We start from the raw sequence: 56,307 nt of genomic DNA on the forward strand, positions 1-56,307 counted from the left end.
TCCGCCAGTGCCGCCAAGCGGAGTTCGCCCGCAGTAAACCAGTTCTCCGCGTGGCCCGTAAGAGTGATGTCGCGCACTCGTGCGGTGACCCGGCCACCGCGCAACCAGTGGATGTGCCGGGGCTCGCAGACCGCGAGCCGGTGGCCGCGGCGCTGCGCCTCGCGCATCATCGCGAAGGTCGTGTCCTTGTAGATCTTGAATTGCTCGATGGGGTCGGCGACGATGAGGAGATTCATGGAATGCACGGGCTGTATTGCAGAGGGCGGCGCCCCTAGCGCGGCGCCTGGGGCGCGCGCGGGCGTCCATACTGTTGCACAAATAGCGTGATGCTGCCGGCGACCACCCCCCAAAACGCCGATCCGATCCCGGCTATGGTGACACCGCTCAACGTCACCAGAAAAGTGATCAACGCCGCCTCCCGGTGCGCTTCGGCCTGCAGCGCAGACGCCAGCCCTCCTCCAATGGCGCCCAGCAGCGCCAGCCCAGCGATGGCCACCACCAGCTCCTGTGGAAACGCCGTCAGCAGCCCCGTGACCACCGTACCAAAGATGCCCACTGCGATATACAGCAGTCCGCACGATGCGGCGGCGGTGTACCGCCGCGCGCGGTCGGGGTGCGCCTCGGGCCCCATGCAGATCGCTGCGGTGATGGCGCTGAAGTTGAGGGCGAAGGCGCCGAACGGTGCCAGCACCAGGGTGGCCAGTCCCGTCAGGGTGATCAGCCGCGACACCGGCAGTTGGTATCCGGTGGCCCGCATGACGGCCACACCCGGAAGGTTCTGCGACGCCATGGTCACGATGAACAGCGGCAGCGCCAGGCTCATGAGCGCCTGTAGGCTGAACTGCGGCGTGGTGAAGACCGGTGTGGCCAGCGCCCAGTGCACCGCGGACCAGCGCATCTGGCCATTGCCTGCGGCCCAGGCAACGCCTGCCACCAGCGTGAGCACAACCGCATAGCGGGGCAGCAGCCGCCGTGCAAACAAGTAGGACGCCAGCATGACCAGCACCAGCGGCAGCGCGGTCTGCACGGCTGCGAAGGCCTGCATGCCAAAGCGCGCCAGCACGCCGGCCAGCAGCGCCGACGCCAGTTCCATGGGAATACGGTTCATCACGCGCTCGAACCAACCCGTCACTCCGGCCAGGGTGATGAGCAAGGCACACACCATGAAGGCGCCGACCGCCTCGCCCATGCTGAAGCCGGCCAGGCCGGCGGTGGCGAGCACCGCTGCACCGGGCGTGGACCAGGCCACCATGACCGGCTGGCGCAGGATGAGCGAGGGAATCAGCGAGCACAGTCCCATGCCCAGGCCCAGCGCCCACATCCAGGAGGTGATCTGCTCGGGCGTCGCCCCGAACGCCTGCGCCGCCTGGAACACGATGGCGACCGAACTGGTGAACCCTACCAGCACAGCCACGAAACCGGCGGTGAAGGCGGACAGGCTCAGGTCTTTGAAAAACTGCATGGCGGCGGATTGTGGCATTGGTCTTGGCGCAACCTCTGTCCTGCTTCATCAAAATATATAGCTGCTCGCGCTTGCCAGCTAAGCGCTAGAGGCCAAAAACCTTACAAACCCACCAGCCCAATCAGATCTCGACCTTGGAGCCCAACTCCACGACGGCGTTGCTGGGCAGGTGCAGGAAAGCCGCCACCCCGCTGGCGTTGTGGTGCATCTGCGCAAACAGCTTTTCGCGCCACGGCGCCATGCCGCTGCCGATGGTAGGCACGACCACGTCGCGCGAGAGGAAATAGCTGGTGCTCATGGTTTCCAGTTCGCAGCCGCGGCCGTGCATCAGGCGCAGCGCGCTGGGCAGGTCCAGTTCATTCTTGAAACCGTAGTTCACGGTGACCTGCCAGCAGTCGCCTCCCAACGGCGCCACCTGCAGGCGCTGGTCCAGGCCGATCCAGGGGGTCTCGTGGTAACGCACGGTGACGAACAGGTTCTGGCGGTGCAGCACCTTGTTGTGCTTGAGGTTGTGCAGCAGTGCATTGGGCACCACGCCCGCCTCGGCGCTCAGGAACACCGCCGTGCCGTCCACGCGCATGGGCGGGTTGGCCTGCACCGAGGCCAGGAAGTCCTGCAGGCCTATGGAGTCCTCGCGCAGCTTGTCGTTGAGCAACTCGCGTCCGCGCTTCCAGGTCATCATGAGCGTGAACACCAGCCCCCCGATCATCAGCGGGAACCAGCCCCCTTGCAGCAGCTTGAGCAGGTTGGAGCTGAAGAATGCCAGGTCCACGACAAAGAAGAAGCCCGTGGTGGCCACGCACAGCGCCAGCGGATAGCCCCAGCCGTAGCGGATCACGAAGAAGGTGAGCACCGTGGTGATCAGCATGTCCAGCGTCACCGCAATGCCATAGGCGGCCGCCAGGTTGCTGCTGTTGCGGAACATGACCACCGCCAACACGATGGCGACGAACAGGCTCCAGTTCACGAACGGCAAGTAGATCTGGCCTGTCTCGCGCACGCTGGTGTGCTGGATGTTCAGCCGCGGCAGGTAGCCCAGCTGGATGACCTGCTTGGTCACGCTGAACGCGCCGGTGATCAGCGCCTGCGACGCAATCACCGTGGCCATGGTGGCCAGCACCACCAACGGCACCAGCGCCCAGTCGGGCGCCATCATGTAAAACGGGTTCTTGACGGCGGATGGCTCGGCCAGCAGCAGCGCGCCCTGGCCGAAGTAGTTGATCGTGAGGGCCGGCATGGCCACGCTGAACCACGCCAGGCGGATGGGGCGCTTGCCGAAATGTCCCAGGTCGGCGTACAGCGCCTCTGCGCCGGTGACGCACAGCACCACCGCGCCCAGGATGATGAAGCTGATGCCCGGGTTGCCCAGGATGAAGCCCAGTGCATGGTGCGGGCTCAGGGCGCCAAGGATCTCCGGATGGCCCACGATGTGCGGCACGCCCAGGGCTGCGATCGTAAAAAACCAGACCAGCGTCACCGGGCCGAAGTAGCGGCCCACCCCCGCCGTGCCGCGCTTTTGCACGGCGAACAGCCCGAACAGCACCACGAGCGTGAGCGGAATCACCGCCTTGCCGAAATGCGGCGACACCACCTCCAGGCCCTCGATGGCCGAAAGCACGGAGATCGCCGGCGTGATCACGCCGTCGCCATAGAACAGGGACGTGCCGAAGATGCCCAGGCCCAGCAGCCAGCCGCGCAGGCGCGGCCGGTCCTTCACCGCCTGCGACGCCAGCGCCAGCATGGCGATGAGGCCGCCTTCGCCATGGTTGTCCGCGCGCAGCACCAGCACCACGTACTTGAGCGAGACGATCACGGTGAGCGTCCAAAACAGCACGGACAGCACGCCGTACACGTTGGCATGCGTGAAAGGCACATGGCCGGAGCCGAAGACCTCTTTGACCGCATACAGCACGCTGGTGCCGATGTCGCCATAGACGACGCCGATCGCGCCCAGGGTGAGCGCTGCTAACGACGATTTGGAAGTGTGCACGGTGAACAGGTCCGGGCTGCTGCCTCAGCGGCCACGGGGATGCCAAAGGAGCGCCATTGTGCGCCGCCCCCGCTTCGGGCACATACGGGGTACCGCCTATGTTGCAATGCAGCAACTGCAGGGCGGCACATCCGGCGCATCAGTCGTACACCTCGGCCTCGGGGTCCGTGGCCTCCAGCTCGTAGCTGGCCGCGAGCATCGCCAAGCGGGCGATGACGCCGTACATGTAAAAGCGGTTGGGGGCACTGGCGCCCGGACGCGCACCGGGCTGCGGCAGATGGGTACTGTGCTCGAACGCCAGCGGCACGAAACTCGCGCCGGGGATGTTCAGGTTCTCATCCACGCCGCGTTCGGCATGCATGCGGTAGAACCCCCCGACCACGTAGCGGTCCATCATGTAGACCACCGGCTCGGCCACCGCTTCGTGCACGCGCTCCTGGGTGAGCACACCCTCCTGCACGATCACGTCATGCACGACCTGGCCGTCCTTGATCACGGCCATCTTGTTCTTGGTCTTGCGATTCAGCCCGTCCAGTTCCTTGGCATCGCGCACCGTCATGATGCCCATGCCGTAGGTGCCGTTGTCGGCCTTGACGACCACGAACGGCTTTTCGTTGATGCCGTATTCCTTGTACTTGCGGCGCACCTTGGTCAGGGTGGCATCGACGGCGCTGCGCAGCGCCTCCATGCCGGTGCCCTCGTTGAAGTCCACGCCCTCGCAGCGGGTGAACAGCGGATTGATGAGCCAGGGGTCTATGCCCAGCATCTTGCCAAAGCGCTTGGCCACTTCTTCATAGCTTTGAAAGTGGCGGCTCTTGCGGCGCACGCTCCAGCCTGCGTGCAGCGGCGGCAGAACGTATTGCTCGTACAACTCTTCCAGGATGCCCGGCGCGCCGGCCGACAGGTCGTTGTTGAGCAAGATGGTGCAGGGGTCGAAGTCCTTGAGCCCCAGACGGCGCTTGCTGCGGATCACCGGCTCCAGCGTCACGGTCTCGCCATGGGGCAGCGTGATGGTGGTGGTCTTCTTGATCTCGGGGCTGATGGAGCCCACGCGCACGTTCAGCCCGGCCATGTTGAAGATGCGCACCAGCTGCGCCACGTTCGCCAGGTAGAAGGTGTTGCGCGAATGGTTCTCGGGAATGATCAAGAGGTTGCGCGCTTCGGGGCAGATCTTTTCGATGGCCGCCATGGCCGCCTGCACCGCCAGCGGCAGCATTTCATTGGTGAGGTTGTTCCAGCCGCCCGGGAACAGGTTGGTGTCCACCGGCGCCAGCTTGAACCCCGCGTTGCGGATGTCCACCGACGAGTAGAACGGCGGCGTGTGTTCCATCCACTCCAGACGGAACCAGCGCTCGATGGCTGGCATGGAGTCGAGGATGCGCTGCTCCAACTCGTTGATTGGCCCGGTGAGCGCGGTGATGAGGTGGGGAACCATGAAGAGCCCTCAAATGGGAGACGGAAAGAGGTTGGCGACGATTGTAGGGAAGGCCACGTGCGCCCTAGCGCCGCCAGAATGCGGGGGTGAGCAGGGCCATGAAGCTCAGGATCTCCAGGCGTCCCAGCAGCATGGCCAGCGTACAGACCCAGAGCTGGAAGTCGGTGAGCACCGCGAAGTTGGAGGCCGGCCCCAGCATTCCCAGCCCCGGCCCCATGCAGTGCACGCTGGCCAGCACGGCCGAGAAGGCGGTCACCATGTCCAGGTCGGTCAGCAGCAGCACCATGCTCAGCGTGATCACTGTGGCGCCGTAGACCAGCATGAAGGCCAGCACCGAGAAGATCATGCGGTTGTCCACCACGCGGTCGCCCAGGCGCACGGGCTGCACCGCACGCGGGTGCACGATGCGCGTCATCTCGCGGCGCGCCTGCTTCAGCAGGATCAGCATGCGCACCATCTTGATGCCGCCGCCCGTGGACCCGGCGCTGGTGGCCACGCCCGACAGCAGCAGCATGAACACGGGCGCGAACACCGGCCAGCCCAGGTAGTCGGTGGTGGCAAAGCCCGTGGTCGTGGCCACCGACACCACGTTGAACATGCCGTGGCGCAGCGCCTGCAGCGGGTCGTACACGCCCTTGGCCCACAGCAGCAGCGCCACCAACAGCCCGCCGCCCAGCAGCGCGGTGATCGTGGCGCGCATCTCGGGGTCGCGCCAGAAGCCCCGCCAGTTGCCCTTGCGCAGCGCGATGAAGTACAGCGCGAAGTTGCAGCTGGCGCACAGCATGAAAACCAGGGCGATGGTTTCCAGCAGCGGCGACTCGAAGTAGGCAAAGCTCGCATCGTGGGGCGACAACCCGCCCAGGCTGACGGTGGCGAACATGTGCATGATCGCGTCCGGCGGCGTCATGCCGCCCAGCCAGAACGCGAGCGCGCACACCAGCGAGAACACCACGTACACGCCCCACAGCCCCTTGGCCGTCTCGGTCATGCGCGGGGTGAGCTTGGTGTCTTTCACCGGGCCGGCAGCCTCGGCCTTGAAGAGCTGGCTGCCGCCCACCCCCAGCAGCGGCAGCACCGCCACCGCAAGAATCAGGATGCCCATGCCGCCGATCCACTGCATGAACGTGCGCCACATGTTCACCGACAGGGGGAGCCGATCCAGCTCGGCCAGCACCGTGGCGCCGGTGGTGGTGAGGCCCGATACCGATTCGAAGTAGGCATGCGTGAACGACAGCGGCCGGCCGATGGCGTGCATCACCAGCAGCAGCGGCAGCGCCGCGAACAGCGGCAGGATCCCCCACACCACCGACACCAGCATCACGCCGTGGCGCGGCAGCAGCTCGCGCTTGTGCGCGCGCAGGCCGCCCCACAGCAGCGCGCTGGCCATGGATGTGACGGCGATGGCCGTGGCGTAGTGCTGCCACAGGCCCTCCCGCGCCCAGAGCGACGCCGCCAGCGGCACCCCCATGGACACGGCAAACAGTGCCAGCAGGGCGCCGAGTACGCGCATGACGGGCAGGACGTCGGACATCGCGGCTCCTGCCGATCAGAAGAAGGTGGCGCTCACGCGGAACTGCTTTTCCACCTCGCGCACCAGCCGCTTGTGGGGCAGGAAGAACACCACGTGGTCGTTGCTCTCGATCACGGTGTGGCTGCGCGGAATGATGACCTGGGGCGGTGCGTCGGCCGGCGGCTCGCCACCGTCCTCGGGCAGACCGCGCACGATCAGGCCCATGTGCACCTCGGCGGGCAAGTGGATCTCGCTGACCTTGCGGCCCACCACGCGCGAATTCTTGCGGTCGCCGCGGGCCACGATCTCCAGCGCCTCGGCCACGCCGCGGCGCAGGCTGTGCACTGCCTGCACGTCGCCGCGCCGCACATAGGCCAGCAGCTCGCCCAGCATGGCCTGCGCGGGCGACAGCGCAATATCGATCTGCGTGCCGTGCATCAGGTCGGCATAGGTGCGGCGGTTGATAAGCGCCAGCACGCGGCTCGCGCCCATGCGCTTGGCCAGCAGGCTGGCCATGATGTTGTCCTCGTCGTCGTCGGTGAGCGCGAGGAAGAGGTCCACCTCCTCGATGCTCTCGTCGCCCAGCAGGTCCTCGTCGGTGGCGTCGCCCTGCAGCACGAGGATGTCGGAGGGCAACTCGGCCGCCAGCGCCACGCAGCGCTCGGCACTTTCCTCCACCACCTTGATGTGAAAGCCCCCCCGCTGGGCCAACTGGCGCGCCAGCCGCAGGCCCACGCGCCCGCCGCCTGCAATCATGATGCGGCGCACGGGCCGCGCCGGGTGCCCATGGTGGCGGTGCAGCGCGGCCAGCACCTGCGGGATCTGCTCGCGCGCGGACAGCACGAACACCTCGTCACCCGGCTCCACGCGCGTGGCGCCGTCGCAGGGCAGGAAGCGGTCGGGCTCGTCGGGAAAGCGCCGGTAGATGGCCACGATGCGCATGGCAACGTCGGGCGCGGTTTCGCGCATGGTGGCGATACGCATGCCCACCATGGGCGCGCCGGGGCGCGCGCGCACCGACACCAGGCAGGCGCGCCCGCCCGCGAATTCGCGCACCTGCAGCGCCTCGGGGTATTCCACCAGCTTGCCGATGTAGCGCGTGAGCGATTCCTCGGGACAGATGACGCGGTCCACGCCAAAGCCCTCCTTGCCCAGCAGCGCCTGGTTGCGCTCCAGTTCCAGGCCCGACGAGCGCACGCGCGCGATGCGCGTGGGGATGTTGAACATCAGCTGCGCGACCTTGCAGCACACCAGGTTGGTCTCGTCCTGCGCGGCGCAGGCGATCAGCAGGTCGGTGTCGCGCGCGCCGGCCTCGGCCAGCACCTGGGGGTCAATGCCGTTGCCCACCACCCCGCGCAGGTCAAACCGCGCCTCCAGGTCGCGCAGCCGCTCGGCGTCGGTGTCGATGACGGTGATGTCGTTCTCCTCCGACACCAGGCTGTCGGCCACGCTGTAGCCCACGCGCCCCGCTCCCAGGATGATGATCTTCATGCGAAATTGGCCTCAATCCCAATGTTGACGGGCGCTAGCAGCTATCAAATTAGCAGCAACCCCATCAAGTCCGCACCTCTCCCTCACCCAACACCACCCACTTGAGCGACGTCAGGCCCTCGATGCCCACCGGGCCGCGCGCGTGGAACTTGTCGGTGCTGATGCCGATCTCGGCTCCCAGCCCGTACTCGAAGCCGTCGGCAAAGCGCGTGCTGGCATTGACCATCACGCTGGCGGAATCCACGTCGCGCAGGAACTGCTGGGCGTGCATGTGGTCGCGCGTGAGGATCGCGTCGGTGTGGTGGCTGCCGTAGCGGTTGATGTGCGCGATGGCCTCATCCACGCCTGCCACCACCTTCACGCTGATGATGGGGGCCAGGTATTCCTCGCTCCAGTCGGCCTCGGTGGCCTCGGCCAGCTGCACGCCCGGAACGGCGCGCAATATGGCCAGCGCCTCGGGGCAGCCGCGCATCTCCACGCCCTTGGCGGCGTAGACGGCGCCGATCTGCGGCAGGAATTGCGCTGCCACGCCGCGCGCCACCAGCAGGCCCTCGCTGGCGTTGCATGGGCTGTACTTCTGCGTCTTGGCGTTGTCGGCCACCTGCACGGCCATGGCGATGTCGCAGGGGTCGTCCACATAGGTGTGGCAGTTGCCGTCCAGGTGCTTGATCACGGGCACCTTGGCCTCGGCGCTGATGCGCTCGATCAGCCCCTTGCCGCCGCGCGGGATGATCACGTCCACGTATTGCGGCATGGCGATGAGCTGGCCCACGGCGGCGCGGTCGGTGGTCTGCACCAGTTGCACGCCGTGCTCGGGCAGGCCGGCCTCGGCCAGCGCCTGGGCCACGAGGCGCCCCAGCGCCTTGTTGGAGTCGATGGCCTCGGAGCCGCCGCGCAGGATGCAGGCGTTGCCGCTCTTGATGGACAGGCTCGCGGCTTCGATGGTCACGTTGGGCCGGCTCTCGTAGATCATGCCGAACACGCCGATCGGCACGCGCATCTGCCCCACGCGGATGCCGCTGGGCTGCTGCTTCATGCCCTGGATCTCGCCAATGATGTCCGGCATGGCCGCCAGCTGCTCGCAGCCTTGGGCGCAGGTCTCCAGCACCTTGGGGGTCAGCTTGAGGCGGTCCACCATGGGTTCGGCCAGGCCGGCGGCGCGCGCGCGCTCCAGGTCGCGGGCATTGTCCCCCTGCAGGGCGTCCACGTTCTGGCGCAGCAGCCGCGCCAGGGCCAGCAATGCCTTGTTTTTGATAGCTGCCGGCGCGCGCGCCATTTGGGCGGAGGCCGTTTTTGCCTGCAAACCAAGCGTGTGCGTGTATTCAGCGATGTTCAGCGCGTTCATGGGCGTGATTCTGACGCAGTTCGCCGCCGCCACGCTGGCCGGGGGACTCCGGCTACGCTTGAGGCCTTTGCCACCCTCCGTGCCCTCGCCATGACCGCCGAACTCGCCACCCACCAGCTCGACAACCTGCAGGCCGACCTGCACGCCCTGCGCGAGCAGCGCATCAGCAACCACGCCTTCAGCGCCGCCGCGCGCGGCCACGCCGTGCTGCTGGCCGCCCTGCCCCCGCGCTATGGCGAGGTGCTGCTGGGCCTGTTGGACCGGCTGGAGGCCGGCGCGCTGTTCACCGAGGAGAGCTGCTCCTTCAGCCACCAGGCCTTGGTGGACCAGCTGCAGCAGTGGGCGGACAAGGCGCGTGCGGCACTGGTCGCCCAACACTCCTGAATCAATAGCTGCTAGCGCTTATCCCATAAGCGCTAGATTCACATTTCCTTGCGATCTCAGCGCGCCAGCTTGCACATCTGCAGCGCCAGCCGCGAGAGGGCCTGCCAGCCGTCCTGCGGCCAGTCGGGCGCCTTCAGGCCCTTGACGATGCCGTCCACCGTGTGGGCGGACTGCAGCAGCCGCGCCAGGGCGGCGTCGCTGGCCTGGGGCAGCAGGCGCTCGAACAACCGCTCCTTCGCGCCCCAGACGCGGTTCTCGCGCAGGGCCATGGGCAGGGGCTTGCCGGCGTTCATGGCGTCTTTCACGCGCTTGAGGGCGCGGATGTCCTCGGCCAGCGCCCAGTGCACCAGCACCTCGGCCTCGCCCTCGGCCTGCAGGCCGTCCAGCATGCGCTGCACGCGCGCCACCTGGCCGGAGAGCACCGCCTCGGACAGCTTGAACACGTCGTAGCGCGCCACGTTGAGCACGGCGGCTTCGACCTGCGCCCAGGTGAGTTCCCCCTCGGGGTGCAGCAGCGCGAGCTTCTGGATCTCCTGGTGCGCGGCCAGCAGGTTGCCCTCCACCCGGTCGGCGAAGAACTGCAGCGTGCGCTGCCCCTCTTCGCCCGCGACCACGCGCTGGCCTTGCGCGGCCAGGCGCTGGGCGATCCAGCCGGGCAGCTGCGCGCGCTCCACGGGGTCGATCTGCACCGTGGCGCCGTGCGCTTCGAGTGCCGCGAACCACGCGCCCGTGCGCGTGGCCTTGTCCAGGCGCGGCAGCACCACCACGGTGAGCGTGCTGTCGTTGCCCGGCGCGGCGGCAGCCATCTGCTGCAGCGCGGCGGCGCCGTCCTTGCCGGGCTTGCCCGAGGGGATGCGGATCTCCACGATCTGCTTGTCGGCGAACAGGCTCAACGACCCGCCCGCGGCCAGCACGCCACTCCAGTCGAAATGCGCGCCGGCCACGGTGAAGCTGCTGCGCTCGGTATAGCCCTGCGCACGTGCCGCGGCGCGGATGGCGTCCAGCGCCTCCTGCTGCAACAGCGCCTCGTCGCCGTGCAGCGTGTAGAGCGGGCGCAGGCCTTTGTGCAGCTGCGCACCGAGCTGGTTCAAAGCGATTTGCATGCGGCCTGTTCTAGTAACAAATATGCCGCTAGCGCCCGTGCAGCAAGCGCAAACAGCTATCAAATAAGGAGCGTTACAGCGATTTCACTGCCGCCAGGCGGCGCATCAGCTGCTGCACGAGGTCGGTGCGCATGTTGCGAAACAGCATGGCCTCCTCGCCTTCCTTGGAAAGGGCGACGGTTTCGTTGTAGCTGATGTCGCGCTGTTGCAGCAGCTCGGTGTCGGCGATCCATTCCTGGCCTTGCTGGCCGCGCAGGCGGATGCGCACGCGCTGGCGCAGCTGCAGCTCGCGCACCTGGCCCGAGGCGTTCAGGCCCACCACCACGCGCTCCTGCTGCTCGGACAGCACGTCCAGGATCGCCTCGGCCTGGGGCAGCTGCGCGGGCGCCGTCAGCACCACGAGGTCCCCGCCCGCCCCCTGCAGCGTGCGGATCAGCTCGCGTGCCAGCGGCGAGCCGGGCTGCGCCTGCACGTACAGGGACCGGAAGGCGAACTGCGGCGCGCCGCGCAGGCGAAAGCCGCAGGCGGTGAGGGCGGCCAGCGGCGCCAGGGCCGCGGCGGTGAGCAGGGTGCGCTTGTGCATGGCGGGAGGGCTCTCAGACGACGACGTTGACCAGGCGGCCGGGCACGATGATGACCTTCTTGGGCGCCTTGCCCTCGGCGAACTTCTGGAAGTCCTCGCTCGCCAGGGCCGCCTGCTCGATGGCGGCCTTGTCGGCCGAGGCGGCCACGCGGATCGCGCCGCGCAGCTTGCCGTTGACCTGCAGCATCAGCTCCAGCTCGTCCTGCACCAGGGCATCGGGGTCCACCTGGGGCCAGGCGGCGTCCAGCAGGTCGCCCAGGGTGCCGGCGTAGCCCAGCTCGTCCCACAGCACATGGGCGATGTGCGGCGTGGCCGGGTACAGCACGCGCAGCAGGATGCCGAAGCCCTCGATCAGCGCCACCTGGGCGCCGGCGCTGTCCGTGGCCTTGAAGTCCTCCAGCGCGTTGATCATCTTCATGGCGCCGGAGACCACGGTGTTGTACTGCATGCGCTGGTAGTCGTAGTCCACCTGCTTGAGCACGGTGTGGATCTCCAGGCGCAGCGCCTTGGCTTCCTTGCCGAACTGCACGTCCTTCAGGCTGGCGGCGCCCGCCACGCTGGCCAGGGCCGCGTCCTTGTCGATGGCGGACAGCTTCACGCCGAAGTTCCACACGCGGCGCAGGAAGCGGTAGCTGCCTTCCACGGCGGCGTCGTTCCATTCCAGCGTCAGCTCGGGTGGCGCGGTGAACATGGTGTACAGGCGCGCGGTGTCGGCGCCGTACTTCTCGATGAGCTGCTGCGGGTCCACGCCGTTGTTCTTGGACTTGGACATCGTGCCCACGCCCTCGTAGTCGATGGGCGTGCCCACGGGCAGCAGGCCGTCGCCGCTCTCGGCGGGGTTCTTGAGCTTGGCGCCAACGATCTTGCCGGCCTCGTCGTAGACGTGCTCGACGTCGTGCGGCCAGAAGTAGTCCTTGGCGCCCTTGGCCGTGCGGCGGCTGTAGATGTGGTTCAGCACCATGCCTTGCGTGAGCAGCTTGGTGAAGGGCTCGTCCACCTTCACCAGCCCCAGGTCACGCATCACCTTGGTCCAGAAGCGCGCATACAGCAGGTGCAGGATGGCGTGTTCGATGCCGCCGATGTACTGGTCCATGCCGCTGCCGCCGGTGGCGGCCTTCTGGTCGCGCATCCAGTAGTCGGTGCCGCCCGCCACCATGGCGTCGCGGTTCTTCGGGTCGCAGTAGCGCATGAAGTACCAGGACGAGTCCACGAAGGTGTCCATGGTGTCGGTCTCGCGGCGCGCGGGCTTGCCGCAGCAGGGGCAGTCCACCTTCAGGAAGGCCTCGCACTTGGCCAGCGGGTTGCCGCTGCCGTCGGGCACCAGGTCCTGCGGCAGCACCACGGGCAGGTCCTTCTCGGGCACGGGCACGGCGCCGCAGCTCTCGCAGTGGATGATGGGGATCGGCGTGCCCCAGTAGCGCTGGCGGCTGATGCCCCAGTCGCGCAGGCGCCAGGTGGTCTTGAGCTCGCCCAGGCCCTTCTCGGCCAGCGCATGGGCCACGGCGGCCACGGCGTCCTGGTACGACAGGCCGCTGAAGTTGTCGGAATTGATGGTGACGCCGCGCTCCTTGTCACCGTACCAGTCCTGCCACTGGTGGAAGTCGAAGGTCTCGCCGTCCACCAGCACCACTTGCTTGATGGGCAACTGGTACTTGAGCGCGAAGGCAAAGTCGCGCTCGTCGTGCGCGGGCACGCCCATCACGGCGCCGTCGCCGTAGCTCATGAGCACGTAGTTGCCCACCCACACCTCGACCTGCTCGCCGGTGAGCGGATGGGTGACGAACAGGCCCGTGGGCATGCCCTCTTTTTCCTTCAGGGCCAGCTCGGCCTCGGTCGTGCCGCCCTTCTTGCATTCCTCGATGAAGGCCGCCAGCGGGGCGTTGGACGCCGCGGCGTGCTGGGCCAGCGGGTGCTCGGGCGCCACGGCGCAGAAGGTCACGCCCATGATGGTGTCGGCACGGGTCGTGAAGACGTACATCTTCCCATCCTGGATCAGGTTGCCCTGCGCATCCCTGATGTCGTGCGGGAACGCAAAGCGCACGCCCGCCGACTTGCCGATCCAGTTCTCCTGCATCAGCCGCACCTTGTCGGGCCAGCCGGTCAGCGTGGCCTTCTCGTTGCCGATCTGCACATGGTCCAGCAGCTCCTGCGCGTAGTCGGTGATCTTCAGGTAGTAGCCGGGGATCTCGCGCTTTTCCACCAGCGCGCCGGTGCGCCAGCCGCGCCCGTCGATCACCTGCTCGTTGGCCAGCACGGTCTGGTCCACCGGGTCCCAATTCACGACCTGGGTCTTGCGGTAGGCGATGCCCTTGTCCAGCATCTTCAAAAACAGCCACTGGTTCCACTTGTAGTAGTCGGGGTCGCAGGTGGCGATCTCGCGGCTCCAGTCGATGGCCAGCCCCATCGCCTGCATCTGCTTCTTCATGTAGGCGATGTTGTCGTAGGTCCACTGCGCGGGCGGCACGCCGTTCTTGAGGGCGGCGTTCTCGGCCGGCAGGCCGAAGGCATCCCAGCCCATGGGCATGAGGACGTTGTGGCCCTTCATGCGCAGGCTGCGCGTGAGCATGTCATTGATGGTGTAGTTGCGCACATGGCCCATGTGCAGCTTGCCGCTGGGGTAGGGCAGCATGGAGCAGGCGTAGAACTTGGGCTTGGCCTGGTCCTCGGTCACGCGGTAGGCGTCGTTGGCATTCCAGTGGGCATGCGCGGCGCGCTCCACCTCGGTGTGGTTGTATTTGTCTTGCATGGAAGCTGGGAAAAGGAGAACCGCGCACCTGCGCAGTGGTCACAATGGGCTGTACTGCGCCCAATTCTAGGCGTTCATCCCCCCATCCCCTGCATGGCCGCCCCGCCTGGGCCGGCTGCTTCCTGCATTTCTGGAAAGTTGTCTTGCCTGTGTCCGTGCCCCCGCTGATTGCCGAGCTGGATCCTTGGCTGCAGGCCGCCCTGGGCCTGTGCGGCCTGGTGCTGCTGGCCTTCGCCCTCCAGTCCGTCGCCCAATACGTGCTGCTGAACACCGTGCCGCGCCTGCGCGAACGCGTGGGCGCGCGCTGGGCGCGGGTGTTCTGGCACGACCAGGTGTTGCGGCGTCTGGCGCATGTGGCACCGTCGCTCGTCATCCAGGCAGGCATCGGCGCCGTGCCCCATGTGCACCCCGTGGCGGCCGCAGTGATCGGCAACGTGGCCGTGGCGCTCACCGTGCTGCAGCTGGTGCGGACGCTGATCGCGCTGCTGGACGCCGTGCTGCACGAGCATGAGCAGGCCCCGGACGGCGTGCCCACGGCCACGCGCTCGATCAAGAGCTATGTGCAGCTGGGCAAGCTGCTGCTGGCGCTGGTGGGCACCATCGTCATCGTGGCGGCGCTGGTGGACCGCTCGCCACTGATCCTGCTGTCCGGCCTGGGCGCCATGTCGGCGGTGCTGATGCTGGTGTTCAAGGACACCATCCTCTCGTTCACCGCGGGCGTGCAGCTGTCGTCCAACGACATGCTGCGCGTGGGCGACTGGATCGAGATGCCCCAGGTGGGCGCGGACGGCTTCGTGGTGGACATCGCACTGCACACCGTGAAGGTGCAGAACTGGGACAAGACCATCACCACCATCCCCACCTGGCGGCTGATGAGCGAGAGCTTCAAGAACTGGCGCGGCATGTTCAGCTCGGGCGGGCGGCGCATCCGCCGCGCGTTGCGGCTGGACACGAACTCGATCCGCTTTCTCACCGAGGCGGAGATCGAGCGCCTGTCGCGCATCGCGCTGCTGCGCCCCTACCTGGAAGGCAAGCTGCGCGACGTGCAGCAGACCAACGCCGCCCTGCAGGCGCAGCTGGGTGCACAGGCGCTGGAGCCCGCCAACCAGCGCCGCCTGACCAACATCGGTACCTTCCGCGCCTACTGCGAGGCCTATGTGCGCGCGCACCCGCGCATCCACCAGCAGATGCTGCTCATCGTGCGCACGCTGGAGCCCACGGCCGAGGGGGTGCCGCTGGAGCTGTACTGCTTCACAGCCACCACCGCCTGGGTGGAGTACGAAGCCATCCAGGGCGACATCTTCGACCACCTGATCGCCGTGCTGCCGGAGTTCGGCCTGCACCTGTTCCAGAGCCCCACGGGCAACGACATCCGCGCGGGACTGCGCCCCGGCGCCCCAACAGCCATGGCCGCATTGCCATAAAAACAAGAGCTGCCAGCGCTTGCCAGCTGGCGTTCTCAGCTCCTTTTCTACCGCAAACACCCGCACATCAAGCGCGAGCAGCTCCTAATTTTGAGTGCCTTGCTCGGCCCCATCGGTGGGCTGCGTGACGAAACCAATGCGCTGCAGGCCCGCCGCATGGGCAGCCCCCATCACCTCCACCACGCGGCCGTAGGGCACGGCGGTATCGGCGCGCAGTTGCACCTCGGTGTCCGGCGCCTCGGCGGCGATCTGGCGCAGGCGCTGCGCCAGCGCATCGGCGCCCAGGGGCTCATCGTCCAGGTAGGCCTGGCCGGCGGTGTCCACCACCAGCATCACGGCATGCGCGGGCGTGCCCGGTTGCGCGCCTTCGGCGCGCGGCAGCTCCAGCCGGATGCTGCTGGCCAGCAGCGGCGCGGTCAGGATGAAGATCACCACCAGCACCAGCATCACGTCCACCAGCGGTGTGACGTTGATCTCGCTCATGGGCTGCGGGCCCGGGGTGCGCTCCAGTCGGCCGAATGCCATGGCGTTTACCGGCCCGAGTCGGCGGCGTTGGTGTCGATGACCAGCTCGCGCAGGTCGCGGGCAAAGCCTTCGAGGTCGGCCTCGATGCGGCCGATGACACGCCCGAACCAGTTGTAGGCCAGCACGGCGGGGATCGCCACCGTGAGGCCCGCGGCCGTCATGATGAGCGCTTCGCCCACCGGGCCGGCGACGCGCTCGATGCTGATCTGCCCCGCGCCGGCCATGGCCGTGAGCGCATGGTAGATGCCCCACACCGTGCCCAGCAGCCCCACGAACGGCGCCGTGGAGCCCACGGTGGCCAGCAGCACCTGGCCGAACTGCAGCTTGCCCAGCACGCCATGCAGCGCATCGCGCAACACGCGCGTGAGCCGCTGCGACAGGCCGCCCTGCCCGGCCAGCGTGCCCGCGCCGGCCTGCTCCACCTGCTGCGCGGCACGCACCAGCGGCAGCACCAGCCCTTCACGGTCAAAGGCGGGCAGACGCTCGGCCGCCACGGCCAGCGACGGCGCCTGCCAGAACGCGGCCGTGCTGCGCGGCACGTCCACATGGGCGCGCCGCATCAGGCGCAGCTTCCAGAAAATCACCACCCAGCTGGCAACCGACATGGCCAGCAGCAGCAGTGCCGACGCCTGCGTGACCGCATCACCCTGACGCAACCAGTGCAGGCTGTCCATGGGCAGGTTACTTGAGGTTCAGCACGTCGAACATGTCGAACAGGCCCGCGCGCTGCGTGGCCAGGAAGCCCACCGCGCGCAGGCTGCCCTGGGCGTAGCCGGCGCGGCTGCTGGACTTGTGCGAGATCTCCACCCGCTCACCCGTCCCGGCGAACAGCACCGTGTGGTCGCCCACGATGTCGCCGCCGCGCACGGTGGCAAAGCCAATGGTGTCTGCCTTGCGCTCGCCCGTGTGGCCGTAGCGCTCGTACACGGCACGGTCGGCGAGCCGCGTGCCCTGCGCCTCGGCAATCACTTCGCCCATCTTCAGCGCCGTGCCCGAGGGGGCGTCCACCTTGTGCTTGTGGTGCGCCTCGATGATCTCGATGTCATAGCCCGTGCGCAGCGCCTGCGCGGCCATCTGCAGCAGCTTGAGCGTGACGTTCACGCCCACGCTCATGTTGGGCGCGAACACGACGCCCACCTTCTGCGCGGCGGCTTCGATCTGCACCTTCTGCGCATCGGAAAAGCCCGTGGTGCCGATGACCATCTGCACGCCGAGTTCCGCGCACACGGCCAGGTGGGCCAGCGTGCCCTCGGGGCGCGTGAAGTCGATCAGCACGTCGGCGTCCTTGAGCCCCTCGCGCAGGTCAGCGGTGATGACCACACCGCTCGCGCGCCCCAAAAACGCGGCGGCGTCCGTGCCCACGGCGGGGTTGCCGGGCTGGTCCAGCGCACCGGCCAGCACGCAGCCGTCGCTCGCCTGAATCGCCTCGATGAGCATGCGGCCCATGCGGCCAGAAGCGCCGGCCACGGCCACGCGGCGGGGTGCGGAGGAGGAAGAGGTCATGTCAGTTCGCAATCCAAACAGGGGGCGGTTCTGCTGCGTCCAGCGCGACACGCTGCAGCGGGCGCACCGGCCGCTTTCAACGGCGCGGAGATTCCAGCGGCGGATAGCTCGTGGCGGGTGGCAGAGCGGGCGCGGCGGCCGGCTCGGCGGCCGGCTCCGCCTTGGGAAAGCGCGCGAGCTGCGCCTCGGTGGCCTCAAGCTGCGGCACCTTGGGCTTGGACACCTTGGTGGAGAGCGAGGCCACGAACTCGGCCTCGGTGGGCATCTCGTCGCCTTCGACACGCTCCATCACGTTGTCCTTGAAGAACACGGTGAGCTTGCGCGTCTGCACCTCGACATCGGGGCGCTTGAGGGTGAAGACGTATTCCCAGCGGTCGGAGTGGAACACGCTCACCATGAGGGGTGTGCCCAGGATCTCACGCACCTGCTGGCGGCCCATGCCAGGCTGCAACATCTGCACCTGCTCGCGCGAGATGAAGTTGCCCTGCACCACGTCCACCTTGTAGGGCGTGACCATGCCGGCCAGGCGACTGCCGGTGCCCGCGCAGCCGGCCATCCCGGCACCAATCAACACAATGGCGCCCCAGCGGGCGCCCCAACGGGCGGGTGCAAACATGGGTTTATGCATAGGGGATATGATCCGGCCCATTGTAGCGGCTGGATCTTCTGGGCCTTGCGCGCAAGCCGCCGGTATCCATGGTTTCGCCCTGGCACACGAAAGACCTTGTCATGACGAACATCGACGAACTCAAAAGCACCGGCCTCAAGGCCACGCTGCCCCGGCTGAAGATCCTGGAGATCTTCCAGAAGGGCGCCCAGCGCCACATGACGGCCGAAGACGTATTCCGCGTGCTGCTGGACGAGCGCTCCGACATCGGGCTGGCCACCGTGTACCGCGTGCTCACGCAGTTCGAGCAGGCCGGCATTTTGATCCGCAGCAATTTCGAGAGCGGCAAGGCCGTTTACGAACTGAACGAGGGCCAGCACCACGACCACTTCGTCTGCACCGCCTGCGGCAAGGTCGAGGAGTTCTACGACCCCGAGATCGAAAAGCGCCAGAACCTGATCGCCCAGGCCAAGGGCTGGGTGGTGCACGACCACGCCATGGCGCTCTACGGCCAGTGCGCTAATTGCGCAAAAAAATAAGCGCCCGGCGCCCTCAGGAGGCGCCGCCCCGCTCCATGGCGCGCCGGTGGCGCTCCACGAACTCCTGATAGGTATCGATGCCGCGCAGTTGCAGGATGGTGTTGCGCACAGCCGCTTCCACCAGCACCGCGATGTTGCGGCCCGCCACCACCTGAATCACCACCTTGAGCACCGGCACGCCCAGTACGTCCTGCGTGAGCGGCTCGTAGGGCAGGCGCTCGTAGTCGCGTTCCAGCGTCTCCTTGCGCACCAGGTGCACGATGAGCTTCAGCCGCATGCGCCGGCGCACGGCCGTTTCGCCGAAGATGGCGCGAATGTCCAGCAGACCGATGCCGCGCACCTCCAGCAGGTTCTGCAGCAACTCGGGGCACTTGCCCTCGATGGTGGTCTGGTTGATGCGGTACAGGTCCACCGCGTCGTCGGCCACCAGGCCATTGCCGCGCGTGATCAGTTCCAGCCCCAGCTCGCTCTTGCCCAGGCCCGACTCGCCCGTGATGAGCACGCCCAGACCCAGGATGTCCATGAACACGCCGTGCATGGTGGTGCGATCGGCAAAGTGCTTGGACAGGTAGGCGCGCAGCACATCGATCACGAAGGCCGCGGACTCCTGGGTGGAAAACATGGGGATCTGCGCGCGTTCGCACATGGACACCACCTCGTCCGGCGCGGCCTGGCCGTCGGCCAGCACAAGCACGGGGGGCTCCAGCGTGACGATGCGCGCGATGCGGCGCTTGCAGTCCTCCGGCGTGGCGTTGGTCAGATAGGCAATCTCGCGCTCGCCCAGGACCTGCGCACGGTAGGGATGGATGTAGTTCAGGTAACCCACCAGGTCCGCACCCGAGCGGGCGGCACGCACCGCCACCTCGGCAAAGCGCCGCTCGGACGCGCCCAGGCCCGCCACCCACTCCCATTTCAGGAGGTTGCGGAACTCCTCGAAGAGCACATCCGCGCTGACGACGTTGGGTTTCACGGCGGCGCGATGGCGGTGGCGTCAGGCGCCCTGGGCGGACTGCCAGCCCGCGATCAGCGCATGCAGGCTGGCCGCGTCGGTATGGGTCTTGAGGCGTTCGCGCAAGGCGCCGTCGCTCAGCAGTTCGGCGATTTCCGAGAGGATTTCCAAGTGCTTTTGCGTGGCCGCCTCGGGCACCAGCAGAAAAATCAGCAGCGATACGGGTTGCTCGTCAGGCGCGTCGAAGCCGATCGGCTGCGCCAGTTGGAACACCGCCGCCATGGGCGACTTCAGCCCCTTGATGCGGCCATGGGGAATGGCCACGCCATGGCCCAACCCGGTCGAACCCAGGCGTTCGCGCGCAAACAGGCTGTCGGTGATCAAGGCCCGCGACAAACCGTGCTGGCTTTCGAACAACAGGCCCGCCTCCTCAAAGGCACGTTTTTTGCTGGTGACATCGACACTCACGAGCACTTGTGCGGGAGGCAGTATGGAAGCAAGTCGATTCATGGTCTGAGCGACGATTATGCACGCCTAGCGGAAACCCTGGGAGTGTATCCACTGGCAACAAAAAACCGCCCTGGCTGGGCGGTTGCGGCACCGCCGGCGCGTTCCGGCGGTACACAGGCCGTCAAGCGACGGTTCAAGCCGTGGCGGCAGCTGCTGCCTGAATGGTGGCGCGGCGTAGGCCGGCTTGGTGGTCCTGCAGACGGTCCTTGTGGCGCACGACCATGCGGTCGAGCTTGTCCATCAATTCGTCCACGGCGGCATACAGGTCGAAATGGGTGCTTTCCACGAACAGGTCATTTCCTTTCACATGCACGGTGCATTCAGCGCGCTGGCGCTTTTCCTTTTCCTTCTGCTTCTCCACGGTCAGTAGCACCTTGACATCCACCACCTGATCGAAGTGGCGGGTAATGCGGTCCAACTTGGACGTCACATAGCTGCGCAAGGCGGGGGTCACTTCAAGGTGATGGCCGCTGATCGTCAAGTTCATAGACAAGTCTCCTGTGACTCACAGTTGAAAAACACCGCCCCTTGCCGGTGCGGGGCGGTCTGCGAACGTGAATGCATTCAGGCCTGGGTTCACTATGCGCCCGCCGCCAGCGCAAATCAATCGTTCCCGCGCATGGCACAAGGGATATGACAGGAAGGTGTCAAACCGACCGAAACGCATCACAATGGCTGGGTTGCCTCCAGCGCCGACCTGGGGCTCCAGCCTCTCCAACCCACGTACCTTGTGGCGGGTGCAAGGCGCCCGCACGGGGGCCGCGTCGCTAAAATCCCGTCCTTCGACCTCGCCACCGGCGGGGCGTCTTGCCCCAACGTCCACCGCGCGCCTGCATTGCGCGAGCGCCTTCCGTACGACCGCCATGACCCAGCCCAGCACCTCTGCACTGCACACCTCCGCCCTGACCTCGCTGCCGCTCCTGGCACGCGGCAAGGTGCGCGACAACTACGCCGTGGGGGACGACCGCATCCTGATGGTGGCCAGCGACCGCCTCTCGGCCTTTGACGTGATCATGGGCGAGCCCATCCCCGGCAAGGGCGAGTTGCTCACCCAGATGGCGCTGTTCTGGTTCGGCAAACTGGGACACATCGTGCCCAACCACCTCACGGGCGAGGCGCCCGAGAGCGTGGTCACGCCCGCGGAGGCCCCCCAGGTGCGGGGCCGCTCCATGCTGGTGCAGCGCCTCAAGCCCATCCCCATCGAAGCCGTGGTGCGCGGCTACCTGGCCGGCAGTGGCTGGAAGGAGTACCAGGAATCGCGCTCCGTCTGCGGCGTGCCGCTGCCAGACGGCCTGACCAATGCCGCCAAGCTGCCGCAGACCATCTACACGCCCGCCGCCAAGGCCGCCATGGGCGAGCACGATGAGAACATCAGCTTTGAGCGCACCGTGGAGATCGTGGGCCTGGATCTGGCCACCAGGATCCGGGACATCTCCATCCAGCTGTACGAGGCCGCCGCTGCCATCGCGCTGGAAAAGGGCATGATCATTGCCGACACCAAGTTCGAGTTCGGCCTGGCGCCCGACGGCACGCTGGTGCTGATGGACGAGGTGCTCACGCCCGACAGCTCGCGCTACTGGCCCGTGGAGGGCTATGCCGAGGCCCTGGCCAAGGGTGAGAACCCTCCCAGCTACGACAAGCAGTTCGTGCGCGACTGGCTGGAGCAGGCCCAGGTGGGCGGCAAGCCCTGGAACAAGACCGCCCCCGCGCCGCGCCTGCCGCGCGAGGTGGTGGAAAAGACCGCTGCCAAATACCGCGAAGCGCTGGAGCGCCTGACCGCCTGATTGCTTGCGCGACGCCCCTGGCCGGGGATCGGCCGGGGATCGCCAACGCTTGCTCAGAACTGGTGGTTCAGCGAGAGCTGGTAGCTGCGCGGCGCGCCGTAGTAGCCCGCGTAGCGCAGGGTGTTGATGTACTTCTCGTCGGTGATGTTGTTCACATTGAAGCGCAGCGTCGTCTTGGGCTGCAGCTGCCATGCGACGAAGGCATTGAGCACGGCATAGCTGCCCTGGCGCACGGTGAAGCCGCTGGCCTCCATGTTGGAGATTTTGCTTTGCCACCGTGCGCTGGTGCCAAAGGACAGCGCGGGAAGGCTCGGTAGACGCGCCTTGAGCGCGAGATTGGCCGTATGGCGCGGTACCCAGGCGTAGGTGTCGCCGCCATCCGGGCCGGTCAGCTTCAGGGTGGTATAGCCGGCTGTCAGGTCGATATGGTTGTTGAGCCGGCCCACGGCTTCCAGCTCCACGCCGGTGGACTTCACGTCTTCGGGCGCGTAGACCGCCTGGCCATTCTGGTTATAGGTGCCCGTGGGCGTGGCCAGGCCCGACTGTTTGGCCTGGAACACCGCGACCGAGGTCAGCAGGCGCTTGTCCAGCCAGTCGGCTTTCAGGCCCGCCTCGTAGTTGGTGCCCTTGCTAGGGTCGAGATAGCGGTCGTTCGCATCGGCCTGGCTCTGCGGGAAATACAGGTCAGAGTAGCTCACGTAGCCCAGCACGCTGGGCGTGAACTCGAACGTCAGCCCGGCATAGGGGCTGGTCTTGCTGCGTGAAAGGTCGGAGGCCACGCCATAGCTCGTTCCGTCGCGGCTGTATTGCGCGTGGTTGACTCCCACCACCGCCTTGAGCCGATCCGTCAGCGTGAACCGCATGGTGCCAAATGCGCGCTGCAGTTTCTGGTTCAGCGTGCTTTCGAGGACCAATGGGCCCCACTGCAGCTCGGGAACAAGGTTGCCGGGGTAAGGAAAGCCCGGCAGCGCGATGGCGCTGCAGGCACTGGCGCCGCAGTCCGACCCGGCGTATCCATTACCCGTGTATTCGCTCTTGGCCCAGCTCACACCGAACAGCGCCTCGTGCTGCCGTCCCAGCATCTCGAAGCGGCCGTTGACGGTGGCGGTGGCCAGGTGCGCGTCCATCGTGTCTTTGCCGCCCCACGCATAGCCGACCAGACTGGAGCCCGAGGGAAACGCGTAAAAGAGCTTGCTGTCGTTGTCGATGGCGCGGTAGTTGTAGGCCAGCTTGAGCTGCCAGTCCATACCGATCTGGTGGGCGTATTCCACGAAGGCCGTCTTGGTCGTGGTGTCCCAGCGGGTCCAGTCCTGCGTCGTGGATGCGTTGCGGCCCCATGCGTTCTGGGTGCCATCGGCATTCATGAAGGTCAGGGCGCCCCACATGTTGCCCGTGGAGTCGGACTGCTGATGGGACAGGCCCAACGTCAACAGGCCGTTGTCGCCCACCTGCCCATCCACAACGCCGTAGAGGAACGTGCGCTCGCGGTCGAAACTGCGCAGGTGCGAGCCGCCCTCCTCGCGTGCCGCCACGACCCGGCCCGCCCAGCGGCGATCGGCGGTGAGCGGCCGCGAGTAGTCCGCCTCGACGCGCGTGGTCCCCCAGGACCCATAGCTCAGACCCAATGAGCCCTGCTCCTTGTTGGTGGGACGCTTGCGCACGAAGTTGATCGTGCCCGCCGCATTGCCCACGCCGGTCAGCAGCCCGTTGGCGCCGCGGATGACTTCGATCTTTTCGTAGCCGAAGGAATCCATGGCGCCGGTGACGATGCCCCAGTCATTGGGCAGGCCGACGCCGTCGATCTGCGTGTTGGCGATGTCAAAGCCGCGCGCGGTGAACGTGGTGCGGTTGGTCTCCCACTCGTCGACGATGATGCCGGTGCTCAATCGCAGCGCTTCGTTGAGATTGCTGGTGCCGAAATCGCGCATTTGCTCGGTGGTCACGATGCTGATGGATTGCGGCGTTTCCTTGATGTCCAGATCCAGCCCGGTCGCCCCGCTGCTCACCCGGTCCTCGCGCTGCTGGACAATCGTCACCTCCTTCAGCGTAGGCTCGACGGGCGCACTCGCCTGGGCCCATGCGGCGCCCATCAGGGGCGGCTGCACGATCAACGTCATGAGTGCGATGGAGCGCACGACGGGGCGGAGGGGATGGGGGTTCATGGACGACAATTCCCTGGGTTTCAACAAATGGGAATCATTATCATCTCGATTTGTAAAAAGCACTGTCGCGCAAATGCCGCGCCTGCCGCGATGCACGCATCAGAACTTCTTTTTTTGTAGCGGCTGGCGCTCACCCACCAAGCGCTAGAGGCCCATTTCCTTCACGCATCCGCATCAACCACGGCGAACGCCGCGGCATGGGTCGCAGCGCACTCACTGGGGTTGCATGGGTGGCTCGTCGTCCTCGGGCCGCGGCGCGCCCCATTCCTCGGCCACGAAGCGCAGCAGGGGCGTGCCGTCCTCGCCGCGCAGCTCCAGCGTCCGGCCTTGCTGCCGGTAATACGCCACCGCGCCCAGGCGCTGGAAGAAGGCCGGTTCCGATCCGCCGCCCGCAAGGCACAGGCGCAGGGATGCGCTCATGCGGGACAGCCGCAGTTGCCCGCCCTCTTGCACATACTGCCCCACGAAACGGTTGCACCCTCCCGAACCGCTCACACGCCCCGCATCGCGCTGCAGCACCAGATGGGCCGCGGCCTGCCCCTCGGCTGGCGCGTCCACCGGCGCATCGTCCACCACCTCCACGAGTTTCCAGTAGGTCTGGCGCAGCGGCACGGATGCGGCCGCCGTGGCTTGCAGCGCTGGCACGCGCGCCAGGATGACGTCCACATGGCGGAAGGCCGGGTCGATCAGCACCGGGTGCACGCGGGGCGTGTCCAGCAGCAGGCGCCCCTGCTGCGTGACCGCTGCGCGCACCTCGTAGCGGCCTTGGGCGTGGACGTCTGCCTGGCGGTAGGGAATGCGCAGCATGTAGGGCAGCGGGCCGGCCGGGTCGATGCGCTGGCGGCCCAGCACCCGCGGCGGATGGCCCTCGCGCGTCACGTCCACGAGCGCTGCCTCGAACAGCGCGTCGGGCGGCACGTAAAGCCGCTCGCGCGAGATCACGGTGCCGGAGATCTGCGCATCGGGCCCCGGGGCCGTGGCGCAGCCGGCCAGCCACGCGGCGGCCAGCAGCAGCGCCGCCCGCCCGGCCGCGTGCAACCGCTGCAGTCCCGCCACCGCGCGCCCGCCCCCGGCGTGGGTCAGCTCAGCACCACGCTGGACAAGCGCCGCCGGTAGCTGGCCACCACCGGGTCCTCGGGCGGGATCTGCCCGTCGGCCACCTTGACCTTCGGGGGCTCGATGATCTCCAGCACGGCCACGTAGGCCTTGCGCGCGGCATCGTCGTTCCAGGCCTTGTCGCGCATGAGAATTTCCAGCAGCTCGTCCATGGCCTCCTGCCAGCGCTGCTGGGCCATGAGCCAGCGTGCGCGTGCAAAGCGCGTCTCGAAGTCGCGCTTGTTGGCCGCAATCTTTGCATCAAATTCGGCTCCAGCGCCCGCCCCATAAGCGCTAGAAGCTACGAAATCAAGAGCATCCATCCACGCCTTGAGCGCCCCCAGGCGGCGCGAGACCTCGGCCTTGGCGATGACCGGCGCGAAGGCCACCTTGGCGTCGTCTTCGCGGCCCAGCTGCAGCAGCAGCTTGACGTAGTCAAAGCGCGCGTCGTCGTTGGCCGGGTCGGTGGCGACGGCGTGCTGCAGCTTTTCCAGCGCACCCTCGGTATCGCCCTCGGCGAGCGCATCCAGGGCTTCCTCTTCCTGCTCCTCGGCCTGCAGCTCCTCGGCGCTGGGCACATGCTTGTCCAGGAAGGCGCGCAGTTGGCTCTCGGTTTGGGCGCCCATGAAGCCATCCACGGGCTGGCCATTCATCATCAGCACGCAGGTGGGAATGCTGCGGATGCCGAACATGGCGGCCAGCTGCTGCTCCTGGTCAGAGTCGATCTTGGCCAGGGTGAAGCGGCCGGCGTATTCCACCTCCAGCTTCTCCAGCACCGGGCCCAGCGTCTTGCAGGGGCCGCACCAGGGTGCCCAGAAGTCCACCAGCACGGGCACTTGCATCGAGGCGGCAACCACCTCGGTTTCAAAATTCTCTAGGGTGACGTCGATCATGTGTAGCGGTCCCGGTAGTGCGGCGCACGGCGCCGGTCAATGGTGACGGGGATTCTGCGGCAAATTTCGCGCGCCACAGGTACAAGCCCGCAGGGCCCCTTGTAGTAGCGGGTTAATACCTGCCGCGCCTGCAGGCTGCCCACAATGGTCTGTACCCCAGCCACCCACAGCAAAGGAGACCCCCATGGCAGGCAAGAAGATTCTGATGATCTGCGGCGACTACTGCGAGGACTACGAGACCATGGTGCCGTTCCAGGCGCTGCAGGCCGTGGGCCACACGGTGCATGCGGTCTGCCCGGGCAAGAAAGCGGGCGACCACATCAAGACGGCCATCCACGACTTCGAAGGCGCACAGACCTACAGCGAGAAACCCGGCCACAACTTCACCCTGAACGCCACGTTCGCGGACGTCCAGGCGCAAAGCTACGACGCGCTGGTGATCCCCGGCGGGCGCGGCCCCGAGTACCTGCGCAACGACGCCGCCGTGTGTACCGCCGTGCGCCATTTCTTCGAGGCGGGCAAGCCTGTGGCCGCCGTGTGCCACGGCGCCCAGCTCCTCGCGGGTGCCGGCGTGCTCAAGGGCCGCACCTGCTCGGCCTACCCCGCCTGCCGCGCCGAAGTGGAACTGGCCGGCGGCCGTTACGCCGACATCCCCGTGGACCAGGCGCACACCGAGGGCAACCTGGTCAGCGCGCCCGCGTGGCCCGCGCATCCCGCGTGGATCGCACAGTTCCTGGCGCTGCTGGGCACGCGCATCACGCTCTGAAGGCAAAAGGGCTGCAGCGCTCACCCATCAAGCGCGAGCAGCTATCACTTTGAAAGCACCTACCTCCTGACTTGACGGCGCCGGCGGAGGGCCGCACCATGGCCCGCCGTCCCCACGCCCGAAGGAGTTCCGCCGTGTGCCAGGTCTTCATCAGCGCCGACCCACAGCTCTACGCCTACCGCGCCCGCTCCGTGCGGCTGCACGGGGTGGCCACGAGCATCCGGCTGGAGAACCTGTTCTGGCAGGTGCTGCAGGAGATCGCCGCGCGCGACGGCTACAGCCTGGCCCAGCTGTGCACCAAGCTCTACGACGAGCTGGTGGCCGAGCACGGCGCGGTGGACAACTTCACCTCGTTCCTGCGCGTGTGCTGCACGCGCTACCTGGCGCTGCAGCTGTCCGGCGAGATTCCGCGCGACGCGCGCGTGCCCGTCCGCTCGATCACGCTGGGCGCCAGCGCCGCCCTGCTGGCGCATTGACCCCCGGGCGCACGCACAAAAAGTAAAATCGCGGGCTTCACCCCCGGCGAGCGCACCGCGCGCACCCCCACATGAACCCCATCCAGATCGGCGTGGTCATGGGCTCCAGCAGCGACTGGGAGACCATGCAGCACGCAGTTGCCATCCTCCAGCAATTCGGCATCGCGCACGAGGCGCAGGTGGTCTCCGCCCACCGCATGCCCGACGACATGTTCCGCTACGCCGAGGCCGCGGCCGGCCGGGGCCTGAAGGCCATCATCGCGGGCGCCGGCGGCGCCGCGCACCTGCCCGGCATGATCGCCGCCAAGACCACCGTGCCGGTGCTGGGCGTGCCGGTCGCCAGCCGCCACCTGCAGGGTGTGGACTCGCTGCACTCCATCGTGCAGATGCCCAAGGGCGTGCCCGTGGCCACGTTCGCCATCGGCGCGGCCGGCGCGGCCAACGCGGCGCTGTTCGCCGTGGCGCTGCTGGCCAACGAGAACCCGGCGCTGCGCGAGCAGCTGGACGCCTTCCGCGCCGAGCAGACCGCCGCCGCGCGCGCCATGACGCTGCCGCCGGTGTCCGCATGAACGAGCGCCAGACCGTGATCCTGCCCGGCGCCACGCTGGGCGTGCTGGGCGGCGGGCAGCTGGGGCGCATGTTCGTGCACGCCGCCCAGGCCATGGGCTACTTCACCGCGGTGCTGGACGAGGACGCGGCCAGCCCCGCCGGCCTGGTGAGCCACCACCACATCCGCACCGGCTACGAAGACCCGCAGGGCCTGGCCACGCTGGCCCGCGCCTGCGACGCCGTGACCACCGAGTTTGAAAACGTGCCCGCCGCCGCGCTGGACACCCTGGCGCGCAGCCTGCCGGTGTCGCCCGCCGGCAGCGCCGTGGCCATCGCCCAGGACCGCGCGCGTGAAAAGGCGCATTTCGTGCAGTGCGGCGTGCCCGTGGCGCCGCATGCCGTGATCGAAACCGCCGCGCAGCTCGCCGCCGTTCCCGCTGATCTGCTGCCGGGCATTCTGAAAACCGCCCGCATGGGCTACGACGGTAAGGGCCAGGTGCGCGTGGCCACGCCCGCCGAGTTGGCCGGCGCCTGGGAGCAACTGGGCCGCGTCCCCTGCGTGCTGGAAAAGATGCTGCCGCTGGCGCACGAGTGCTCCGTCATCGTCGCGCGCGGGCGTGACGGCACCGTGGTGCACCTGCCGGTGCAGCGCAACCTGCACCGGGACGGCATCCTGGCCGTGACCGAGGTCTACGAAGGAAATCTGCCTCCAGCGCAGACCAGTCAAGCGCTGACAGCTGCAAAATCAGTAGCAGACGGTCTGAACTACGTGGGCGTGCTGTGCGTGGAGTTCTTCGTGCTGCAGGACGGCACGTTGGTGGTCAACGAGATCGCCCCGCGCCCGCACAACAGCGGCCACTACAGCCAGAACGCGTGCGACGTCTCGCAGTTCGAGCTGCAGGTGCGCTGCATGACCGGCCTGCCGCTGGTCCAGCCGCGCCTGCACAGCCCCGCCATCATGCTCAATCTGTTGGGCGACCTGTGGTTCACGGGGGACCAGCCCGTGGCGCCGACTGCCCCCGCGTGGGATGCGGTGCTGGCCCTGCCGGGCTGCCACCTGCACCTGTACGGCAAGGTGGAGGCCAAGCGCGGCCGCAAGATGGGCCACCTGAACATCACCGGCACCACGCCCGAGGCGGTGCGCGCCACGGCGCTGCAGGCGGCGGCCCTCCTCGGCATCGCGCCGTTCTGAACGAGGCCCGCATGATTCTGGATGGACGCCTGGACGCCTCGGTGCAGGCCGCCGCGCAGGCCCTGGCGCGCGGCGAACTGCTGGGCCTGCCCACCGAGACGGTGTACGGCCTGGCGGCCGACGCCGACAACGACGCGGCCGTGGCGCAGATCTTTGCCGCCAAGGGGCGCCCCGCCAGCCACCCGCTGATCGTGCACGTGGCCGACGCCGCGGCCATCACCCGCTACGCCAAGGAAGTGCCGCTGTTCGCGCAGCAACTCATCGACGCCTTCTGGCCCGGCCCGCTCACGCTTATCCTGCCGCGCCTGCCCCACGCCGCCGTGGCCTCCACGGGCGGGCAGGACAGCGTGGGCCTGCGCTGCCCCGCGCACCCGGTGGCCCATGCGGTGCTGCAAGCCTGCCAGCGGCTGGAGCCCCCCGTGTGGGGCGTGGCCGCGCCCAGCGCCAACCATTTCGGCCGCGTGAGCCCGACCACCGCGCAGCATGTGGCCGAGGAATTCGGCGACGACCTGCTGGTGCTGGACGGCGGCGCCTGCACCGTCGGTATCGAGTCCACCATCATCGACTGCACGCGCGGCGTGCCCGTGCTGCTGCGCCCCGGCGCCATCTCGCGCGAGGACGTGCAGCGCGCCTGCGGCCAACGACCGCTATCGAAAGAAGAGCTTCCAGCACTGACCCCGCGGGCTTCAGGCACACTTTTAGCCCATTACGCCCCAACGGCGCGCGTGCGCCTGATGGACGCCAAGCAGCTGCAGGCCGGACTGGATGTGCTGGGGGCGGACGCGGCCCACATCGCCGTGTATGCACGCGCGCCGCTGCGCGCGGCGTCGTCGAAGATCCTTGTGCGGCGCATGCCCGATGACGCCGCCGCCACCGCGCAGCAGCTGTTCGCCGCGCTGCGCGGCTTCGACGAGGCCGGGGTGAAGCTGATCTGGATCGAAACGCCGCCCGATGCGCCCGCATGGGAAGGCGTGCGCGACCGCCTGCAGCGCGCCGCGGCCGCGGGCTGACGCGCCTACATCAAGCTACAAGCCTTGTCCGCACCCTCGTTACACTCTCGCCCACTTCAATCGGAGAAATACATGGCAGCAAATTGGATGCGCCGCACTTTCGTGGCCGCCGCCTGTGCATCGGCCGCGCTGCTCGCGGCCTGCGGTTCCAGCAGCACTGAATCGGCAATCTCGCCCCAGCGCTTCATCGCCTTCGGCGACGGCCTGGCCGACGTGGGCCAGAAGGGCTCCAGCTACACGATCAACGACGGCAGCATCAACAACTGGATGCTGCGCATCTCCTCCAACTACGGCGGCACCTTGAAGCCCGTGTCGGCAGGCGGCTTGAGCTACGCGCAGGGCAATGCCCGCGTGACGGCCACCCCCGACGCCGCAGGCAACGCCGCCACCCCCACGGTCACGCAGCAGATCGACCAGTTCCTGGCTGCCAACAAGTTTGCCGACACTGATCTGGTGATGCTGAGCGCCGGCGCGAGCGACATCATCGCCGGCATGGCCGCGGTGCAGGCCGGAACGCTCACCGAAGAGCAGTACGTGGCTGCCGCTGGCAAGGCAGGCCAGGAGCTGGCCGCGCAAGTGCGCCGCCTGTCGGACGCGGGCGCCATGCACATCCTGATGACCGGCACCTACGACCTGAGCCGCACACCCTGGGCCAAGGCCATCAAGAAGGAAAGCCTCATCAGCAGCGCCAGCCGCCGCTTCAATGACGACCTGCTGGTCAACATCGTGGACATGGGCAAGACCGTGCTCTACGTGGACGTGGCCTACTACGTGAACCTGTTCGAGGGATCGCCCGGCGGGTACGGCTTCACCGATAGCAGCACACCCGTGTGCACGTCGGTGGACGCGGGCCCGGGCATCGGCATCGGCGCGGGCGAGGTGAACTCCGCGCTGTGCACCACCGCCACGCTGCTGCCCAACGCCAACCCGGACCGCTTCCTGTTCGCCGACAAGGTGTACATCACTCCGGCCGCGCACCGCGAATTCGGCAACTACGCCTACGACCGCCTGCGCAACCGCTGGTAAGCAAGCACGCCCGCCCGCGGGGCACCCGCCGGCGGCCACACCGGTGCTGCGCCGGCCCAGCCACGGGGGCGCATCCGCCCCCGTTCGCTCCCCTGATCGTCAGAGCCCCCAAAAAAAGAGGCCAGCTCCGCAAGGAGCCGGCCTTTCTCAAGCCTCGGAGACGAAAACCTGGGGCACTTCGCGCACCCCGCGGCGCGCCCCCTCCCTCGGCGCCTGGGGCGCTCTCAGAACCGGTAGCCCACCCCCACCGCCACCACGCTGGGGTTCAGCCGCATGCCGATGCTCTGGCCGCTGGACAAGTGGGCCGTGGTCTTGAGGAAGCTCTTGTAGGATGGACACGGGCGAGGTGGGCGCCTTGAAGTTGTTGATGCGCCCGCCGCCTACCGCGTAGTTGGTGCAGTCGGCCTTGGCGCTGAAGCTCCCCCCCGCGGACACATAGTGCGGGCACAGCGTGCGGCCATAACTGGCGGCCACGCGCTCGGGCCAGATGGCCGTGGAGCCCGCGCCCGTAGGGGCCGTGCCCTGGACCGTGAACTTCAGCCCGAAGGTGCCGCTGTCCGCCAGGCTGTCGCCCATCACCTTGACTGCGGTGACCGCCGTGGCGGGCGTGGTGTCGGCGCCGCCGCCCCCGCAGGCCGCCAGAACGGCGGCGGAAACGGCAACGGCTACCCACTGCATGCGTGGTTTCATCAGGAATTCCTGTTATGAATAGAACGAACGTTCGTTTTTTTTCAAGGATATTACCGATGAAGCGCGACCGGCCGTCTGCGGGTAAATACCAACATCGGAGGCAACCCGTCGCGCCGCGCGGGCGGCACGACACGTCTGCCGGTGGGCCGGCCCAGGCGGTCGATGGCGGACGGCGGCTGCGCCGCCTCAGCGGTCGCTCGCGGCCCAGTCCACCAGCGCGTCCAGGGCCGGGCGTGCCGCGGAGGCATTTGGGTGGTTGACGAAGCCCACCAGCACATAGCGCCGGCCGCCCGCGGCATGCACATAGCCGGCCAGCGCCACCACGTCGCGCAGCGCACCCGTCTTGAGGTGCGCGAAGCCCGCAGCCTGGCCCTGGCGGCGGCGCAGCGTCCCGTCCACCCCGGCAATGGGCAGCGATGCCATGAATTCCGGCATCACTGGCGACGCCCAGGCATGCTGCAGCATGCGCGCAAGCGCCCGCGCGCTCACGCGCGCCTCGCGGCTCAAGCCGGCGCCGTTGTCCACCACCGGCATCTCGGCGGCGCCCAGGCGCTGGCGCCACCACTGTGCGAGCACGCTGCGCGCCTGGTCGAAGCTGCCCGCGCCGGCTTTTTGCAGCCCCAGCGTCAAAAACACCTGCTGCGTCATGACGTTGTTGCTGTACTTGTTGATGTCGCGCACCACCTCCGACAACGGCGGCGAGGTACTGCCGAATGCCGGCGCCAGCCCCGCGGGCACCTTGCCGTCGCGCACGCGGCCGGTGAGCTTGCCGCCCAGTTCGCGCCACATGCCTTCCACCGCGCGCGCCGCGTAGCCGCCCGGGTCGGCCGGTGCGATGGACCACTCGCGTTCGCCGCAGGCCGCCGGGTACACGCCTTGGAAGGCGATGCGCGCAGGGTCCGCGAAATCCGCCCGCAGCCCTGCACGCCAATCGCCGCAGGACGCGCCCTGCGCCGCCAGCGGCACGGTGGCGGGCAGTTCCACCTGGGCCAGCGGCGGCTCATAGCGCAGCCGCGCCACGCCGGCCGCCAGATCCGGCACGAAACCGATGGACACCGCCTTGTAGTTGAGCAGCAGCGCGTCGGGCGCGGCGTTGTAGGGGCGCCAGGGCTCGCCGTCGAACAGCGCCGGATCGTGCGCCGGCAGCGCGAAGGCGCTGCGGTCCAGCACGATGTCGCCCAGGATCACCTCGACCCCCGTCGCACGCAGGCGGCGCATGAGCAACCACAGGCGCTCCACCACCAGCTTGGGGTCGCCCTGCCCCTTGATGTACACGTTGCCACGCAGGCTGCCGCCCTGGGGCGCGGCGTCCAGGTACACGGGCGTTTCCCAGGTGAATGCCGGCCCCAGCAGGTCCAGCGCCGCATACGTCGTGACCAGCTTCATGACCGAGGCCGGGTTGGCGGGCGCATCGGCGCGGTGGGCCAGGCGCGGCTGGCGCCCCTCGACCTCCACCACCAAGGCGGAGAGTGCTTCGCGCGGCACCTTGGCGCGCTGCAGCGCGGCCTCGACGGAAGGGGGCAAGGCCGATGCATCGGCGGGTACAGGCTGGGCGCCCGCCCAGGGCGTCAGGAAGGCCAGGGCCAGCGCCCACCCGGCCGCACAGCGCAGGCGGCGGGCCTGCCCAAGGAAAGAAAACGACATGGCGGCGAGTTTAGGGGGCGCCATGGCCGCCCGCCCCGCCATGGCTTGGCGCGCAGCCGATAATCACGCCCTCCATGAACCTGCTTGCCTTCGACACCGGTACCGACGCGCTGTCCATCGCCGTGCAACACGGCGCGCGCGTGTGGCAGCACAGCGGCGCCGGCGGCGCCCAGGCCTCGGCCACGCTGATCCCGGCCATCCGCGACTTGCTCGCGCAGGCCGGACTGTCGTTCGACCAACTGGATGCCGTGGTGTTCGGGCGCGGCCCGGGCTCGTTCACGGGGCTGCGCACCGCGTGCGCGGTGGCCCAGGGCCTGGCCTTTGGCGCGCGCGGCGGGCAGGGCGTGCCCGTGCTGCCGGTGGACACGCTGCTCGCCGTGGCCGAAGAGGCCCGCGCGCAGCACGGCTGCACGCGGGTGGTGGCGACGCTGGACGCCCGCATGAACGAGGTCTACGCGGCACCCTTTGAGTGGCAGGCCGACGGCCGCTGGCAGGTGCCGCAGGACTTCCAGCTGCTGGCGCCCGAGGCCCTGGCCGTGCCGGATGGTTGGACGGTCGCCGGCAATGCCCGCGCCGCCTACGGCGAGCGCCTCGCGCCGCAGGCCCCGCACATGCACGCCCTGCCTACGGCGGCGGCCCTGCTGCGGCTGGCACCGGCGCTGATGGCGGCGGGCGCGGGCGTGGCGGCCGACGCAGCGCTGCCGCGCTACATCCGCGATAAAGTGGCGCAAACCACCGCCGAGCGAGAAGCCGCCCGCCAGGCCGCGCCGGCCCCCCAGACATGAGCGCCATCGTCCAGCCCCCCCACGCCTTCGAGGCCGCCTTCGAGCCGCTGACGCCCGCGCGGCTGGATGCGCTCCTGGCCATCGAGAACAGCGCCTATAGCCATCCCTGGACACGCGGCAACTTCATCGACGCCATGGCCGCCGGCTACCAGGCCCAGTTGCTCGTGGCCGATGGACAGATCCTGGGCTACTTCGTCGCCATGCGCGGCGTGGACGAGGTGCACCTGCTCAACATCACCGTGGCGCCCGCCTTCCAGCGCCAGGGCTGGGCCCATGTGATGCTGGACGCGCTGGCCGTGTGGGCGCGCGGCCAGGGCGCGCAATGGCTGTGGCTGGAGGTGCGCGCGAGCAACGAGCGCGCGCGGCGCATCTATGAAGTCCACGGCTACCGCCGTGTGGGCGAGCGCAAGCGCTACTACCCCGCCGCGGACGGCGAGCGCGAGGACGCCGTGGTGATGAGCCTGCTGCTATGAGCCTGTCCCTGGACACGCGCCAACGCGCCATGCTGCAAGAGATGGGCGTCACCGTCTGGGCGCCGCCGCCGGCACGCCCGCTGCCGCCCCCAGTGGCCGCGCCTGCGCAAGCGGAAGCGGAAGCGGAAGCGGCCATCGCATCCGCCGCCGCGCCCACGCCAGTGCTGCACGCGCAACCCATGCCAGCCGCGCCATCCGCCCTGCGCCAGCCTGCGCATGCCGCTGCCCCTGCCGCACCCGCGTCCGAGCCGCGCACGGCCGGCGCCGCGCCCACCGGCCTGCTGCTGCGCGCGCCCGTGGCGCTGTACCCGCAGGCCGACCCCCAGGCCGTTCCGCCCGAGCTGGGCGCCGGCTGGCTGGTGGTGCTGGAAAGCCCCACGCCAGCCGAGCCGCTGGCGGGCGACAGCGGCCGCCTGCTGGACAACATGCTGCGCGCCATGCGCCTGCACCGGCACCCGCGCACCTTCGTCGCCACGCTGAACCGGCACGCGCCGGGCCTGACCGCCGAGGGGTTGGAGCCCGCCGCCGGCCTGCAACAGGCGCTGCAGACGCTGCGCCCCTCCCTGGTGCTGGTGCTGGGCCTGGGCGCGGCGCGCGTGGTGCTGGGCAGCCGCGAGCCCCTGGGGCGCCTGCGCGCCACCGCGCACCACCTGCCAGACGGCACGCCCGCCGTGGTGAGCTACGACCCGGCCTACCTGCTGCGCGCACCCGATGCCAAGGCCGCCGCCTGGGCCGACCTGTGCCGGGCGCTGGCCCTGGTGCGGCGCAGCACCGCACCCTGACCCGCCGCGACCGAACGGCCCGCCCGGCACGCGCCTGGCGGGGTACGGCGCGCACCCCATACCCGACGCGGGTTTCCCCTCTGCAAGTCCCCTCCCCTGGGCTGCCTACAATACCTATGCAAATCTTTTCATAGGCAAGGCGTCCCCTGCCCTGGGCGCCGGTACCCAAGGAGACATTCATGCAAAAGGTGTTGCACATCAACGCCGACAAGTGCACCGGCTGCCTGCAGTGCGAGATGGCCTGCTCTTTCGAGAACTACGGCGTCTACGCCACCGCCAAATCGCGCATCAAGGTGTTCGACTTCCACACCACGGGCAAGAAGGTGCCCTACACCTGCACCCAGTGCGACGAGGCCTGGTGCCTGCACGCCTGCCCGGTGGAGGCGATCACGGTGGACAAGCTGAGCGGCGCCAAGATCGTGTCCGAGTCCACCTGCGTGGGCTGCAAGGTCTGCACCATCGCCTGCCCCTTCGGCACCATCAACTACGTGGCCGACACGGGCAAGGTGCAAAAGTGCGACCTGTGCCACGACCGCGCCGAGGGCCCGGCCTGCGTGGAGGCCTGCCCGACCACGGCCATCACCTACATCGACGCCAACTGGACCGGCCTGGAGCGCATGAAGCAGTGGGCCGACAAGCTGGGCAATCAAGCCAATCAGCCCGCTGGCGCTTGACCACCAAGCGCTAGCAGCTATCAATCAAGGAGCACACATCATGTCCTGGGCTGGCAAGATTCTGCGCGTCAACCTGAGCGCGGGCACCGTTACCCCCGAGCCGCTGAACATGGACTGGGCACGCCAGTACCTGGGTTCGCGCGGCCTGGGCACCAAGTACCTGGTCAGCGAGATCGACCCCCAGGTCGACCCGCTGTCGCCGGACAACAAGATCATCTGGGCCACGGGTCCGCTCACGGGCACCATGGCCTCCACGGGCGGGCGCTACACCGTCATCACCAAGGGGCCGCTCACCGGCGCCATCGCCTGCTCCAACTCGGGCGGCTACTGGGGTGCCGAGCTGAAGATGGCCGGCTGGGACATGGTCATCTTCGAGGGCAAGTCCCCCAAGCCCGTGTACCTGTACATCAACGACGACGTGGCCGAGCTGCGCGACGCCGCCGACATCTGGGGCAAGAGCGTGTGGGAGACCGAGGAGCACCTCAAGACCACGCTGCAGGACCCGCTCACGCGCATCTCCGGCATCGGCCGCGCGGGCGAGAACCAGGTACTGTTCGCCGCAGTGGTCAATGACCTGCACCGCGCCGCGGGCCGCTCGGGCGTGGGCGCGGTCATGGGCAGCAAGAACCTCAAGGCCATCGCCGTGCGCGGCACCAAGGGCGTGGGCAACATCCGCGACCCCAAGGCCTTCATGGCCGAGACCTTCGCGCGCAAGAAGATCCTGCACGACAACGCCGTCACCGGCCAGGGCCTGCCCACCTACGGCACGCAGGTGCTGATGAACGTGATCAACGAGGTGGGCGCCCTGCCCACGCGCAACCACCGCGACGTGCAGTTCGAGGGCGCCAAGGACATCTCCGCCGAGGCCATGGCCACGCCGCGCGCCAGCGACGGCAAGAAGCACCTGGTGACCAACCAGGCGTGCTTTGGCTGCACCATCGCCTGCGGGCGCATCAGCAAGATCGACGAGACGCACTTCACGGTGGTCAACAAGCCGCAGTACTGGGGCGCCAGCGGCGGCCTGGAATACGAGGCCGCCTGGGCCCTGGGTGCGGCCAACGGCGTGAACGACCTGGAATGCCTGCAGTACGTGAACCTGCTGTGCAACGAGCAGGGGATCGACCCCATCAGCTTCGGCGCCACCGTGGGCGCGGTGATGGAGCTGTACGAAATGGGCGTGCTCACCCGCGAGCAGATCGGCATCGAGGCGCCCTTCGGCTCGGCCAAGGCGCTGGCCTTTCTGGCCGAAGAAACCATCCACGGCCGCGGCTTTGGCAAGGAGGTGGGGCAGGGCTCCAAGCGCCTGTGCACCAAGTACGGCCATCCTGATTTGTCCATGTCCTCCAAGGGCCAGGAGTTCCCCGCCTACGACGGCCGCGCCATCCAGGGCATCGGCCTGGCCTACGCCACCAGCAACCGCGGCGGCTGCCACCTGCGCGGCTACACCATCGCGTCCGAGATCCTGGGCATCCCCGTCAAGACCGAGCCCACGGCCACCGAGGGCAAGCCCGAGCTGGTCAAGGCCTTCCAGGATGCGACGGCGGCGTTTGACTCGGCGGGCGTATGCGTCTTCACCACCTTCGCCTGGAGCCTGCCCGACCTCGCCCCCCAACTGCAGGCGGCATGCGACGAAGGCTTCACGGTGCCGGAGCTGGAGAAGATCGGCGAGCGCATCTGGAACATGGAGCGCGAGTTCAACAACGCCGCGGGCTTCACCAAGGCCGACGACAGCCTGCCCCGGCGCCTGCTGACCGAGGCGGCCAAGACCGGCGGCTCCAAGGGCACGGTGAGCCACCTGCCGGAGATGCTGCCCAAGTACTACGCCGTGCGCGGCTGGGACCCCGAAGGCCGGCCCACACCCGAGACGCGCGCGCGCCTGGGACTGTGAGGCCACCTGCCGCGGGCCACGGCAGGGGCCTGCCCGCGGCGCAAGGATAAAAGGCAAATCGGCATGCAGCGCTTACCTATCCTGCGTTAGAAGCTATCAATATTGTAGCAACCGAGCATCCCTATGCACCACCTGATCCTCGGGGCCGGCCCGGCCGGCGTCATCGCCGCGGAAACCCTGCGCAAGCATGCGCCGGGCGACCGCATCACCCTCGTGGGCGACGAGGCCGAGCCGCCCTACTCGCGCATGGCCATCCCCTACCTGTTGGTGGGCGACATCGACGAGCGCGGCACCTACCTGCGCAAGCGCGCCGACCACTTCGCACAGCAGCGCATCGACCGCCTGAGCGCGCGCGCCGCGGGCGTGGATGTGCAGGCCCGCACCGTCGCGCTGGAGGGTGGCGTCACGCTGGGTTTCGACCGGCTGCTCATCGCCACCGGCTCCCACCCCGTGCGCCCGCCCATCCCCGGGCTGGACCTGCCGGGCGTGCAGACCTGCTGGACGCTGGCCGATGCGCGCGCCATCGCCGCGCGCGCCCGGCCCGGCGCGCGCGTGCTGCAAATGGGCGCGGGCTTCATCGGCTGCATCATCATGGAGGCGCTGCAAAAGCGCGGCGTGCAGCTCAGCGTGGTCGAGATGGGCGACCGCATGGTCCCGCGCATGATGGGCGCGGTGGCCGGCGGCATGATCCGCGACTGGTGCGAGCGCCAGGGCGTGCAGGTGTTCACGGGCCACAAGGTCGAGCGCATCGACCGCGCACAAGGTGAAGGCAGCGGCGACGCGCTGCGCGTGCACCTGTCGGGCGGCAGGGTGCTGGATGCCGACCTCGTCATCAGCGCCACGGGCGTGCGCCCGGCCATCGGCTTTCTGGCAGGCAGTGGCGTCACCTGCCTGCAGGGCGTGTTGACCGACGAGCGCATGCAGACCAACGTGCCCGGCATCTATGCCGCGGGCGACTGCGCCGAGGCGTTCGACCCCTTCACGCGCAAGACCGTGGTCAGCGCCATCCAGCCCAACGCGGCCGAGCAGGCACGCGTGGCGGCGCTCAACATGCTGGGGCTTCCCGCGGCGCTGGCGGTGGTCACGCAGATCAACGTGCTGGACACGCTGGGGCTCATCTCCACCAGCTTCGGCAACTGGCAGGGCGTGCCCGGCGGCGAACAGGTGGCGCTGACCGACGCGGCGGCCGGCAAACACCTGAGCCTGCAGTTCGAGGGCGACCGGCTCATCGGCTGCAACTCCGTGGGCATGACGCAGCACGTAGGCGCCATGCGCGGCCTGGTGGAAGGCCAGGTGCGCCTGGGCCCCTGGAAGGAACACCTGCGCCGCGACCCCACGCGGCTGATGGAGGCCTACCTGGCCTGCGCCCAGGCGCAGGGGCACTGGAGCGGCGCGCAGGACGCGCGCCGGCGCTGAGGCCAGGGAATTTGCTATGCTAAAAGTAGCTGCCAGCGCTTACCCCACAAGTGCAAACGGCTGATTTGGCATGAAAACCGGATAGGCACATGCGCATCACTTTCAAGCTCTTTGCCTCGCTCACCGACTACCTGCCGCCCGAGGTGCGCCCAGGCAACCAGATGGCGCTGGAAGTCACCCCTACGCAGAGCATCAGCCAGATCATCGCGCCTTTCCGCCTGCCGCCGGACATGGTGCACCTGGTGCTGGTCAACGGCCGCTACATCGCCCCCGCGGCGCGCGCCACCACCACGCTGCGCGAGGGCGACGCGCTCGCCATCTGGCCGCCGATCGCCGGCGGCTGAATCGCAGCCTCCTACCCTCCCCGCACCTTTTGAGCGATTGGCCTGACCACTTCACGCGCGACATGAGCTGCGCGCCCGCCGAATGGCAGCGGCTGCTGCAGCGGGCGCTGGCGGGGCACGACTGGGCCGCACAGGGCGACGCCCAGGTACGCATCGCGCTCGCGGGGGGCGCGCTCACGCTGCAGTGGGCGCCGGGGCCTGCGCGCCAGATCGCGCTGCTGCGCCTGCCCACGCTGCACCTGCACTTCGCGTTCGTCGGCGTCCCGCCCGCCGAGCGCCAGGCTTTCATGCGGCACCTGGACCTGCACACGCACCGCGGCGGGGGGTGATGCGGTGCGGCGCTTTTCCCCCGAAAAGGCGCCAAGAACGTGTCATGCGGCGGTGCTTCCATTGGGGAGCGGATGCGATAATTCCCGCCTTGCACAACGTATGGAGACAGCTCCGTGGAAACCTACCCTAGTTGGTAGCTTTCAGCCTCCCGGCCCATTGACATGCCGAAGGGACTGAAAGCGCCCCCCGCCCCTTTTGCAGACGCCACAAGACAACCGGGAGAGTGAGCCATGCTCAACATCTTTACGCTCGCCAACGGCCGGCTCGTCCAGGAAGAAATCGAGTCCCTGGAAGAGCTGGCGCGCTTTCAGCCGATCTGGGTGGACCTGGAGTCCCCCACGCTGGAAGAAAAGCGCTGGATCAAGCAGCACTACGGCCTGTCCATCCCCGAAGATGCGATGGACGAGGACATCGAAGAGTCCGCGCGCTTTTACGAGGAAGACAACGGCGAGCTGCACATCCGCAGCGACTTTCTGGTGGATGTGGACGACGAGCCCGCCTCGGCCCGCGTGGCCTTCATCCTGAACCTGGTCAACGACACCCTCAAGAGCAAGGGCGTGCTGTTTTCCATCCACGACGAGGACATCCCCGTCTTTCGCCTGCTGCGCATGCGCGCGCGCCGCGCCCCCGGCCTGATCGACGATGCCAAGGACGTGCTGCTGAGCCTCTTCGACACCGATGCCGAGTATTCCGCCGACACGCTGGAGGGCATCTACGACGACCTGGAAGAGGTGAGCACCCAGGTGCTGGCCGGCAACGTGACCGACGCACGCGCCAGCGAGGTGCTGGCGGCCATTGCGCGTCAGGAGGACTTGAACGGCCGCATCCGCCGCAACGTGATGGACACGCGCCGCGCGGTGAGCTTCATGATGCGCAGCCGCATGCTCAGCTCCGAGCAGTTCGAGGACGCGCGCCAGATTCTGCGCGACATCGAATCGCTGGACAGCCACACGGCCTTCCTGTTCGACAAGATCAACTTCCTGATGGACGCCACGGTCGGTTTCATCAACATCAACCAGAACAAGATCATCAAGATCTTCTCCGTGGCCAGCGTGGCCCTGCTGCCACCGACGCTGATCGCCAGCGTCTACGGCATGAACTTCAAGTTCATGCCCGAGCTGGACTGGCAGTACGGCTACCCCTACGTGCTGGCACTGATGGTGGCCAGCGCGCTGGGGCCGATGCTGTACTTCCGCAAGCGGGGCTGGTTGAAATAAGTACATCCCCCTGAGCGGCTGCGCCGCTTCCCCCTTCTCTCGCATCGCTGCGCGCTGCGGGAAGGGGAACGACGCCGGTGGCCTGGCAAAGCCAGTTCCACGGCGTCTGCTGGGGTGGCCTGCTCCGCGGCCATCGGATGGATAAGGGCGCGCCAATTTCAAACAAAATCGGCCTCTGGCGCCTACGCATCAAGCGCTAGCAGCTCTTATTTTGGGAGCATTTGCACGAAGCGTTGCACGATGTGGTCGGCATAGCGGCTCGCCACGTTCTGCACGAAGTGGGCGAAGTCGACATGCGCACTGTCGTCCGCGCGGTCGGAGATGGTGCGCACCGCCGCAAACGGCAGGCCGTAGTCGCGGCAGACCTGGGCCACGGCGGCGCCTTCCATCTCCACGGCCAGCACGTCGTGGTCCGACGCCAGCAGCGCCGCGCGCAGCGCGCTGGATTCCTGCGCCGTGGAGACGAAGCGGTCGCCGCTGGCCATCAGGCCGTGGTGCACCTGCGGGGCGCGTGCAGCATTGGGAAGATCAGCAAAAAAATGGGCTCCAGCGTCCGCCAGGTAAGCGCGAGCAGCTTCCAGAAGCAGAGCATTCAGCGCCGCATCGCAGTCCATGCGCGCACGGCCGTAGCCCGGCACTTCCCAGCGCGGGAAGATGGGCGAGGCATCAAAGTCATGCTGCAGGTAGTCCTGCGCGACCACCACATCGCCCACTTGCACGCCCTTGCCCACGCCGCCGGCCACGCCGGTGAACACCATGCGCGCCACGCCGAAGCGCTCGGCCAGCGCTGCAGCCGTGGTGGCCGCCGCCACCTTGCCAATGCCCGACAGCGCCAGCACCACGGGCTGCCCATGCAGGTGGCCGCGCCAGAAGACGCGGCCCGCATGCTGCAGTTGCTCAGGTTGCTGCAGGGCGTGCATGAGGCCGCCCTGCTCTTCGGGCAGGGCGCTGAGGATGGCAGTGGTCATGAGGGTGAGGGCCGGACGTAAAAAAGCCGGGATTATCCCGGCTGTAGCGGCGAGAGCCCGCGCGGGGCCCTCGGGTTCTCGGCTTATTTCTTGTCGCGCAGCTCGCGGCGCAGGATCTTGCCGACGGGGGTCTTGGGCAGTTCGGTACGGAACTCGATCACCTTGGGCTGCTTGTAGCCCGTGAGGTTGGCGCGGCAGAAGTCCTTGACCTGCGCCTCGGTGAGCGCCGGGTCCTTCTTGACGATGACCAGCTTCACGGCCTCGCCCGTCTTCTCGTCGGGCACGCCCACCACCGCGCATTCCAGCACGCCGGGCATCAGCGCCACCACGTCCTCCACCTCGTTGGGGTAGACGTTGAAGCCGCTGACCAGCACCATGTCCTTCTTGCGGTCCACCACCTTGAAGTAGCCGCGTGCGTCCATCACGCCGATGTCGCCGGTCTTGAAGTAGCCGTCCTCGGTCATGACCTTGGCGGTCTCGTCGGGGCGCTGCCAGTAGCCGGCCATGACCTGCGGGCCCTTGATGGCGATCTCGCCCGCCTGGCCGGTGGCGGAGATGTCGTGCCCCTCGTCGTCCAGGATGCGCATGGAGGTGCTGGGCAACGGCACGCCGATGGTGCCCGAGAACTCCGTGGCGGTGACCGGGTTGCAACTGGCCGACGGGCTGGTCTCCGACAGGCCGTAGCCTTCGCAGATCGGGCAGCCGGTCTTGTCCAGCCAGAGCTTGGCCACGGCCGCCTGCACAGCCATGCCGCCGCCCACGGAAACCTTGAGGTTCTTCCAGTTGACCGTGTTGAAGTCGGGATGGTTGGCCAGGCCGTTGAACAGCGTGTTCACCGCCGGGAAGCTGTGGAACGTGTGCTTGGACAGCTCCTTGAGCACGGCCGGCAGATCGCGTGGATTAGGAATGAGGATGGTTTTTCCGCCCGTGCGCATGGACAGCATCATGTTCACCGTGAACGCGAAGATGTGGTACAGCGGCAGCGCGCACACGGCCGTGGGCTGCTCGCTCTCGGGGATCTTGCTCGTCGCGGGCTTGTTCCAGGCCTCGGACTGCAGCACGTTGGCGATCACGTTGCGGTGCAGCAGCACGGCGCCCTTGCTCACGCCCGTGGTGCCGCCGGTGTACTGCAGCAGTGCGATGTCGTCGCTCTTCAAAGACGGCTTGTTCAACTGCAGGCCCGCGCCCTTGGCCAGCGCGTCGTTGAAGCGCACTGCGCCGGGAAGCTGGTAGGCCGGCACCAGCTTCTTGACGTTGCGCACCACGTAGTTGACCAGCAGGCCCTTGGGCAGGCCCAGCCGGTCGCCCATGGCGCACAGCACCACGTGCTGCACGGGGGTGTTGGCGATGCAGGCCTGCAGCGTGGCGGCGAAGTTCTCGATGATGACGATGGCCTTGGCACCCGAGTCCTTGAGCTGGTGCTCCAGTTCGCGCGGGGTGTACAGCGGGTTCACGTTGACCACCACGAAGCCCGCGCGCAGCACGGCCGCCACGGCGATCGGGTACTGCGGCACGTTGGGCATCATGAGCGCCACGCGGTCGCCGCGCACCAGGCCCAGGCTCTGCAGGTAGGCCGCGAACTGGCGACTCAGCGCATCCGTCTCGCGGTAGCTGGTCTCCTTGCCCATGAAGCTGTAGGCCGTGCGGTCCGCATAGTCGCGGAAGGCCTGCTCCATCAGCTCCACCAGCGACGTGTACTGCGTCGGGTCGATGTCGGCAGGAACGCCCTGCGGGTAGGCGCCAAGCCATGGGCGGTCGGTCATAGATGTCTCTCCTGGAATCTTCTAGTTACGAATGACGGCAAAGTGCGGCGCATTGTGGATGGCCTGCAGCGTTAGCGCGTCTGGAATTACCCTAGCGTGCCGGCCCCGCCGGCATGCGCGGATGCGGCACTACTCCACGGCCTTGCCAATGTCTTCGACCACCTTCTTGGCGTCGCCGAAGACCATCATGGTCTTGTCCATGTAGAACAGTTCGTTGTCCAGGCCGGCGTAGCCCGCGGCCATGGAGCGCTTGTTGACGATCACGGTCTTGGCCTTGTAAGCCTCCAGGATCGGCATGCCGTAGATGGGGCTGCCCTTGTGCAGCGCGGCGGGGTTCACCACATCGTTGGCGCCCAGCACGATGGCCACGTCGGCCTGGCCGAACTCGCCGTTGATGTCCTCCATCTCGAACACCTGGTCGTAGGGCACCTCGGCCTCGGCCAGCAGCACGTTCATATGGCCGGGCATGCGGCCCGCCACCGGATGGATGGCGTACTTGACGGTGATGCCCTTGTCGGTGAGCTTTTGCGCCAGCTCCTTCACCGCATGCTGCGCGCGCGCCACGGCCAGGCCGTAGCCGGGGACGATGACCACGGTCTCCGCCTGGCTCAGGATGAAGGCCGCATCGTCGGCGCTGCCGCTCTTGGCCGTGCGCTGCACGCCGCCGCCCGTGGCCGCAGCTGCCGCGTCGCCGCCGAAGCCGCCCAGGATCACGTTGAAGAACGAGCGGTTCATGGCCTTGCACATGATGTAGCTCAGGATCGCGCCCGAGCTGCCTACCAGCGAGCCCGCAATGATGAGCATGCTGTTGTTCAGCGAGAAGCCGATGCCCGCCGCTGCCCAGCCCGAGTAGCTGTTGAGCATGGACACCACCACGGGCATGTCGGCGCCGCCGATGGGAATGATGATGAGCACGCCCATCACGAAGGCGAGCGCCAGCATGGCGAAGAAGGCATCCCAGCGCTCGGTGAGCATGAACACCAGCCCCAGGCCGACGGTGGCCAGGCCCAGCACCAGGTTCAGCAGGTGCTGCCCCTTGAAGACCACCGGCGCGCCCTGGAACAGGCGGAACTTGTACTTGCCCGAGAGCTTGCCGAAGGCGATCACCGAGCCACTGAAGGTGATGGCGCCGATGGCCGCGCCCAGGAACAGCTCCAGACGGTTGCCCAGGGGGATCGGCTGGCCATGCGCCACGATCTGGAAGGCCCAGGGCTCGGCCACGGCCGCCACGGCGATGAACACCGCCGCCAGGCCGATCATGCTGTGCATGAAGGCCACCAGCTCGGGCATCTTGGTCATCTCCACGCGCTGGGCCATCACCGCGCCCGCGCCGCCGCCCACCACCAGGCCGGCCAGCACGTAGGTCATGCCCACGCCCTTGTCACTGGCCAGCTCCACGATGAGCGCCGCCGTGGTCAGCACGGCGATCGCCATGCCCGCCATGCCGAACAGGTTGCCGCGGATCGACGTGGTGGGGTGCGACAGGCCTTTGAGCGCCTGGATGAAACAGACGCTGGCGACCAGGTACAGCAGCGTGACAAGGTTCATGCTCATACCAACGCTCCTTATTTCGTAGCTGCTTTCGCTTGTTCGGCGGGCGCCTTGCGCTCTTTCTTCTTGAACATCTCCAGCATGCGCCGGGTGACCAGGAAGCCGCCGAACACGTTCACCGCCGCCAGCGCCACGGCCAGCACGCCCATGGTCTTGCCCAGTGGCGTTTCGGTGAGCGCAGCGGCCAGCATGGCCCCGACGATGACGATGGCCGAGATGGCATTGGTCACCGCCATCAAGGGCGTGTGCAGCGCGGGCGTGACGTTCCAGACCACGTGGTAGCCCACGTAGATGGCCAGCACGAAGATGATCAGGTTGATCAGCGTGGGCGAAACCGACTCCATCTCGACGCTCCTTCGGAAAGGGGACCTTTACACGGCCCCAATTGACAGCTATTCGGGCAAGGCCTGGGGGAACGGGGGCACGACGAAACGGCCGTCCAGCATGGTGATGCTCTGGCGGGCCGCTTGGGCGAGCTGCTCCATCCATTCCTGCGCAGGACGGCCTGCACGCAGGAACTCCTCGTTGTTGCGCACGGTAGGCCGCAGCAACCGCCGATCGGCCAGCACATCCACGGACACATAGCCACCTTCGGGGGTGGAGTAGCGGTACGAGACGTGGGAATACGGGTTGGCTGGCACGGCCTGCTGCTGCGTCAGCCACTGGGCAAGCGCCGGACGCGCGCTGGCCAGGTAGCCGTCGGTGCCCGCGCTGCGCTTGTAGCGCAGGCAGTCGATGCGCACCGGACTGCCGCGCGCCGCGTCTTCCACCTGCACGCCCTTTTGCGGCAGGCAGGCCGCGGTCCACAGCGTGGTGTCGCGCGGGTGGTTGCTGGCATTGGTCTGCACCACCAGAACCGCCAGCGGTTCCTTGGCCCGGCCGCGCAGGGCCACTGCGCGGGTCTGCATGGGCAGATCGTGCGCGGTGTCATCGGGGCGGACGTCAAACTGCTCGGCGTTGCCGCCCAAAGGCTGCCAGGTGCCCGCGGGCAACTGCAGTTCGGCACGGCCCACCCGTACGAGGTCCGGCTGCGCTGGCGCGCATGCAACGAGCGACAGCAGGGCCGCGATGGCGGGGACAAAGGGGTTCCAACGAAGACGCAAGAAAGTCACTCCAAGGTTGCGGGCAGAACAGGGTCACGCGCGCGTGACGGCCCCCTCATGCGCCACCAAGCAGGCCGCCACGATGTCGTCATCGCGGTTGAGGTGCAGGGCGCCTTCGGGGTTGATGATGAGTTTGAGAAAGTCGAGCACGTTGCGCGCGTACAGCGCGGAGGCATCAGCCGCCACGAGCGCGGGCAGGTTGGTCTCGCCGATCAGGGTCACGCCGTGGTGCACGACGGTCTGACCCGGCTGGGTCAGCGGGCAGTTGCCGCCCTGCGCGGCCGCCAGGTCCACGATGACGGAGCCGGGTTTCATGGACTCCACCATCTCCTGCGTGACCAGCACCGGCGCGGCGCGGCCGGGGATCAGCGCCGTGGTGATGACCACGTCGGCCTGCGCGACACGCTTGGCAACCTCGGCCTTCTGGCGGTCCAGCCAGCTTTGCGGCATGGGGCGGGCGTAACCGCCCACGCCCTCGGCCGCTTCTTTCTCCTCGGCGGTTTCGTAGGGCACGTCGATGAACTTCGCGCCCAGCGACTCCACCTGCTCCTTGACGCTGGGGCGCACATCGCTGGCCTCGATCACCGCGCCCAGGCGCTTGGCCGTGGCAATCGCCTGCAGGCCCGCCACGCCCACGCCGAGGATGACCACGCGGGCCGCCTTCACGGTGCCGGCTGCGGTCATGAGCATGGGAAAGAAGCGCTGGTAGCGATCAGCGGCCATCACCACGGCCTTGTAGCCGGCGATGTTGGCCTGCGAGGAGAGTACGTCCATGCTCTGCGCGCGCGTGGTGCGCGGCGCAGCTTCCAGTGCATAGGCGGTGACGCCGGCAGCGGCCAGGCGGTGCAGACCTGCGGCGTCGAACGGATTCAGCATGCCGACCAAGGTACTGCCCTGGCGCAGCAGGCCGGCTTCGGCCTCTTGCGGCGCGCGCACCTTGAGCACCAGGTCGCAGCCCCAGGCGCCGGCCGCGTCGGTGATCTCGGCTCCCACGGCGGCAAAGCCGGCATCGGTGACGCTGGCGCAGACGCCGGCGCCTGACTGCACCCGCACCGTGTGGCCTTGGGCCACGAGTTTCTTGACGGTTTCTGGCGTGGCGGCCACCCGCGTCTCGCCTGCCAGGGTTTCGGCGGGCACACCTATCAGCATGTCATCTCCTCCTGCACGCGAGCGCCCTACGGCGTTGGTCCACGCAGCATTGCGTATTTCTACTTACCGTGAGCTTACATGAAGAATTTCACACCTTCGACGCACGCGCGACATGGCACGGAGCGGGGCCAAAGAAAAAGCCCGGCGGCCATGGGGCGCCGGGCTTGGGAAAGCGTGGGCGGCAGACGGCTCCGCCGCGCGCTTCATTGCGTCAGTTCACGACCTGCTGCAGCGCGCCGCTGGCGTATTTGGCAGCCATTTCGCTGAGGGTATAGCCCTTCACCTTCGCGCCCTGGCCCTCGCAGCCAAACTCTAGGTAGCGTTGCTTGCAGATGGCCTTGGCGGCTTCGCGCGCGGGCTTCATCCACTCGCGCATGTCGAATTTGTCCGGGTTCTCGGCCTGGAACTTGCGCACCGCCCCGGTCATGGCCAAGCGGATATCGGTGTCGATGTTGATCTTGCGCACGCCGTGCTTGATGGCTTCCTGGATCTCGGCCACGGGCACGCCGTAGGTTTCCTTCATCTTGCCGCCAAACTGGTTGATGAGGGCCAGCAGATCCTGCGGTACGCTGGACGAGCCATGCATCACCAGGTGGGTGTTGGGAATGCGCGCGTGGATTTCCTTGACGCGCTGGATCGACAGCACATCGCCCGTGGGCGGGCGGGAGAACTTGTAGGCCCCATGGCTGGTACCGATGGCGATCGCCAGGGCGTCCAGTTGCGTGGCCTTGACGAACTGCGCAGCCTCCTCGGGGTCCGTGAGCAGCTGGGCGTGGCTGAGCTTGCCAGCCGCGCCGACGCCGTCTTCCTCACCCGCCTCGCCGGTCTCCAGGCTGCCCAGGCAGCCCAGTTCGCCTTCGACGGTAGCGCCGATCTTGTGCGCCATGGCCACCACTTCCTGGGTGACGCGCACGTTGTAGTCGAAGTCTGCGGGGGTCTTGCCGTCTTCGCGCAGCGAGCCGTCCATCATCACCGAGCCGAAGCCCAGCTCCAGCGCGGCCTTGCAGATGGCGGGGCTGGTGCCGTGGTCCTGGTGCATGACCAGAGGAATGTGCGGATACGCCTCGGCAGCGGCGGCGATCAGGTGCTTGATAAAGCTCTCGCCGGCGTACTTGCGGGCGCCGGCGCTGGCTTGCAGGATCACCGGCGCGCCCACCTCGTCGGCAGCGGCCATCACGGCCTGCACCTGCTCCAGGTTGTTGACGTTGAAGGCGGGAATGCCATAGCCGTGGTCGGCGGCATGGTCGAGCAGTTCGCGCATCGAGACGAGAGGCATGGGGTGGATCCGTTCGAGGGTTGATGGATGAGCGGCGGTAACCGCTTGGTAACCCGTAATTTTAGCCGCCCTACCGCTTCCTGGACCCATGCCCCCAATACCCCCCATCGCCCCGCCTGCGTTCACGGGGTGAAAGGATGCGCTACCGCGAGTTCATCGTGCGCGGCAGATCTTGAGCATGTTCGTGCCGCCGGGCGCACCCATGGGCTCGCCGCATGTGATCACGTACAGGTCGCCCTGTTGCACGATGTTGCGCATCTTCAGGTGGCTCTCGGCCTGGTCCAGTGCAGTGTCGCGGTCGGCGCTGGTGTCCATGAGCAACGGGCGCACGTTGCGGAACATCGCCATGCGCCGCTGCGTGGCCACCTTCGGCGTCAATGCATAGATGGGAATGTGGATGCGGTGGCGGCTCATCCACAGTGCCGTGGAACCGCTGTCGGTCATCGCCACGATGGCCTTGGCACCCAGGTGGTGCGCCGTGAACAGCGCACCCATGGCGATGGACTGGTCGATGCGGCCCAGGGTCTGGCCGATGAAGTCGGAGTCGCGCTCCAGGTCTTCGGCCGCTTCCGCGGCGGCGCAGATGGCGGCCATCTCCCGCACCGTGTCCAGCGGGTACTTGCCGGCCGCCGTCTCGGCGCTGAGCATCACGGCGTCGGTGCCGTCCAGCACGGCGTTGGCCACGTCGCTCACTTCGGCGCGCGTGGGCACGGGGTTGGCGATCATGCTCTCCATCATCTGGGTCGCGGTGATCACCACCTTGTTCATGTCGCGCGCCATGCGGATCATCTTTTTCTGCAGCGCGGGCACCGCGGCGTTGCCCACCTCCACGGCCAGGTCGCCGCGCGCCACCATGATGCCGTCGGACACGCGCAGGATCTCCTCCAGCAGCGGCACGGCCTCTGCACGCTCGATCTTCGCGATCAGGCCGGGCTTGTGGCGGAACTCGGCCGCGGCAACGTTGCACAGCTGGCGCGCCATCTCCATGTCGGTGGCGTTCTTGGGGAAGCTCACGGCCACATAGTCGGCCTGGAAGCTCATGGCGGTCTTGATGTCCTCCATGTCCTTGGCCGTGAGGGCGGGCGCCGTGAGGCCTCCCCCCTGCTTGTTGATGCCCTTGTTGTTGGACAGCTCGCCGCCGATCTTCACGGTGGTGTACACCGCCTCGCCGCGCACGGCATCCACCTGCAGCACGATGAGGCCGTCGTTCAGCAGCAGCACGTCGCCGGGCTTCACGTCGCGGGGAAGTTCCTTGTAGTCCAGGCCCACGCCCTGCAGGTCGCCGGGCTCGCTGCGCGACGCGTCCAGCACGAAAGGCTGGCCCGGCTCCAGCATCACCCGTCCTTCGGCAAACTTGCCCACGCGAATCTTCGGCCCCTGCAGGTCGGCCATGATGGCGACCTCGCGCCCGGCGCGCTGGGCGGCCTCGCGCACCATGGCGGCGCGCTCCACATGGTCCTGCGCCTTGCCATGGCTGAAGTTCAGGCGCACCACGTCCACGCCCGCCGCGATCATCTGCTCCAGCAGTTGCGGGTCGCTGGAGGCGGGGCCCAGGGTGGCAACGATCTTGGTGGCGCGGCGGATCTGCATGGGGGTGTCTCTTTTCCGTGGATGTAATCGAGTTTCGATTTTTGCACAAAATCAGTTACATCACGGTTCCTGAAAACACCCGCTCAGCCGCGCATCAGCGCCTCGATATCGTCACCCTCCACGGGCACCCCGCGGGTGATCAGTTCGCAGCCGGTCTCCGTGACGATGGCGTCGTCCTCGATGCGGATGCCGATGTGGTGGAAGGCCTCGGGCACGCCCGGCGCCGGGCGCACGTACAAGCCGGGCTCGATGGTCAGCACCATGCCCGGGCGCAGGATGCGGCTGGGGCGGTTCTGGATCAGCTCGCCCGACAGCGGGTCGCGCCGCTCGCTCACCTGGCCCACTTCTGAGGGCTCGACGTAGCTGCCGCAGTCATGCACATCCATGCCCAGCCAGTGGCCGGTGCGGTGCATGTAGAACTGGAAGTACGCACGGCTCGCGATCACGTCCTGCACGCTGCCGACCTTGTTGGCGTCCAGCAGGCCCAAGTCCAGCAAGCCCTGCGCCAGCACGGCCACCGTGGCGTCGTGCGGGTCATTGAAGCGGTTGCCTGCACGCGTGGCGGCGATGGCCGCCTTTTGGCTCTCCAGCACCAGGTCGTACAGCGCGCGCTGCGGGCCGGTGAAACGGCCATCGGCCGGAAAGGTGCGCGTGATGTCCGAGGCGTAGCCGTCCAGCTCGCAGCCCGCGTCGATCAGCACCAGCTCGCCCGCGCGCACCGGCGCGGCATCGGCGCGGTAGTGCAGCACGCAGGCGTTGGCCCCCGCAGCCACGATGGAGCCATACGCCGGGCACTGCGAGCCCTCTTCGCGGAACGCGTGCAGCAGCTCCGCATCCAGGTGGTATTCGCGCACGTCCTGGCCGGCGCGCAGCATGCGGGCGCTTCTTTGCATGGCGCGCACATGGGCGCGGGCGCTGATGGCGGCGGCGCGGCGCATCAGGTCCTGCTCATGCGCGTCCTTGATCAGGCGCATCTCGTCGAGCAGCGTGCACAGATCACCCTGCTGCGCGGGGCACAGCGCGCCGTACCGCACGCGTGCGCGCACCTGGTTCAGCCAGCCTTCCACACGCGCAGCCAGTCCTGGGTGGGTGGCGAAGGGGAACCAGACGCTGCCGCGGTTTTCCAGCAGGCGCGGCAGGCGCGCGTCGATATCGGCCACGGAGTGCGCGGCGTCCACGCCCAGGGTGGCCAGGGCTGCCTCGGGCCCCAGGCGGTAGCCATCCCAGATCTCGCGTTCCAGGTCCTTGGGCTGGCAAAACAGCGTGCTGTGGCCTTCCGCGGTCAGCACCAGCCACGCGCCCGGCTCGGCAAAGCCCGTGAGGTAGTAGAAGTAGCTGTCGTGGCGGTAGAGAAACTCGCTGTCGCGGTTGCGCTGCTGCAGCGGGGCGGTGGGCACGATGGCGATGCCGCCCGCGCCCAACTGGGCGGCAAGGCGGGCGCGACGCTGCGCGTAGAGGGAGCTGGGCGTGGTCATGCTGCCATTGTGGGCCCAACGGCCGGCGCGCGCGGCGGCGCCCAGGCGCCGTGGCAGACTCGCCGCATGTCCTTCCTGCTGACCACCCTCATCCCCCTGCTGGGCCTGGTGCTGACCGTGGCCCTGCTTTTCTACGCGTTCTATGCGCGGTATATCGATGTTCCCAACAAGCCGCGGCTGGACCGGCGCGTGCTGGTCGCCCTGTGCGCCCTGGCCGTGGTGTGCGATGCCTGGCTGGGCCTGCGCCTGTACCTGTCGGGACGCGCGCAGCAGACGCGCCAGGACAGCGCCGTGCATCGCACCCACCGCGAACGCTTCGTGCTGCCGCACGACGTGCAGTACGGCGAACTGGTGATTCCCGCGGGCAGCCTGATCAACCGGCTGGACCCCTTCGACAACGGCGCGCCGGTGCAGCCCGTGTCCCTGCGCGGCCTGGAGGCGGTGCGCTTTTCGCAGCCCGTGCTCGTGGCCGGCGTATGGGCCCAGGCGATGCAGGTGCTGCCGATGCGCGTAGAACTGGCCCAGGACCAGCGTATTGGCCCGCTGTACCGCTACAACACCGACACCAAGGACTGGGAGCTGAACAAGGTGGTACCCGCGCTGCTGTGCCGCCAGGGCCAGATCGCCCTGTTCCAGGTGCCGCACATCCCCTACGACGTGCAGGCCGAGGTGGGCAAGCCCGCACCCGACGGGCCGCAGGCCCGCTTCCTGCCCAGCCAGTGGCAGTTCCGCAACTGCGAGAACGGCCCGGCCATCGATGTGCAGCCCGCCCATCCCGCATCGGCCGCCGCGCTGGCGCCCGCGCCCGAGTTGCTGCCTCCGCCGCCGCCCGCCGAGCCGGCATCAGACCCCTCCGATCCCGCGTCGGGCGCCGCCTCGGCCCCCGCATCCGCGCCAGGCGCCTGAGCCGATAGCCGACGGACGCTGCCTCAGCCGGCGTTCAGCTCAGCGAGCCGCTCGGGCGTACCCACATCGGTCCAGCGCCCGGTATGGAGCGTCGCCGTCACCCGCCCCGCATCCATGGCGCGGCGCAGCAGCGGCGCCAGGGGCGCGGCCACACCCTCGGGGTTGCCGGGTGCGATGTCGCACCAGGGCGCGGTGAACAGCTCGGCGCGCAGCAGGGCGATGGTGCTGTAGGTGTAGCGCGGCCGCGGGTCCTGCGCCGGCAGATTCAGCGCCAACCCCTCGGGCGACAGGCCAAAGTCGCCGCGCGGGTGGTGCGGCGGGTTGGGCACGAGCCACAGATGGGCCAGGGCATCGCCGGCCACGAACCGCTGCACGGCCTGCGCCTCGAAGGTGAAGTCGGGCGCGAACACATCGCCCGCCGCCAGCCAGAACACCGGCCCCAGCTGCGGCAGCGCGCGTGCGATACCGCCGGCCGTCTCCAGCGCGCGACCGAAATCCCGGCCTTCATGGGAGTATGAAATTGATAGCTGCTCGCGATTGTCCTGCTTGCCTTCGACGGCAAAAACATCTGAAAACCGGTGGCCAATCCGCTCGCCCAGCCACGCGGTGTTGATCACGGCGCGCTCGACACCCGCTTCGACCAACGCACGCAGGTGCCACTCCAGCAGCGGCCGACCGCGCACTTCGAGCAATGGCTTGGGGCAGGCGTCGGTCAGCGGGCGCATGCGCTCGCCGCGGCCGGCGGCGAGCAGCAGGGCCGGCACTTGCGCCCAGCCGTGCGCCGGGCCGGGGGCCGTCGTGATGGAGGAATCTGCGAAGCAGGAAGGCACCGTGGGCATGGCTGCGCACTGTAGTGCATGCGCCCCGCGCAACCGTGCAACAGGCCAGCCAGCCGCCCCGCCAACCAGCCCATCAGCCTCCGCGCCGCCCAGGCTGCGGGGCCCCCGGTAAAATCCCGGGTTTCTTCACAAGAACACCGCCCCCTCTGCGGAGCCACCCCTCATGGCCAACTCTCAACAAATGGCGAATGCGATCCGCGCACTCGCAATGGATGCCGTTCAACAAGCCAACTCCGGCCACCCCGGCGCCCCCATGGGCATGGCCGACATGGCCGTGGCGTTGTGGGGCCGGCACCTGAAGCACAACCCCACCAACCCCCAGTGGATGGACCGCGACCGTTTCGTGCTGTCCAACGGCCACGCGTCGATGCTGCTGTACTCGCTGCTGCACCTCACGGGCTACGACCTGCCCCTGCAGGAGCTGAAGAACTTCCGCCAGCTGCACAGCAAGACCCCCGGCCACCCCGAGCACGGCATCACCCCCGGCGTGGAGACCACCACCGGCCCGCTGGGCCAGGGCGTGACCAACGCCGTGGGCTTTGCGCTGGCCGAGAAGCTGCTGGCCGCCGAGTTCAACCGCGAAGGCCACGCCGTGGTGGACCACCACACCTACGTGTTCCTGGGCGACGGCTGCCTGATGGAAGGCATCAGCCATGAGGCCGTGGCTCTCGCCGGCGCGTGGAAGCTCAACAAGCTCATCGCGCTGTACGACGACAACGGCATCAGCATCGACGGCCAGGTGGCGCCCTGGTTCATCGACAACACCCCGCAGCGCTTCATGGCCTGCGGCTGGAACGTGATCGACGCCGTGGACGGGCATGACGTGGAAGCTGTGGCCGCCGCCATCGGCCAAGCCAAGGCCAGCGCCGACAAGCCCACGCTGATCGTCTGCAAGACCGTCATCGGCAAGGGCAGCCCCAACCGCGCCAACACGGCCAAGGCCCATGGCGAGCCCCTGGGCGCCGAGGAAATCAACCTCACGCGCGCTGCCCTGGGCTGGTCGCACGAGCCCTTCGCGATCCCCGAGTCGGTGTACGCCGACTGGGATGCCAAGGCGGCCGGCCAGGCCGCCGAAGCCGAGTGGACGCTGCGCTTTGCCGCCTACGAGGCCGCCTACCCCGAGCTGGCATTCGAGCTGTCCCGCCGCATGGCTGGCGACCTGCCCAAGCACTTCGCCCAGGTGGCGGTGGACACCGTGGTGGCCGCGCACACCAAGGCCGAGACCGTGGCCAGCCGCAAGGCCAGCCAGATCGCACTGGAAGCCTTCACCGCCGCACTGCCCGAACTGCTGGGCGGCAGCGCCGACCTGACCGGCTCCAACCTCACCAACACCAAGAGCACGCCCGCGCTGCGCATCGAGCCCAACGGCGCCGTGGCCAAGACCGAGGCCGGCCAGGTGGGCCGCCACATCAACTACGGCGTGCGCGAGTTCGGCATGGCGGCCATCATGAACGGCCTGGCGCTGCACGGCGGTTTCATCCCCTACGGCGGCACCTTCCTCACGTTCAGCGACTACAGCCGCAACGCCATCCGCATGGCCGCGCTGATGAAGCAGCGCGTGATCCACGTGTTCACGCACGACTCCATCGGCCTGGGCGAGGACGGCCCCACGCACCAGTCGATCGAGCACGCCGCCAGCCTGCGCCTGATCCCCGGCCTGGACGTGTGGCGCCCCGCCGACACGGCCGAGACCGCCGTGGCCTGGAGCGTGGCCCTGTCCAACCGCGACAAGCCCACCGCGCTGCTGCTGTCCCGCCAGAACCTGCCCTACGCGCCCAAGAGCGACCTGGGCGACATCTCGCGCGGCGCCTACATCCTCTCCGAGCCCGCCGCCGTGGGTCTGAAGAAGAAGGCCCAGGCCGTGATCATCGCCACCGGCTCCGAGGTGCAGCTGGCCCTGGCCGCGCAGCAACTGCTGGCCGCCAAGAAGATCGCCGTGCGCGTGGTTTCCATGCCCAGCACCACCACCTTCGATCGCGAGGACACCAAGTACAAGCAACTGGTGCTGCCCGCCGGCATCCCGCGCATCGCCGTCGAGATGGGCGTGTCCGACTTCTGGTGGAAGTACGGCTGCGCCGCGGTGGTCGGCATCGACACCTATGGCGAGTCGGCCCCGGCCGGCGTGCTGTTCAAGCACTTCGGCTTCACGGCCGAGAACGTCGCTGACACGGTGCTGGCCGCGCTGCAGCGCGCGCGCTGATCCCTCCCGGTTCTCGTTTTTTTGCAATCCTTCCATCCCTAGAGGCTCACACCATGACGATCAAGATTGGCATCAACGGCTTCGGCCGCATCGGCCGCAACGTACTGCGCTCGGCCGTGCAGAACTTCTCCGACATCGAAGTCGTTGGCATCAACGACCTGCTGGAGCCCGAGTACCTCGCGTAC

General features: G+C 68.0%; 53 protein-coding genes and 2 pseudogenes (2 of these 55 only partly in view). 22 read left to right on the forward strand and 33 right to left on the reverse strand.

The window, feature by feature from the left end; genetic code table 11:
• The 7 genes from gshB to PCQ86_RS18625 all read right to left on the reverse strand — a co-directional run.
• A protein-coding gene (gshB, locus tag PCQ86_RS18595; protein WP_172208807.1) for a glutathione synthase crosses the window boundary here: on the reverse strand, positions 1-236 show its start. It extends 715 nt beyond the left edge of the window; the window shows 236 of its 951 coding nt (coding positions 1-236); its start codon is at positions 234-236; its stop codon lies off the left edge, out of view.
• Positions 237-271: 35 nt separating this feature from the next.
• On the reverse strand, positions 272-1,462 hold the full coding sequence (locus PCQ86_RS18600) for a benzoate/H(+) symporter BenE family transporter (RefSeq protein WP_270174451.1): 1,191 nt from the start codon (positions 1,460-1,462) through the stop codon (positions 272-274).
• A 121-nt stretch (positions 1,463-1,583) separates the two neighbouring features.
• Entirely contained in the window at positions 1,584-3,452 is a 1,869-nt protein-coding gene (locus PCQ86_RS18605; protein WP_196994859.1) for a potassium transporter Kup, read from the reverse strand.
• A 139-nt stretch (positions 3,453-3,591) separates the two neighbouring features.
• Entirely contained in the window at positions 3,592-4,887 is a 1,296-nt protein-coding gene (gshA, locus tag PCQ86_RS18610; RefSeq protein WP_270174452.1) for a glutamate--cysteine ligase, read from the reverse strand.
• Between the two features lie 64 nt (positions 4,888-4,951).
• On the reverse strand, positions 4,952-6,418 hold the full coding sequence (locus PCQ86_RS18615; protein WP_103738455.1) for a TrkH family potassium uptake protein: 1,467 nt from the start codon (positions 6,416-6,418) through the stop codon (positions 4,952-4,954).
• Positions 6,419-6,433: 15 nt separating this feature from the next.
• Entirely contained in the window at positions 6,434-7,888 is a 1,455-nt protein-coding gene (gene trkA, locus PCQ86_RS18620; RefSeq protein ID WP_011806998.1) for a Trk system potassium transporter TrkA, read from the reverse strand.
• A gap of 64 nt (positions 7,889-7,952) precedes the next feature.
• Entirely contained in the window at positions 7,953-9,233 is a 1,281-nt protein-coding gene (locus tag PCQ86_RS18625; protein ID WP_270174453.1) for a glutamate-5-semialdehyde dehydrogenase, read from the reverse strand.
• A gap of 90 nt (positions 9,234-9,323) precedes the next feature.
• Between PCQ86_RS18625 and PCQ86_RS18630 the strand changes: the two genes are divergently transcribed.
• Positions 9,324-9,617: a hypothetical protein gene (locus tag PCQ86_RS18630; RefSeq protein WP_011807000.1), complete on the forward strand. Its 294-nt coding sequence runs from the start codon at positions 9,324-9,326 to the stop codon at positions 9,615-9,617.
• A gap of 56 nt (positions 9,618-9,673) precedes the next feature.
• Here PCQ86_RS18630 and holA read toward each other — a convergent pair whose 3' ends face one another.
• The 3 genes from holA to leuS all read right to left on the reverse strand — a co-directional run bounded on the left by holA (position 9,674) and on the right by leuS (position 14,049).
• Positions 9,674-10,720 carry a DNA polymerase III subunit delta gene (gene holA, locus PCQ86_RS18635; protein WP_011807001.1) on the reverse strand — a complete coding sequence of 349 codons (1,047 nt, stop codon included), beginning with the start codon at positions 10,718-10,720 and terminating at the stop codon, positions 9,674-9,676.
• A gap of 73 nt (positions 10,721-10,793) precedes the next feature.
• Positions 10,794-11,303 (reverse strand): LPS-assembly lipoprotein LptE, encoded by a 510-nt coding sequence (locus PCQ86_RS18640; protein WP_011807002.1) that lies wholly within the window; start codon positions 11,301-11,303, stop codon positions 10,794-10,796.
• 13 nt (positions 11,304-11,316) lie between these two features.
• The gene (leuS, locus tag PCQ86_RS18645) at positions 11,317-14,049 is read right to left on the reverse strand and encodes a leucine--tRNA ligase (RefSeq protein ID WP_270174454.1); all 2,733 of its coding nucleotides are present in this window, start codon (positions 14,047-14,049) and stop codon (positions 11,317-11,319) included.
• A gap of 143 nt (positions 14,050-14,192) precedes the next feature.
• On the opposite strand from leuS, the gene PCQ86_RS18650 reads away from it, so the two are divergent.
• Positions 14,193-15,473 carry a mechanosensitive ion channel family protein gene (locus tag PCQ86_RS18650; protein WP_270174455.1) on the forward strand — a complete coding sequence of 427 codons (1,281 nt, stop codon included), beginning with the start codon at positions 14,193-14,195 and terminating at the stop codon, positions 15,471-15,473.
• An 84-nt stretch (positions 15,474-15,557) separates the two neighbouring features.
• Here PCQ86_RS18650 and PCQ86_RS18655 read toward each other — a convergent pair whose 3' ends face one another.
• The 4 genes from PCQ86_RS18655 to PCQ86_RS18670 form a co-directional block, all read right to left on the reverse strand.
• Positions 15,558-15,998, reverse strand: a complete 441-nt coding sequence (locus PCQ86_RS18655) for an ExbD/TolR family protein (protein WP_270174456.1) — start codon at positions 15,996-15,998, stop codon at positions 15,558-15,560.
• Between the two features lie 5 nt (positions 15,999-16,003).
• Entirely contained in the window at positions 16,004-16,672 is a 669-nt protein-coding gene (locus PCQ86_RS18660) for a MotA/TolQ/ExbB proton channel family protein (protein ID WP_270174457.1), read from the reverse strand.
• 7 nt (positions 16,673-16,679) lie between these two features.
• Complete coding sequence (gene dapB / locus PCQ86_RS18665) at positions 16,680-17,501, reverse strand: 4-hydroxy-tetrahydrodipicolinate reductase (protein WP_011807007.1); 822 nt, start codon at positions 17,499-17,501, stop codon at positions 16,680-16,682.
• A gap of 76 nt (positions 17,502-17,577) precedes the next feature.
• A complete protein-coding gene (locus PCQ86_RS18670; protein WP_370633062.1) occupies positions 17,578-18,117 on the reverse strand; it encodes an outer membrane protein assembly factor BamE in 540 nt (179 codons plus the stop codon).
• 113 nt (positions 18,118-18,230) lie between these two features.
• Between PCQ86_RS18670 and fur the strand changes: the two genes are divergently transcribed.
• Complete coding sequence (fur, locus tag PCQ86_RS18675) at positions 18,231-18,647, forward strand: ferric iron uptake transcriptional regulator (RefSeq protein WP_015914510.1); 417 nt, start codon at positions 18,231-18,233, stop codon at positions 18,645-18,647.
• 13 nt (positions 18,648-18,660) lie between these two features.
• On the opposite strand, the gene hprK is transcribed toward fur, so the two are convergent.
• The 3 genes from hprK to hpf form a co-directional block, all read right to left on the reverse strand.
• Positions 18,661-19,617 (reverse strand): HPr(Ser) kinase/phosphatase, encoded by a 957-nt coding sequence (gene hprK, locus PCQ86_RS18680; RefSeq protein ID WP_011807010.1) that lies wholly within the window; start codon positions 19,615-19,617, stop codon positions 18,661-18,663.
• A 21-nt stretch (positions 19,618-19,638) separates the two neighbouring features.
• Positions 19,639-20,106: a PTS sugar transporter subunit IIA gene (locus tag PCQ86_RS18685; protein WP_015914511.1), complete on the reverse strand. Its 468-nt coding sequence runs from the start codon at positions 20,104-20,106 to the stop codon at positions 19,639-19,641.
• 133 nt (positions 20,107-20,239) lie between these two features.
• Positions 20,240-20,593 (reverse strand): ribosome hibernation-promoting factor, HPF/YfiA family, encoded by a 354-nt coding sequence (gene hpf, locus PCQ86_RS18690; RefSeq protein ID WP_011807012.1) that lies wholly within the window; start codon positions 20,591-20,593, stop codon positions 20,240-20,242.
• Between the two features lie 376 nt (positions 20,594-20,969).
• Between hpf and PCQ86_RS18695 the strand changes: the two genes are divergently transcribed.
• Positions 20,970-21,890, forward strand: coding sequence for a phosphoribosylaminoimidazolesuccinocarboxamide synthase (locus PCQ86_RS18695; RefSeq protein WP_011807013.1), 921 nt, complete (start codon positions 20,970-20,972; stop codon positions 21,888-21,890).
• Between the two features lie 53 nt (positions 21,891-21,943).
• Here PCQ86_RS18695 and PCQ86_RS18700 read toward each other — a convergent pair whose 3' ends face one another.
• From PCQ86_RS18700 to trxA, 3 genes are all read right to left on the reverse strand, one after another.
• Positions 21,944-24,052 (reverse strand): TonB-dependent siderophore receptor, encoded by a 2,109-nt coding sequence (locus PCQ86_RS18700; RefSeq protein WP_270174458.1) that lies wholly within the window; start codon positions 24,050-24,052, stop codon positions 21,944-21,946.
• 213 nt (positions 24,053-24,265) lie between these two features.
• Positions 24,266-25,108, reverse strand: a complete 843-nt coding sequence (locus PCQ86_RS18705; RefSeq protein ID WP_270174459.1) for an META domain-containing protein — start codon at positions 25,106-25,108, stop codon at positions 24,266-24,268.
• 23 nt (positions 25,109-25,131) lie between these two features.
• Positions 25,132-26,040 (reverse strand): thioredoxin, encoded by a 909-nt coding sequence (gene trxA / locus PCQ86_RS18710; RefSeq protein ID WP_011807016.1) that lies wholly within the window; start codon positions 26,038-26,040, stop codon positions 25,132-25,134.
• A gap of 184 nt (positions 26,041-26,224) precedes the next feature.
• Here trxA and PCQ86_RS18715 point away from each other — a divergent pair, with 184 nt between their 5' ends.
• From PCQ86_RS18715 to PCQ86_RS18740, 6 genes are all read left to right on the forward strand, one after another.
• Positions 26,225-26,806, forward strand: coding sequence for a DJ-1/PfpI family protein (locus PCQ86_RS18715; protein WP_011807017.1), 582 nt, complete (start codon positions 26,225-26,227; stop codon positions 26,804-26,806).
• 134 nt (positions 26,807-26,940) lie between these two features.
• Positions 26,941-27,282, forward strand: coding sequence for a ribbon-helix-helix domain-containing protein (locus tag PCQ86_RS18720; protein WP_103738466.1), 342 nt, complete (start codon positions 26,941-26,943; stop codon positions 27,280-27,282).
• A gap of 71 nt (positions 27,283-27,353) precedes the next feature.
• Entirely contained in the window at positions 27,354-27,851 is a 498-nt protein-coding gene (purE, locus tag PCQ86_RS18725) for a 5-(carboxyamino)imidazole ribonucleotide mutase (protein ID WP_047351539.1), read from the forward strand.
• On the forward strand, positions 27,848-29,023 hold the full coding sequence (locus PCQ86_RS18730; RefSeq protein WP_270174460.1) for a 5-(carboxyamino)imidazole ribonucleotide synthase: 1,176 nt from the start codon (positions 27,848-27,850) through the stop codon (positions 29,021-29,023). Before purE ends, PCQ86_RS18730 begins: the two co-directional genes overlap by 4 nt.
• An 11-nt stretch (positions 29,024-29,034) precedes the next feature.
• Positions 29,035-30,033, forward strand: a complete 999-nt coding sequence (locus PCQ86_RS18735) for an L-threonylcarbamoyladenylate synthase (RefSeq protein WP_011807021.1) — start codon at positions 29,035-29,037, stop codon at positions 30,031-30,033.
• A 72-nt stretch (positions 30,034-30,105) separates the two neighbouring features.
• Positions 30,106-31,059, forward strand: a complete 954-nt coding sequence (locus tag PCQ86_RS18740) for an SGNH/GDSL hydrolase family protein (protein WP_270174461.1) — start codon at positions 30,106-30,108, stop codon at positions 31,057-31,059.
• 224 nt (positions 31,060-31,283) lie between these two features.
• Here PCQ86_RS18740 and PCQ86_RS18745 read toward each other — a convergent pair.
• From PCQ86_RS18745 to dacB, 3 genes and pseudogenes are all read right to left on the reverse strand, one after another.
• Positions 31,284-31,388, reverse strand: a pseudogene (locus PCQ86_RS18745) (OmpW family protein); the annotation flags it as partial.
• Positions 31,378-31,749 (reverse strand): annotated as a pseudogene (locus tag PCQ86_RS18750) (SGNH/GDSL hydrolase family protein); the annotation flags it as partial. The pseudogenes PCQ86_RS18745 and PCQ86_RS18750, both read right to left, overlap by 11 nt.
• A gap of 186 nt (positions 31,750-31,935) precedes the next feature.
• Positions 31,936-33,417 (reverse strand): D-alanyl-D-alanine carboxypeptidase/D-alanyl-D-alanine endopeptidase, encoded by a 1,482-nt coding sequence (gene dacB / locus PCQ86_RS18755; protein WP_442874450.1) that lies wholly within the window; start codon positions 33,415-33,417, stop codon positions 31,936-31,938.
• Positions 33,418-33,467: 50 nt separating this feature from the next.
• On the opposite strand from dacB, the gene tsaB reads away from it, so the two are divergent.
• The 9 genes from tsaB (at position 33,468) to corA (ending at position 41,302) form a co-directional block, all read left to right on the forward strand.
• Entirely contained in the window at positions 33,468-34,178 is a 711-nt protein-coding gene (tsaB, locus tag PCQ86_RS18760) for a tRNA (adenosine(37)-N6)-threonylcarbamoyltransferase complex dimerization subunit type 1 TsaB (RefSeq protein ID WP_270174463.1), read from the forward strand.
• On the forward strand, positions 34,175-34,651 hold the full coding sequence (rimI, locus tag PCQ86_RS18765) for a ribosomal protein S18-alanine N-acetyltransferase (protein ID WP_011807026.1): 477 nt from the start codon (positions 34,175-34,177) through the stop codon (positions 34,649-34,651). Before tsaB ends, rimI begins: the two co-directional genes overlap by 4 nt.
• Entirely contained in the window at positions 34,648-35,433 is a 786-nt protein-coding gene (locus tag PCQ86_RS18770) for a uracil-DNA glycosylase family protein (protein ID WP_270174464.1), read from the forward strand. The genes rimI and PCQ86_RS18770 overlap by 4 nt, the downstream gene beginning before the upstream one ends.
• 179 nt (positions 35,434-35,612) lie before the next feature.
• A complete protein-coding gene (locus PCQ86_RS18775) occupies positions 35,613-36,107 on the forward strand; it encodes a 4Fe-4S dicluster domain-containing protein (RefSeq protein ID WP_047351546.1) in 495 nt (164 codons plus the stop codon).
• 40 nt (positions 36,108-36,147) lie between these two features.
• Entirely contained in the window at positions 36,148-37,995 is a 1,848-nt protein-coding gene (locus PCQ86_RS18780; RefSeq protein ID WP_103738472.1) for an aldehyde ferredoxin oxidoreductase family protein, read from the forward strand.
• A 123-nt stretch (positions 37,996-38,118) separates the two neighbouring features.
• Positions 38,119-39,411: an NAD(P)/FAD-dependent oxidoreductase gene (locus tag PCQ86_RS18785; RefSeq protein WP_270174465.1), complete on the forward strand. Its 1,293-nt coding sequence runs from the start codon at positions 38,119-38,121 to the stop codon at positions 39,409-39,411.
• Positions 39,412-39,500: 89 nt separating this feature from the next.
• Positions 39,501-39,755, forward strand: a complete 255-nt coding sequence (gene thiS / locus PCQ86_RS18790) for a sulfur carrier protein ThiS (RefSeq protein ID WP_270174466.1) — start codon at positions 39,501-39,503, stop codon at positions 39,753-39,755.
• A gap of 29 nt (positions 39,756-39,784) precedes the next feature.
• The gene (locus tag PCQ86_RS18795; protein ID WP_270174467.1) at positions 39,785-40,084 is read left to right on the forward strand and encodes a hypothetical protein; all 300 of its coding nucleotides are present in this window, start codon (positions 39,785-39,787) and stop codon (positions 40,082-40,084) included.
• A gap of 231 nt (positions 40,085-40,315) precedes the next feature.
• Positions 40,316-41,302, forward strand: coding sequence for a magnesium/cobalt transporter CorA (gene corA / locus PCQ86_RS18800; protein ID WP_270174468.1), 987 nt, complete (start codon positions 40,316-40,318; stop codon positions 41,300-41,302).
• A 206-nt stretch (positions 41,303-41,508) separates the two neighbouring features.
• On the opposite strand, the gene PCQ86_RS18805 is transcribed toward corA, so the two are convergent.
• From PCQ86_RS18805 to PCQ86_RS18845, 9 genes are all read right to left on the reverse strand, one after another.
• Positions 41,509-42,270 (reverse strand): 5'-methylthioadenosine/adenosylhomocysteine nucleosidase, encoded by a 762-nt coding sequence (locus tag PCQ86_RS18805; RefSeq protein WP_270174469.1) that lies wholly within the window; start codon positions 42,268-42,270, stop codon positions 41,509-41,511.
• A gap of 83 nt (positions 42,271-42,353) precedes the next feature.
• Positions 42,354-44,033: a long-chain-fatty-acid--CoA ligase gene (locus PCQ86_RS18810; protein ID WP_270174470.1), complete on the reverse strand. Its 1,680-nt coding sequence runs from the start codon at positions 44,031-44,033 to the stop codon at positions 42,354-42,356.
• A gap of 129 nt (positions 44,034-44,162) precedes the next feature.
• Positions 44,163-45,587 (reverse strand): NAD(P)(+) transhydrogenase (Re/Si-specific) subunit beta, encoded by a 1,425-nt coding sequence (locus PCQ86_RS18815; RefSeq protein ID WP_011807036.1) that lies wholly within the window; start codon positions 45,585-45,587, stop codon positions 44,163-44,165.
• Positions 45,588-45,598: 11 nt separating this feature from the next.
• The gene (locus tag PCQ86_RS18820) at positions 45,599-45,928 is read right to left on the reverse strand and encodes an NAD(P) transhydrogenase subunit alpha (protein ID WP_015914535.1); all 330 of its coding nucleotides are present in this window, start codon (positions 45,926-45,928) and stop codon (positions 45,599-45,601) included.
• Between the two features lie 48 nt (positions 45,929-45,976).
• Positions 45,977-46,696: a hypothetical protein gene (locus PCQ86_RS18825; protein ID WP_270174471.1), complete on the reverse strand. Its 720-nt coding sequence runs from the start codon at positions 46,694-46,696 to the stop codon at positions 45,977-45,979.
• 24 nt (positions 46,697-46,720) lie between these two features.
• Positions 46,721-47,836 (reverse strand): Re/Si-specific NAD(P)(+) transhydrogenase subunit alpha, encoded by a 1,116-nt coding sequence (locus PCQ86_RS18830; RefSeq protein ID WP_270174472.1) that lies wholly within the window; start codon positions 47,834-47,836, stop codon positions 46,721-46,723.
• A gap of 211 nt (positions 47,837-48,047) precedes the next feature.
• Positions 48,048-49,112, reverse strand: a complete 1,065-nt coding sequence (fba, locus tag PCQ86_RS18835; RefSeq protein WP_011807040.1) for a class II fructose-bisphosphate aldolase — start codon at positions 49,110-49,112, stop codon at positions 48,048-48,050.
• A gap of 153 nt (positions 49,113-49,265) precedes the next feature.
• Positions 49,266-50,702, reverse strand: a complete 1,437-nt coding sequence (gene pyk / locus PCQ86_RS18840; RefSeq protein ID WP_172208851.1) for a pyruvate kinase — start codon at positions 50,700-50,702, stop codon at positions 49,266-49,268.
• A gap of 83 nt (positions 50,703-50,785) precedes the next feature.
• Positions 50,786-52,177, reverse strand: a complete 1,392-nt coding sequence (locus tag PCQ86_RS18845; protein WP_270174473.1) for an aminopeptidase P N-terminal domain-containing protein — start codon at positions 52,175-52,177, stop codon at positions 50,786-50,788.
• A gap of 66 nt (positions 52,178-52,243) precedes the next feature.
• On the opposite strand from PCQ86_RS18845, the gene PCQ86_RS18850 reads away from it, so the two are divergent.
• Positions 52,244-53,083, forward strand: coding sequence for a hypothetical protein (locus tag PCQ86_RS18850; RefSeq protein ID WP_270174474.1), 840 nt, complete (start codon positions 52,244-52,246; stop codon positions 53,081-53,083).
• Between the two features lie 23 nt (positions 53,084-53,106).
• Here the strand turns inward: PCQ86_RS18850 and PCQ86_RS18855 are convergent, their stop codons facing one another.
• On the reverse strand, positions 53,107-53,922 hold the full coding sequence (locus tag PCQ86_RS18855; protein WP_270174475.1) for a nucleotidyltransferase family protein: 816 nt from the start codon (positions 53,920-53,922) through the stop codon (positions 53,107-53,109).
• Positions 53,923-54,085: 163 nt separating this feature from the next.
• Here PCQ86_RS18855 and tkt point away from each other — a divergent pair, with 163 nt between their 5' ends.
• Positions 54,086-56,122, forward strand: coding sequence for a transketolase (tkt, locus tag PCQ86_RS18860; RefSeq protein ID WP_270174476.1), 2,037 nt, complete (start codon positions 54,086-54,088; stop codon positions 56,120-56,122).
• Positions 56,123-56,175: 53 nt separating this feature from the next.
• On the forward strand, positions 56,176-56,307 hold the start of the coding sequence (gap, locus tag PCQ86_RS18865; RefSeq protein ID WP_015914543.1) for a type I glyceraldehyde-3-phosphate dehydrogenase. Its footprint extends 870 nt past the window's final position; 132 of the gene's 1,002 nt are visible here — the first part of the coding sequence; it begins with the start codon at positions 56,176-56,178; its stop codon lies off the right edge, out of view.

The organism is Diaphorobacter sp. ED-3 (assembly GCF_027625375.1).
In the GTDB taxonomy this organism is placed as follows: domain Bacteria; phylum Pseudomonadota; class Gammaproteobacteria; order Burkholderiales; family Burkholderiaceae_C; genus Diaphorobacter; species Diaphorobacter nitroreducens.

Coding starts and splice junctions, on each gene's coding strand:
- PCQ86_RS18695 (WP_011807013.1), top strand. CDS start 20,970: ATGACCCAGCCCAGCACCTCTGCACTGCACACCTCCGCCCTGACCTCG.
- PCQ86_RS18780 (WP_103738472.1), top strand. CDS start 36,148: ATGTCCTGGGCTGGCAAGATTCTGCGCGTCAACCTGAGCGCGGGCACC.
- PCQ86_RS18855 (WP_270174475.1), bottom strand. CDS start 53,922: ATGCCCACGGTGCCTTCCTGCTTCGCAGATTCCTCCATCACGACGGCC.
- PCQ86_RS18820 (WP_015914535.1), bottom strand. CDS start 45,928: ATGGAGTCGGTTTCGCCCACGCTGATCAACCTGATCATCTTCGTGCTG.
- hpf (WP_011807012.1), bottom strand. CDS start 20,593: ATGAACTTGACGATCAGCGGCCATCACCTTGAAGTGACCCCCGCCTTG.
- tsaB (WP_270174463.1), top strand. CDS start 33,468: ATGAACCTGCTTGCCTTCGACACCGGTACCGACGCGCTGTCCATCGCC.
- fba (WP_011807040.1), bottom strand. CDS start 49,112: ATGCCTCTCGTCTCGATGCGCGAACTGCTCGACCATGCCGCCGACCAC.
- PCQ86_RS18615 (WP_103738455.1), bottom strand. CDS start 6,418: ATGTCCGACGTCCTGCCCGTCATGCGCGTACTCGGCGCCCTGCTGGCA.
- trkA (WP_011806998.1), bottom strand. CDS start 7,888: ATGAAGATCATCATCCTGGGAGCGGGGCGCGTGGGCTACAGCGTGGCC.
- PCQ86_RS18740 (WP_270174461.1), top strand. CDS start 30,106: ATGGCAGCAAATTGGATGCGCCGCACTTTCGTGGCCGCCGCCTGTGCA.
- pyk (WP_172208851.1), bottom strand. CDS start 50,702: ATGCAGATCCGCCGCGCCACCAAGATCGTTGCCACCCTGGGCCCCGCC.
- holA (WP_011807001.1), bottom strand. CDS start 10,720: ATGCAAATCGCTTTGAACCAGCTCGGTGCGCAGCTGCACAAAGGCCTG.
- PCQ86_RS18735 (WP_011807021.1), top strand. CDS start 29,035: ATGATTCTGGATGGACGCCTGGACGCCTCGGTGCAGGCCGCCGCGCAG.
- tkt (WP_270174476.1), top strand. CDS start 54,086: ATGGCCAACTCTCAACAAATGGCGAATGCGATCCGCGCACTCGCAATG.
- PCQ86_RS18785 (WP_270174465.1), top strand. CDS start 38,119: ATGCACCACCTGATCCTCGGGGCCGGCCCGGCCGGCGTCATCGCCGCG.
- PCQ86_RS18640 (WP_011807002.1), bottom strand. CDS start 11,303: ATGCACAAGCGCACCCTGCTCACCGCCGCGGCCCTGGCGCCGCTGGCC.
- PCQ86_RS18810 (WP_270174470.1), bottom strand. CDS start 44,033: ATGACCGACCGCCCATGGCTTGGCGCCTACCCGCAGGGCGTTCCTGCC.
- dacB (WP_442874450.1), bottom strand. CDS start 33,417: ATGGCGCCCCCTAAACTCGCCGCCATGTCGTTTTCTTTCCTTGGGCAG.
- leuS (WP_270174454.1), bottom strand. CDS start 14,049: ATGCAAGACAAATACAACCACACCGAGGTGGAGCGCGCCGCGCATGCC.
- purE (WP_047351539.1), top strand. CDS start 27,354: ATGAACCCCATCCAGATCGGCGTGGTCATGGGCTCCAGCAGCGACTGG.
- PCQ86_RS18655 (WP_270174456.1), bottom strand. CDS start 15,998: ATGGCATTCGGCCGACTGGAGCGCACCCCGGGCCCGCAGCCCATGAGC.
- PCQ86_RS18715 (WP_011807017.1), top strand. CDS start 26,225: ATGGCAGGCAAGAAGATTCTGATGATCTGCGGCGACTACTGCGAGGAC.
- PCQ86_RS18600 (WP_270174451.1), bottom strand. CDS start 1,462: ATGCAGTTTTTCAAAGACCTGAGCCTGTCCGCCTTCACCGCCGGTTTC.
- PCQ86_RS18660 (WP_270174457.1), bottom strand. CDS start 16,672: ATGGACAGCCTGCACTGGTTGCGTCAGGGTGATGCGGTCACGCAGGCG.
- gshA (WP_270174452.1), bottom strand. CDS start 4,887: ATGGTTCCCCACCTCATCACCGCGCTCACCGGGCCAATCAACGAGTTG.
- PCQ86_RS18830 (WP_270174472.1), bottom strand. CDS start 47,836: ATGCTGATAGGTGTGCCCGCCGAAACCCTGGCAGGCGAGACGCGGGTG.
- PCQ86_RS18730 (WP_270174460.1), top strand. CDS start 27,848: ATGAACGAGCGCCAGACCGTGATCCTGCCCGGCGCCACGCTGGGCGTG.
- PCQ86_RS18805 (WP_270174469.1), bottom strand. CDS start 42,270: ATGACCACTGCCATCCTCAGCGCCCTGCCCGAAGAGCAGGGCGGCCTC.
- PCQ86_RS18625 (WP_270174453.1), bottom strand. CDS start 9,233: ATGAACGCGCTGAACATCGCTGAATACACGCACACGCTTGGTTTGCAG.
- PCQ86_RS18685 (WP_015914511.1), bottom strand. CDS start 20,106: ATGAATCGACTTGCTTCCATACTGCCTCCCGCACAAGTGCTCGTGAGT.
- fur (WP_015914510.1), top strand. CDS start 18,231: ATGACGAACATCGACGAACTCAAAAGCACCGGCCTCAAGGCCACGCTG.
- dapB (WP_011807007.1), bottom strand. CDS start 17,501: ATGACCTCTTCCTCCTCCGCACCCCGCCGCGTGGCCGTGGCCGGCGCT.
- PCQ86_RS18700 (WP_270174458.1), bottom strand. CDS start 24,052: ATGAACCCCCATCCCCTCCGCCCCGTCGTGCGCTCCATCGCACTCATG.
- PCQ86_RS18850 (WP_270174474.1), top strand. CDS start 52,244: ATGTCCTTCCTGCTGACCACCCTCATCCCCCTGCTGGGCCTGGTGCTG.
- PCQ86_RS18845 (WP_270174473.1), bottom strand. CDS start 52,177: ATGACCACGCCCAGCTCCCTCTACGCGCAGCGTCGCGCCCGCCTTGCC.
- thiS (WP_270174466.1), top strand. CDS start 39,501: ATGCGCATCACTTTCAAGCTCTTTGCCTCGCTCACCGACTACCTGCCG.
- rimI (WP_011807026.1), top strand. CDS start 34,175: ATGAGCGCCATCGTCCAGCCCCCCCACGCCTTCGAGGCCGCCTTCGAG.
- trxA (WP_011807016.1), bottom strand. CDS start 26,040: ATGATCGACGTCACCCTAGAGAATTTTGAAACCGAGGTGGTTGCCGCC.
- PCQ86_RS18670 (WP_370633062.1), bottom strand. CDS start 18,117: ATGTTTGCACCCGCCCGTTGGGGCGCCCGCTGGGGCGCCATTGTGTTG.
- PCQ86_RS18815 (WP_011807036.1), bottom strand. CDS start 45,587: ATGAGCATGAACCTTGTCACGCTGCTGTACCTGGTCGCCAGCGTCTGT.
- PCQ86_RS18630 (WP_011807000.1), top strand. CDS start 9,324: ATGACCGCCGAACTCGCCACCCACCAGCTCGACAACCTGCAGGCCGAC.
- PCQ86_RS18775 (WP_047351546.1), top strand. CDS start 35,613: ATGCAAAAGGTGTTGCACATCAACGCCGACAAGTGCACCGGCTGCCTG.
- PCQ86_RS18770 (WP_270174464.1), top strand. CDS start 34,648: ATGAGCCTGTCCCTGGACACGCGCCAACGCGCCATGCTGCAAGAGATG.
- corA (WP_270174468.1), top strand. CDS start 40,316: ATGCTCAACATCTTTACGCTCGCCAACGGCCGGCTCGTCCAGGAAGAA.